The organism is Stenotrophomonas sp. TWI700 (genome assembly GCF_039673645.1).
GTDB classification, from domain to species: domain Bacteria; phylum Pseudomonadota; class Gammaproteobacteria; order Xanthomonadales; family Xanthomonadaceae; genus Stenotrophomonas; species Stenotrophomonas maltophilia_AA.
This window is the reverse complement of record NZ_JBDJMB010000027.1, coordinates 1-42,892: the sequence shown is the minus strand read 5'-3', so window position 1 is coordinate 42,892 and position 42,892 is coordinate 1. Positions and strand designations below refer to the sequence as shown.

Genomic DNA, 42,892 nt, shown 5'->3' with positions numbered 1-42,892 from the left:
CCGCCTGTTCGTCACGGTGTGGGTGTGCGGGCGCCCCCTATTGCTCGGTCCGCCCCACGGGTGGCCCCCTACCCGTGCACCGCGTGCCGATCGTTGGTCGGCAGGCGGCCCGCCGGGGCTTACAGACCGTAGCGTTCGATGGCCTCCAGGTGGCGCTGCGCGTCCTGGTTGCAGGCTTCTGCCAGGCGCAGCCAGCACATCGGGTGCGTCCACGCGGCGGTAGCCTCCACCAGGAAGCGGTGCAGTGCCAGCGGTGGCTGGTCCTGCGGCTGCGCAAGGGTGAACAGGACGCCGGGCAGATGGCCGCCCTCGGTGTCCGGATCGGTCAGCTGATAATCATCGCGACTGTGCTTCCACAGCTTCCAGCCACGCGCCTCGACCGCCTCGGTGAAAGCGTTCCACGCCGCCTCGCCCGGGTCCACGCCATCGATCAGCCAGCTTGCCGCGTAGCCACCACTTTCCAGCGTATGCACCTCGGCATAGGTCGGCATGAAGTGCTCGCGCTCGGCCTCGTCTTCCGGCGCAGGGTGTACCAGTTCGGCGTCGAAGACCACCCAGTCGTCCACCCGCTGGGTGCGGTTGGCCGGGGCATTCTCGATGATGCGCGCGGTCACCGGTCCGGTACGGCGGGCGTAGTACTCGATCGGCTCGCCGCCATCCATGCAGCGGATGATGACCCAGCCGAAATTCTCCTCCACCGGCCCGTCCGTGCTCTCCAGTTCCATGCCGATGGCAGCGGCCGAGTGGCGCACCGCCGGCCAGTCGCGCGCGGCGCTGGCGGCGGTCATGTGGTCCCAATGCGCGCTGCGCGGCTCCTCCAGTACCTCGGTGAGGTGGCGGTAGTGCTGCGCGGCCTCCTCGAAACGCTTGGCAACCAGGTACGAGGAGGCAAGCATGCCACGTGCGCCGTGCGACCCTGGCGACAGCGCCAGCAGCGCAGTGACCGCCTGTTCCAGTGCCGCCCAGTCGGACAGGCGCCGGGCCAGCTGCGCCTGGCACCAGAGGGCGAACACCGGCACCGTCACCTCGTAGTGGCGGACCAGGCGCAGCAGCCCGGCTTCATCACCGCGCTGGGTCAACAGTCGCATCAGCGAATACGCGGGCTGGGCGTCTTCTTCCGGATGCCGCTCCACGAATGCCCAGAGCAGCGCGATGGCATCGTCCTCAGCGCCACAGGCGCTCAGCGCCGAGGCGGCGGTGTCCACCAGCGCGGCGTCATCGGGCCGCTCTGCCACACCCTGCAGCAGCCACTCCGCTTCGCGCTCGGGATCGCGCGACTGGCTTGCCTCGCCCTGCGCGGCCAGCCAGTCGAGCAGTTCCGCGGCGGGCACAGGGAGTGCGTCCGCGGCCGGCGCGGCATCGATGCGCGCGGCCATGTCCGCCACCTGCTGGGCCGCGCCGCGGTCCTGGCGCAACTGGCCGAGATGGCGGCGGGCAAGTGCCAGATGCCGACGGGCTACCCACCCTGCCCCGCGCTGCAGCGCCATCTCCACGCACAGCCCGGCGATCTCGATCACGAAGCGGTGCGCGCCGACGTCGGAAAAATGCGCCAGGGTGGCGTTGAGACGGCTGCCCAGATCCCAGCTGTTTCGTTCCGGCGACGCCCGCACCAGCAGCGCGACCACGTGCGCCCACATGCGCCGGTAGTTCGGCGACAACTGGCCGAACGGCACCAGCGAGGCCAGCGCCTCTTCATCGCGGCCCAGCTGTGCCAGCGCCCAGGCTTTGGACAGCCTGCGCGGCACGGTGCAGTTGGCGGGTTCGTAATTCCCTTCGGCAGCGACCTCCCCTTCGCGCTGCTCGATCAGTGCCAACGCCTCGGCGGCGCGGCCGCTGGCGAGCAGGATCTTGATGCGCGTCTCCGGGAAGCTGTCGTACACCGTGCCACCGTGCGCCAGGACGGTGCCGGCCTGCACATCCAGGTACGTCAGCGCCTCGTCGGCGCGGCCATCGTCGAGCAGCGCGTCGGCCTTCTCGCAGCTCAGGCACTGGAAGCATGCCCAGCTCGGATCCACCCGCGACAGCGTCTCTTCGCACACCTCCACACGCTCGGGCACCCAGCCCGGACCGTCGATGTTGCCGTAGCAGGCGGCCAGGTCCTGGGTCACGCAGACCGACTGCGGGCATTCGGCCGTATCGGCGCGATGCGCGCGTTCGAACAGCGCCACCGCATCGCCCAGTGCCGATTCGCCTTCAACCCGGTTGCCGACCCGGTTGCGCATTTCCCAGTGGCCGACAAATACGTCCAGCCAAGGATTGTCCAGGGTCTTGCCCAGCGCACGCGCCTCGGGCAACAGCGCATCGACACGGTCCATGCGCAGTTCGCAGACGTCGTCGGTGAGCCGCGTCAGCAGCTGCGCACTCTGCGGCTGCCCGGCTTCGCCCAGGTCGTCCTGCAGCTTTTCCACCCAATTCCAGATATCCATGCGGTCCCAGCGTCCTCTTGTGTCGAAATGGAGAGTCAGCGCGGCGCCTGCAGCATCTGCTGCAGGGCCACGGCGATGTCGGCGAATGCGCGGTTGAGATCGCCGCTGCCGGTGCCGGCATCCTGTGCACGCCCCTGCGCACTGACGATGATCTTCAGCGAACGCAGCAGACGCGCAGCGGCCTCGGCCTGCGGGTTGCCGCTGCGCATCGCCGCCAGCAATGCCTGTACCGCGGGGTTGTCCAGGTTGATATACAGGCGCGACACCTCGCGCGTGGCGATGCGCGCGGTGAACTGGCGCGCCAGCCGCAATGCCGCCATCGAGACGCGCTTGTCGTTGTCATCGTCTTCGAGGCGGCGCTTGAGTTCGGCTTCGCGGTCGGGCACCACCACCACCGGCAGCTCGATCGGGCTGAAATGCGCAGGCAGCAGCTGCTCGCCATCGCCCAGGTGCTGCTGAAGCCATGCGATGTCGGCCTCGGGCAGGCTGCCGGCCTTGAACAGCGCGCGGTTGCCCTGCTCGGTGCCCAGCTCGACCAGGCGCATGCCCTTGGCCTGCGCCCAGCGCCGCAGGAACGGCACCACGGCGTAGCGATGACCATGCGCGACGGGAACGCCCATCGCCCGGAACAACATTTCCTCGAAGCCGCCGCCGCTGTCCAGGATCACATGCAGCGCGCCGCGTGAGGGCAGCTCGCTGGCTTTCATGTCGCCCTGCGAGGTCGGCACGCGCACATGCTCCATCAGAAGCTGGAACAGGCGCTCATCGCACAGTGCCGCGCCGAGCAGCGCTTCGTTGTGGCGAGCAAGGACCCGGCGCCAGGCCTCCGGCTGCTGGCGCGCCACCTCGGCCAGGCCTTCGATCAGGGCTTCGCCCAGCGCATGCTGGACCGAGCGGTAGGCCTCGTCGCGCTGCAGGTCTTCGCGGCTGGCAGTGGGGGTGAGGCGGTTGGACTCGATCACCCCGCCGATGAACCCGGCCCAGGGCGGCAGCAGGTCGCGCGCATCGTCGTCAAGCAGCATGCCGCGCACGAACACCGACAGGTTGCGGTTGTCGCTGGTGCCATAGGTGGCACCGTCCTGCACCCACAGCAGGCCCACGCCATCGCTGCCGGGCGCGGCACGCACGGGCACGGCGCAGATGGGTTCGAAGTTGCGCTCGAAGCGCGCGGCGAATTCCACCGCGCGGCGCTGCGCCTGCAGCGGGTGCAGCACCACGCCATCGCGGGGGCGCCACGGCGGCGGCTCGGGGTTGATCGGCTGCGCGTCGTGGCCGATGTAGATCGGTTCGCCCAGCAGCGCACAGTAGCGGCCGAGGATGTCGCGCAGATGCGCTTCCTGGGCCAGGTGCTGGAAGTCAGCGTGCAGCTCCAGCAGCACTTCGGTGCCGACCGCGCGCGCCGGCATCGGCGACACGGTGTACTGCTCGGCGTTGCTGGACACATAGCAATGCCCCAGCGTCGGGGTCTGGTAGGACGTGGTGCGCAGCGTCACCCGTCGTGCCAGCACGAAGGCGGACAGGAAGCCCAGGCCGAACATCCCGATCAGGCCTTCATCGTCCTCACCGGCCTGGCGCAGGCCGCGGGTATAGCCCACGCCCACGGTAGCCAGGTAGTCGTGGATCTCGCGCTGGGTCAGGCCCGCGCCAGTATCGATGATGCGCACGATGCCGTTGCCGGCATCGCCATGCACTTCGATACGCCCCGGCTCGACCCAGTCGGGTTGCTCAAGGCGGCGGCGGACCAGGGAATCGTGCGCGTTCTGGACCAGTTCGCGCAAGGCGACCACCGGGGTGGAATACAGATGCTTGCCCAGAACCGTCATCAACCCATTGAGATCGACACCGGCACGACGGATTTCAGTGGCGCCGGCGGCGTCGAGGGTCGTCTCTTCCATGTAATCGTTTTCTCCGGGGTGCGTGCCCCGGCGTCGAAATGAGCCGGGGCGAGGAAGCGCCGGGAAAACTAGCACAGCCCTGTGTGATTGCGGCTGCGTCCTGGCGCCGTCATCGAGGCCCTCACCTGCGCGCCGGGAAGGCCCGCAGCCTTGGCAGTAAAAGCCCCGGGTGCCCTTGCTTCACTGGGTTGCGGATGAACTGCAGCTGTGCGGCCTGCCATTCACAGCGCGTCGATCGCCTCCGACAGCCGCTCTACCGCGATCACCTCCATGCCCTTCACGCTGCCGGTCTTCGGCGCATTCGCCTTGGGCACGATCGCGCGCTTGAAGCCATGCGTGGCCGCTTCGCGCAGGCGGTCCTCACCGTTGGGCACCGGGCGGATCTCGCCGGACAGGCCGACCTCGCCGAACGCGATCGTCTTCTCGGCCAGCGGCCGGTCCTGCAGCGAAGACAACACCGCCAGCAGTACCGGCAGATCGGCCGCGGTCTCCTGCACGCGGATGCCACCGACCACGTTGACGAACACGTCCTGGTCGCCGACCAGCACCCCGCCGTGGCGGTGCAGCACCGCCAGCAGCATCGCCAGCCGGTTCTGCTCCAGGCCCACCGCGACCCGGCGCGGGTTGGACAGCGGCGAGGCATCCACCAGCGCCTGCACTTCCACCAGCAGCGGACGGGTGCCCTCGCGGGTGACCATTACGCAGCTGCCGGGCTGCTGGGTGCTGCCACCGGACAGGAAGATCGCGGAGGGATTGGAGACTTCCTTCAGCCCCTTCTCGCCCATCGCGAACACACCGAGCTCGTTGACCGCGCCGAAGCGGTTCTTGAACGCGCGCAGCAGGCGGAAGCGGCTGCCGCTCTCACCTTCAAAATAGAGCACCGCATCGACCATGTGCTCGAGCACGCGCGGGCCGGCGATGCCGCCCTCCTTGGTCACGTGGCCGACCAGGAACACGGCCGTGCCGGTCTCCTTGGCGAAGCGCACCAGCCGTGCCGCGCTCTCGCGCACCTGGCTGACCGAACCGGGGGCCGCGGTCAGCGATTCGGTCCACAGGGTCTGTACCGAATCGGCCACGATCAGCCGCGGCTTGGCCACGCTGGCATGTTGCAGGATCGCCTCGACCTGGGTTTCGGCCAGGGCATTGACGTTGTCCAGCGGAAGATCCAGCCGCACCGCGCGGCCGGCGACCTGCGAGAGCGACTCCTCGCCGGTGATGTACAGCACCGGCAGCGTCGCGGCCATCTTCGCTACCGCCTGCAGCAGCAGGGTGGATTTGCCGATGCCCGGATCGCCGCCGACCAGCACCACCGCGCCTTCGACCAGGCCGCCGCCGAGGACGCGATCGAACTCGCCGATGCCGGTGCTCACCCGCAGGTGCTCGGTCTGCTGCACGTCCTTGAGCGCCATGATCTTCGGCGCGTCGACCTTGCCGGCCCAGCCGGAACGGCGCGACGCCGGCGAGGACTTTGCGGGCGTGGCGCTTTCCAGCGTGATCTCGCTGAGCGTGTTCCACACCCCGCACTCGGTACACTGCCCCTGCCACTTGCTGTATTCGGCGCCGCATTCACTGCAGACGTAAGCGGTGAGTCGCTTGGCCATGTCCACTTCCGCTTCAGAATCGATGGGGCAGGATAGCCGAGCCGCGTCGCAGCAACCGAGACGCCGGGCGTACGCGCTCAAGATTCCAGCCCCGATGCCGATACTGCGGCGGGCCACTGCCCCTCCTTCAATCTCTCCAGGTTTCTCCATGACCGGCACCTACAGCCAGAGTCTTGTCGTGTTCTCGCTGCTGGTCGCCATCCTCGCCTCGTATACGGCCCTGGACATGGCCGGACGCCTGGCCAGCACCCGTGGCCGGGTCGCCCGCTGGTGGCTGGCCGGTGGCGCGGGCGCGATGGGCCTGGGCATCTGGTCGATGCACTTCATCGGCATGCTTGCCTTCGATCTGCCGATCCCGGTCGGCTATGACCTGGCGATCACCCTCTACTCGCTGGCGGTGTCGGTCGGCGCCTCGGCCTATGCCCTGTGGCTGGTCTCGCGCGCGGAGCTGCCGTGGTCGCGGTTGTGTGCCGGCGCGGTGCTGCTGGGGCTGGGGATCGCGGCGATGCATTACCTGGGCATGGCCGCGCTGGAGATGCAGCCGGGCATCGACTACGACCCGCTGTGGTTCACCGCCTCGATCCTGATCGCCATCGGCGCGGCCGGTGCGGCGCTGTGGATCGCGTTCCGGCTGCGCCTGGAACAGCGCCGTCCGTTCCTGCTGCGCGGCGTGGCCTCGCTGGTGATGGGCCTGGCGATCGTCGGCATGCACTACACCGGCATGGCGGCGGCCACCTTCCCCGAGGGCGCGCTGTGCGGCGCGGCGTACGGCCAGGGGATCGATACCAAGTGGCTGGCGGTGCTGGTGATCGTCACCACGCTGGCCACGCTGGGGATCGCATTGATCGCCTCGGTGTTCGATCGCCAGATGCGTACCCGTACCGGCCTGCTCGCCGATTCTCTGGCCCAGGCCAACGAGAAGCTGATACAGGCTGCCCTGCACGACCCACTGACCCAGCTGCCCAACCGCATGCTGCTGCAGGACCGGATCGAACAGGCCATCGAAAAGGCCCAGCGCCGGCAGTTAAGCTTCGCGGTGATGTTCTGCGACCTCGATGGATTCAAGGCGATCAACGATGCCTACGGCCATCAGCTCGGCGACCAGCTGCTGATCCAGGTCAGCGAACGGATCACCGCGCTGCTGCGCGCGCAGGACACCTTCGCACGCCTGGGCGGGGACGAGTTCGTCATCGTGTTCCAGGTGGAGGATCCCGAGGACGCGGCCGTGGTCGCCGAACGCATCATCGCCAGCGTGGCCGAGCCCTTCGAGATCGACGCACTGGAACTGCAGGTCAGCGCCAGCCTCGGCATCGCGCTGTACCCCGCCGATGCCAGCACCGAGCGCGATTTGATGGCGCACGCCGATGCGGCGATGTACCACACCAAGGACTCGGGTCGGAACGGCTATACCTTCTTCACCCAGTCGCTCAACGTGAGCGCCAACCGCCAGCTGAAACTGCTGCAGGAGCTGCGCAAGGCGGTCAGCCGCAGCGAGCTGGTGCTGCACTACCAGCCCAAGTTCCAGGCCAACGGGAAGTCGCTGATCGGCGCCGAAGCACTGGTGCGCTGGCAGCACCCCGAGCTGGGCCTGCTCTCGCCGGATGCGTTCATCCCGATCGCCGAGCGCAGCGGATTGATCCTCTCCATCGGCGACTGGGTCCTCGACCAGGCCTGTGCGCAGCTGCGCCACTGGCACGATGCCGGGCACCCGGACTGGACCATGGCGGTGAACCTGTCGCCGCTGCAGTTCGGCTCCAGCACGCTGCTTGAGACCGTGCAGCGCACGCTGGACAAGCATGGGCTGGACCCGAAGCGGCTGACCCTGGAGGTCACCGAGACCACCGCGATGCGTGACGTGGAAGCCAGCCTGCTGATCCTGCACGGACTGACCGCGATGGGCGTGAACATCTCCATCGATGATTTCGGCACCGGCTACTCCAGCCTGCTCTACCTCAAGCGCATGCCGGCCACCGAGCTGAAGATCGACCGCGCCTTCGTGCACGACCTGGAAGACAACGCCGAAGACGCCGCGATCGTTTCCTCGATCATCGCGCTGGGCCGCTCGCTGCAGCTGCAGATCGTCGCCGAGGGCGTGGAGACCGCCGGTCAGCGCCAGTATCTGAGCGACATGGGCTGCGATCAGCTGCAGGGGTATCACCTCGGGCGGCCGGTGGATGCCGTGGAGTTCATGCGGCTGGCGAAGGCGGCGTAACGCGCGGCACCCTCGCCATCGCATCGCCCAACAAAAAGGCCGCCCGAGGGCGGCCTTTCTGCGTGCGGCAACGTCGGAGAGACGTCAGTGCATCATGTGCACGTTCATGTTGTGCATGACCCACAGCGAACCGGCGACGATGATGCCGATCACCACGACGGTGAAGGCCGCCGCGCTGACGTTCCAGCGCTGTTCCGAGGAGCGGTCCAGGTGCAGGAAGAACACCAGGTGCACCAGGATCTGCAGCACCGCGGCAACGACGATGATGACGCCGGTGGTGAAGCGCGGCAGGTCGCCATGCATGACCGCCCAGAACGGGATGATGGTCAGCACGGCGGCCAGGACGAAGCCGATCAGGTAGGACTTGACGCTGCCATGGCTTTCGCCGGCAGCGCTGTGGCCATGATCGTGTGCGTGATTGTCATGTGCGGCCATTACAGCGCTCCATTCAGATAGACGACGGAGAACACGCCGATCCAGATCAGATCCAGGAAGTGCCAGAACAGGCTCAGGCACGCCATGCGGGTCTTGTTGGTCTGGGTCAGGCCGTTCTGCTTGATCTGGATGAACATGATCAGCAGCCACAGCAGACCCGCGCTCACGTGCAGACCGTGGGTACCGACCAGCGCGAAGAACGCCGACAGGAACGCACTGTGGTCCGGACCGTAGCCCTGATGGATCAGGTGGTTGAACTCCCACACTTCCATGCACATGAAGCCGAAGCCCAGCAGCCAGGTCAGGGCAAGCCATGCGTACATCTGGCCCACCTTCTGCTTGTGCATGGCGATCATGCCCAGGCCGAAGGTCAGCGAGGAGACCAGCAGCAGCGTGGTTTCCCAGGCGACGAAGGACAGTTCGAACAGGTCCTTCGGGCCGGGGCCACCGTCGGTGCCGCCGGACAGCACGATGTAGGTCGCAAAAAGCGTGGCGAAGATGAGGCAATCGCTCATCAGGTACACCCAGAAACCGAAGACGGTATTGCCGCCGGTGTCGTGGTGCTCGTGGTCGTCATGGCCGTGGGCCGCCGCGTGCGCGGCGTGCCCATGGTTCATGGTGTTGGGGATAGTGGTGCTCATGCCTTCAGCTCCGATTTCACCAGGCCCTGCGCCACCAGGTGGCGACGGTGCTCATTCTCGATCCGCTCCACTTCCGCGGCCGGCACGTAGTAATCCACGTCCTTGTCGAAGGTGCGCCAGATGAAGGTGCCGATCATGCCGATCATGCCCACGATCGCCAGCCACCAGATGTGCCAGATCATCGCGAAGCCGAACACCAGGCTGAAGGCGCCGATCACCACACCGGTGCCGGTGTTGCGCGGCATGTGGATGTCGGTGTACTTGGCCGGGCGCTCCCACGCCTCACCACGCTGCTTGCGCTCCCAGAACTCGTCCAGTTCGTTGACGCGCGGCAGCGAGCCGAAGTTGTAGAACGACGGCGGCGAAGAGGTTTCCCACTCCAGCGTACGGGCGTCCCACGGATCGCCGGTCAGGTCGGCGGTCTTCTTGCGGTCGCGGATCGACACGGCGATCTGGATGATCTGGCACAGGATGCCGGCGCCGATGATGAAGGCACCGCACATGGCGATGATCAGCAGCGGCTGGTATTCCAGGTTCGGGTAGCTCTGCATGCGGCGGGTCATGCCCATGAAGCCCAGGATGTAGAGCGGCATGAACGCGACATAGAAGCCGATGAACCAGCACCAGAACGCACGCTTGCCCCAGGTTTCGTTGAGGCGGAAACCGAACATCTTCGGCCACCAGTAGGTGATGCCGGCGAACATGCCGAACACCACGCCGCCGATGATGACGTTGTGGAAGTGGGCGATCAGGAACAGGCTGTTGTGCAGCACGAAGTCGATGGCCGGGATCGCCAGCATCACGCCGGTCATGCCGCCGATGGTGAAGGTGACCATGAAGCCGATCGTCCACAGCACCGGGGTCGTGAACTGCACGCGACCACGGAACATGGTGAACAGCCAGTTGAAGATCTTCACGCCGGTCGGGATCGAGATGATCATCGTCGTGATGCCGAAGAAGGCATTGACGTTGGCACCCGAGCCCATGGTGAAGAAGTGGTGCAGCCAGACCAGGAACGACAGCACGCCGATGCAGGCCGTCGCGTAGACCATGCCCTTGTAACCGAACAGCGCCTTGCGCGAGAACGTGGCGATGACCTCGGAGAACACGCCGAAGGCCGGCAGGACCAGGATATAGACTTCCGGGTGACCCCAGATCCAGATCAGGTTGATGTACAGCATGGCGTTGCCGCCACCGTCATTGGTGAAGAAGTGCGTGCCGAGGTAACGGTCCAGGGTCAGCAGCACCAGGGTGATCGTCAGCACCGGGAAGGCGGCGATGATCAGCACGTTGGTGACCAGCGCGGTCCAGGTGAAGATCGGCATCTGCATCAGCTTCATGCCGGGCGTGCGCATCTTCAGAATGGTGATGAAGAAGTTGATGCCGCTCAGCGTGGTACCCAGGCCTGCTACCTGCAGGCCCCAGATGTAGTAATCGACACCTACCCCTGGACTGTATTCCTTGCCTGACAACGGCGGGAAGGCCAGCCAGCCGGTCTGCGCGAACTCACCGACACCCAGCGAGATCATCACCAGGCCCGCGCCCGCCACGAACAGCCAGAAGCTGAGCGAGTTGACGAACGGGAAGGCGACGTCGCGTGCGCCGATCTGCAGCGGCACGACGACGTTCATCAGGCCGGTGATCAGCGGCATCGCCACGAAGAAGATCATGATCACGCCGTGGGCGGTGAAGATCTGGTCGTAGTGATGCGGGGGCAGCACGCCCTCGTTGCCGCCGGCGGCCATCGCCTGCTGGACACGCATCATGATCGCGTCGGCGAAGCCGCGCAGCAGCATGACGAAGGCGACGATGAGGTACATCACGCCGATCTTCTTGTGATCCACCGAGGTGAACCACTCCTTCCAGAGATAGCCCCACAGCTTGAACTTGGTGATCAGGGCCAGCACGAGCAGGCCACCGATCCCCGCGCCGATCAGCGTGGTGATGATGATCGGATCGTGCGGGATGTCGGCAAAGGTCAGTTTACCCAACAGATTCATGGTCATTCTCCCGAGCCGTCGTGACCGGCGTGGCCGGCTGCGGCGTGCTCGTCTGCAGTGTGTGCGGCGTCCGCGGCAGCGGGCTGGTCGGCATGGACCGGCAGCTTCGCAGCGTCGTCGTGGGCTCCGCTCATGGCCTGCATGTCGTGGCCTTCATGGCTTTCGCCCTCGGCGCCGTCATGCTTCATGGCCTTGTGGTCGTGCTTCATGCCGTAGTGCTGGTTGTCGCCCATGTGCTTGGCGATGACCCAGTCGAACAGGCCGGCCTCGGTGGTGCCGTAATAGGTCACCGGGTGCCAGTCGTGGTTCTTCTCGGCAACCAGCGCAGCGAAGGCGGTCTTGTCCAGGGTCGCGCTTTCGGCACGCACCTTGGTCAGCCACTGCTGGTACTCCGCCTCGGTCACCGAGTGCGCGGAGAAATGCATCTTGCTGAAGCCCGCGCCGCTGTAGTGCGAGGACATGCCCGGGAACTCACCGGTCTCGTTGGCGATCAGGTGGAGTTTGGTCTCCATGGCCGTCATCGAGTAGATCATGCTGCCCAGGTGCGGGATGAAGAATGCATTCATCACCGAATCGGACGTGATCTTGAAGTTCAGCGGGGTATCGACCGGGAAGGTGATCTCGTTGACGGTGGCGATGTTCTCTTCCGGGTAGATGAAGAGCCACTTCCAGTCCAGCGAGATGGCTTCGATCACCACCGGCTTCTTGTCCGAGTCCAGCGGACGGTACGGATCCAGCGCGTGCGAGGAACGCCAGGTCAGCACGGCCAGCACCAGCACGATCATGCACGGGATCGACCAGACCACCACTTCGATGGCCGTGGAATGCGACCACTTCGGCTCGTAACGGGCCTTGGTGTTGGTCGCACGGTACTTCCACGCGAAGGTGAGGGTCATGATGATGACCGGCACGACAACCAGCAGCATGAGCACGGTGGCCGTGATCAGCAGGGTCTTCTCGTCGTGGCCGATCTGGCCCTTGGGGTTGAGGATGGCCGAGTTGCAGCCCGTCAGGAACACGGACAACGCAAACAGCAGGCCCGGACGCAGGAAGCGTCCAAGGGGTTTCAACGGAATCATCGGTCGATCCAATTGCGTAGGGAATGCCAGTTCAAGCCCGCCTCCGTCCCAGCCAAAGCCGGTGGTGCCGGTCCAAGGGGACAGGCACGAAGGACGATCATGTCAGCCTTCTAATTTTAGGCCGTCACGCATCATTTAAGAAAGGCATTGACAATGATCCAGCGCAGGAAAGGCCTGTTTTAGGCTGCGACACGTTGTCGCAGTGCCGGGCAATGACCCGATTCGGCAACATTCCGGCCCTTGTATAGACATGAACGGGTCAGGTCCGGGGCTCCGCGTCGCCACGGTACACGCCCCGGCGGTCGGCGTCATCGGCGGCGGTGCTCAGGGGGCCAGCACCCGGTTCGCGCAGTCCGCCCCACTGACGAAGTCGGCCAGGTTGCGCAGTGTGATCTCCGAGATCTCCTGCAGGGCCTCCACCGTGAAGAAGCCCTGGTGCCCGGTCACCAGCACATTGGGGAAGGTCATCAGGCGCTGGAACGCGTCATCGTCGATGATCTCGCCGGACCGGTCCTGGAAGAACAGCCCGCTCTCCTGCTCGTAGACATCGATGGCCAGGTGCCCCAGGCGGCGGGACTTCAGCGCGCGGATCACCGCATGGGTATCCACCAGCCCACCCCGCGAGGTATTGACCAGCATCGCCCCGGGCTTCATCCGGGCAAGCGAGGCGTCGTCGATCAGGTGATGGGTGTCCGGCGTCAGAGGACAGTGCAGCGAGACGACATCCGATCGCGCGAGCAGTTCGTCCAGCGCGACGGACGTTCCGATGGCGGCGAACCCGGGCGACGGATACGGATCGTGGCCCAGTACGGTGCAGCCCATGCCCTTGAAGATGCGGGCGGTCGCCAGTCCGATCTTGCCGGTCCCCACGATGCCCACGGTTTTGCCGTGCAAGGTGCGGCCCAGCAGGCCATCGAGCATGAAGTTGCCCTCGCGCACCCGGTTGTAGGCACGGTGGGTGTGCCGGTTGAGCGTCATCACCAGCGCCAGCGCATGTTCGGCCACGGCCTCGGGCGAATAGGCGGGCACGCGCGCTACGAACAGGCCCAGCTGGCCAGCGGCGGCCAGGTCGACATTATTGAAGCCTGCACAACGCAGGAGCACCGCGCGCACGCCCAGTGCATGCAGCGCCTGCAGCACCGGCGCATCCAGCCGATCATTCACGAATACGCAGACCGCTTCGCAGCCCTGCGCGAGTGCCGCGGTATGTACCTCCAGCGCGGCGTCGAAATACAGAAACTCGAAGGACTGCCCTGCCCCGCGGCGTTGATTGGCTTCCTCAAGAAACCGCTGGTCATACGGGCGGGCGCTGAATACTGCGATCTTCATGAGGCGGATTCCCGGGAGTTCGAGCATGACGATACCGCAGTACACTCCGGCCAACTGCCTGGAGACCGCCGTGTCCCTGACTACCCGCCTGCTCCGCTGGACCGCCACGCCGATGGGCCGGCGCGCCCTGTTCGCGCTTACTGCCGCGATCGTGACCCTGATGGCCTGCAATCCACTGCTGGTGCCACTACTGCCCGTGGTGGATGCGCTGGGGCTGGATGTCCTGCTCCTGCTGATCGGTGCGCAGGCGATGACACTGTTGCCGTGGGTGCGGCTGCATGCCAGCCGTATCGCCGGCGTCGCCGCCCGTTTACTGCTTGGTGCGCTCGCAGGTTTCATCGGCGGCTATCTGCGGCAACTGGTCTTCGGCAATGGAGGGCGTTGGACCCGCGTGCGCGCGTGACCTAGTATTCGGCACTTGCCGGACGCCATGGGTGGATGTACGTGGAGAGTTTTGAGCGGTTCAACGGGCGCCGTAGCGGTGCAGGCAAGGACGTCGCGATCCTGTCACACGGCTTTGGTACCGATCAGACCGCATGGAACGCATTGCGTCCCTGGTGTGAGGCACGCTTTGATGTGATTTCCTTCGATCTTGCCGGCTGCGGCCCGCACGGTGCGCAGACATACGATTTCGAACGACACGGCGCGCTGTTCGGGTATGCCGACGATCTGATCGACATCCTCGACGAATTGGACGTGCGTGACTGCACCTACATCGGCCACTCGATGAGCGGCATGATCGGCGCGGCGGCTGCCGTGGCGCGGCCGGACCTGTTCGAGCGCCTGGTCATCATCGGTGCATCGCCGCGCTATCTCGACGATGACGGGTACACCGGCGGCTTCAAGCCGCAGGACCTGGACCAGTTTTTCGACAGCATGCGCGCCAACTACCAGGCCTGGATCGCCGGCTTCGCCCCGATGGTCGTCGGCGTGGAGGACAGCGCGGTCGTCGCCGATTTCTCCAATACCCTGTTCCAGATGCGCCCGGATATCGCCCTCAATACCTCGCGCACGATTTTCACCTCCGATCTGCGCAGCCTGGCCGCGCGGGTCTCAAGGCCGGTCCACCTCATCCAGACCGCACACGACGTGGCGGTACCGGTCGCGGTTGGCCACTGGCTGGCCAATGCGATCCAGGGCGCCACCCTGGATGTGATCGATGCCTCGGGTCATCTTCCGCACATGACCGCGCCCGATGACGTCATCCGCATTCTCGAACAGCGACTGGCAGGCACCGCGTTGTGACGACGTCCGACAGTGACGCGCTTGCCGCGCTGTGTCAGTTCGCCCGCCTCGCCTCCCACGCCGACCTGGTGATGGCGGTGGAAGTGGACGCCGGCGGCAGGGCGACGTGGGCGGTCGCCGCGCCGGCGCTGCCCTCGTCGAGCTTCAACCTGGCGCGCAGCGGTCTCTTCGAACACACCTGGAGCGGTGAAGCTGTCGACGCAACGGGCTTCCGGCTGCCGACGGCGATCATCCACGCCCTGGAAGGCCTCCCCACCCACCTGCTCTACGTCCCGGCCCCGTCGCACGGGGCGCCGCTGAGCGGCCTGCTGCTGCTGTGGCGAAGCGCCCCTGCCCCTGCCCCTGCAGCGCTGACGGCGCAGGTGCCGCTGCTGGCGACGAGCGTGGCCCGCCTGCTGTCCGCACGGCGGGAGGCCGCACGCGGCGCGATCGTCCGCAATCAATTCCTCGATCTGTTTGAGAGCGTGCCGGCGGGCATCGTCCTGATCGATGGCGATGGCGTGGGCGCGGCCGTCAACGAGCATGCTGCGGAGCTGCTGGGGTGCGCGGCGGGCAATCACCGCGCGGTGGACCTCGCCGGCCCGATGCGCGCCCTGCGCCAACGCTGCGACAACCATGCCGACCTGGAGCTCGCCTACAGCGCCCAGATGAACAACGATCAGTTCGCCGCGAAGCAGAACTGGACGCTGGGCGAGCGGACCTTCGAGGTGGATACCCATCCGGTACGTGGCAACGGCGCCCATGGGCGCATCTGGCTGTTCACCGACGTCACCGCCGATCTGCTGATGGCCGCCGAACTGCGCCGCCTCGCCTCCTCCGATCCCTTGACCGGCGTGCCAAATCGCCGTCATTTCGAGGAATGCTCTGCGCAGATCATCGCCGCCCGTGAAGCCAACGGCCGTGCGGTCGCGGTGCTGATGGTGGACGTGGATCACTTCAAGAAGATCAACGATACCTACGGCCATCCGGTCGGCGATGAAGTCCTCAAAGTGGTCGCCAGGCGTTGCCGGGATGCCCTGCGGGAACGCGATCTGTTCGCCCGGTTCGGTGGCGAGGAATTCATCGCGCTGCTGGCCGCCTCCGCCGTGGATGAGATTCCCGCAGCCGCCGAGCGACTGCGCAGCGCGGTCGCCGCCGAACCCATCCTCGTAGGCGGCGAACGTATCGCCGTCTCCGTCAGCATCGGTGGCGCGATCGGCGAGGCGTTGCCGGGCGGCGACCAGAAACTGCTGGAAGAGCTGATCTCCCGCGCGGATGAGGCGCTGTATGAGGCCAAGACCAGCGGGCGGAATCGGGTCCGGATGGCCGACCTGCGGCCGGACCTGTTCGCCCCCTGAGGCACGCGGGCGGCACTTGTCCGCTCCAGCCTAACGCTGTTAGATTCGCTGCCTAACATCGTTAGGCAGGCCCAGCAGTGCGTCAACCCATCGCGCGGGAAAACATCGTCGAGGCGGCCTTCCGGATCCTCGACGAGGCCGGCCTGGAGGGCATCACGCTGCGCAAAGTAGCCTGCTCGCTGGGCATCCGCGCGCCGTCGCTGTACTGGCACTTCAAGAGCAAGCAGGCGCTGATCGATGCCATGGCCGACGCCATGATCTGCGACGTCGCCCGTGACATTCCCGTCGGCCAGCCCTGGCGGCAGACCCTGCTGCAGATCGGGCGTCAGTTCCGCCTGGCGTTCAAGGCCCGCCGCGATGGTGCGCGGGTCTATGCCGGCACCTTCCTGGCCACCGAGAACGTGCTGCGGGTGGGTGAGGCGAGCATCGCCGCGCTGATCGGCGCCGGCGCCTCGGCACGCTTCGCCGCGACCACCTCGATGGATCTGGTGTATTACACGATGGGCTTCGTCATCGAGGAGCAGTCGTGGCCCGGCGACGGCAGCATGGAGGCGCTGGGCGAGGCGTTCATGGCCCTGGCCGAAGCGCGCTTCCCCCATTGCTGGCAGGCCCGTGATGTGTGGAGCGAGGTCGATTTCGACGCCCGCTTCGAGCAGGGGCTGGGCCTGATGCTGGATGGCATCGCACTGCGCCTGTCCCGCGAATCCTGATTCCCCCACTCCTTTTTCTCCCGCTGTTCCGACCCGGAAAGCCCCTCAATGCGTGCACCCTCCTTCCGCAGTATTTCCCTGATCCTGGTCGCCGCGCTGCTGTCCGCGTGTGGCGGCAAGGACGACAAGGCCTCGGCCGACGCCACGGCCGCCAGTTCGGCGCTGCCGGTCTCGCTGGCGCCCGCGCAGCAGCAGACCATGGCGCGCACGGTGCTGGTCTCCGGGCCGGTGACCGCCTACGAGGAAATGCAGCTGGGCGTGGAGATCAGCGGCCAGCGGGTGACCGCGCTGCTGGTGGACGTGGGCCAATGGGTCAAGCAGGGCCAGGTGCTGCTGCAGGTGGACCATCGCACCCTGGACAGCGAGCTGGCGCAGGCCGACGCCTCGCTGCGGCAGGCGCAGGCCTCGCAGGAACTGGCGCGGATGAACTACGAGCGCAGCGCCAAGCTGGCCGCCCAGCAGCTGATCAGCGAAAGCAGCCTGGATGAGCTGCGTGCCTCGCGCATCAATGCCGAAGCGCAGACCTCCACCGCACGCGCCGCGCGCGATGCGGCCAAGTTGCGCCGCGACTTCGCCGACCTGCGCGCACCGGCCGACGGCCTGATCTCCAAGCGCCTGGTGCAGCCGGGCCAGGTGGTCTCCGCCGGAACCGAGCTGCTGCGCCTGATCCGCGATGGCCGCCTGGAGTGGCGCGCGGAGCTGCCGGAGAACCAGCTGGCCGATGTGGCGGTAGGCAACACCGTGGAGCTGCCGTATGCCGGCCAGGTGGTCAGCGGCCGCATCCGCGCGGTCACCCCGGGTGTCGATGGGCAGACCCGAACCGGCACGATCTACGCCGATATGCCGACGCCCGGCCCGCTCAAGCAGGGCATCTACGTGGATGGTCGCATCGTCACCGGCGACGGCCCAGTGCTGACCATCCCGACCGCGGCGATCGTGCAGCGCGACGGCCACAACTACGTGTTCACCGTGAACGACAAGCAGCAGGCCACCCGCCACCGGGTCAGCACTGGCCAGGCCGTGCAGGGCCGCACCGCGATCCTGGAAGGTCTGAAGGTCGGTGACCAGGTCGTGGTGGATGGTTCCGGCTTCCTCGGTGAGGGCGACCGCGTGCGCGTAGTGACCGCGACCCAGGCCGCCGCACGATGAACATCTCTGCCTGGGCGATCAAACGCCCGTTGCCTGCGCTGCTGATCTTCTTCGTGCTGTGCGTGGCCGGCCTGTGGGGGTTCCATCAGCTGCCGGTGGCGCGCTTCCCGGACATCGCCTTCCCGATGACCACGGTCACCGTCACCCAGCCCGGCGCCTCGCCGAGCCAGCTGGAAGCCGAAGTGACCCGCAAGGTCGAGGACTCGGTGGCGACGGTCAACAACGTCAAGCGCGTGATGTCCTCGGTCAGCGAAGGCGTCAGCACCACCACCATCGAATTCCAGCTGGAGGCCGACCTGGCCACCGCGCTGGATGACACCCGCGATGCCGTTACGCGCATCCGCACCGACCTGCCGCAGGACATCCAGGAGCCGGTGATCTCCAAGGTCGATATCGGCGGCTCGCTGATGACCTATGCGCTGGTCGCCCCGCACATGACCACCGATGAGGCCAGCTGGTTCGTCGACCGCGACATCTCGCGTGCGATGTACGGCGTGCCCGGTGTCGCGCGCGTCACCCGCGTGGGCGGCGTACAGCGCCAGGTGCGGGTGGATCTGGATCCCAATGCCCTGATCGCGATGGGCATCACCGCCGGCGATGTATCGCAGCAGCTGGCCCGCATCCAGGTGGAGCGTGCCGGCGGCAAGACCGAGGTCGAGGGCGCACAGCAGACCATCCGCACGTTGGGCACCGTCGGTGACGCACAGGCGCTGCGCGACTACTCCATCGCCCTGCCGGACGGGCGCGCAGTGCGGCTGTCCACGCTGGCCACGGTCACCGACGGCGCCGCCGACCCGACCGAAGCGGCCCTGCTGGACGGCAAGGGCGTGGTGGCCTTCTCGATGTCGCGCACCCGCGGCTCCAGCGAGGTCAAGGTCGAAGCCGGCGTGCATGACGCACTGGACAAGATCAAGGCCGAGCATCCGGGCATCGACTTCCGTCTGGTCACCACGGCGATCGATGAGACGCACCGCTCCTACGATTCCTCGATGACCATGCTATGGGAAGGCGCGCTGCTGGCGCTGCTGGTGGTGTGGCTGTTCCTGCGTGACTGGCGCGCGACGTGGGTGTCCGCGCTGGCGCTGCCGCTGTCGATCATCCCGACCTTCGCGGTGATGTACTTCTTCGGCTTCACCCTCAACATCATCACGCTGCTGGCGCTGTCCGTGGTGGTCGGCATCCTGGTGGACGATGCGATCGTGGAGATCGAGAACATCGTGCGCCACCTGCGCATGGGCAAGCCACCGCTGGAAGCCGCGCGCGAGGCGGCCGGCGAGATCGGCAACGCGGTGATCGCCACCTCGCTCACCCTGGCCGCCGTATTCGTGCCGGTGGCCTTCATGCCCGGCATCGCCGGCAAGTTCTTCCGCGAGTTCGGCTGGACCGCCGCCACCGCCGTGCTGTTCTCGCTGCTGGTGGCGCGCCTGCTCACGCCGATGATGGCCGCCTACCTGCTCAAGCCGCATGGCGAGGAGAAGCCGGAATCGAAGCTGATGACCTGGTACCTGGGCTGGGTGGACGCCGCCCTGCGCCATCGCGGCCGCACGCTGTGGCTGGCCACCGGGTTGTTCGTCGCGTCGCTGGCGCTGGTGCCGTTCATCCCGGCCACCTTCATCCCGCAGTCCGATCTGGGCCGCAGCAACCTCAACCTCGAACTGCCGCCGGGCACGCGCCTGCAGGAAACCGTGGCCGTCGCCGAGCACGCGCGTGCGCTGCTCAAGGACATGCCCGAACTCAAGCAGGTCTACACTGCGGTCGGCGCCGTGCTCGACCTGGGCGACCCCAGCGCAACCGGCGTCGGTGAGCCGCGCAAGGCCACCCTCGTGCTCGACTGGGGCACCACCGACACGCGTGAGCGCGACCAGCGCGTGCTGGAGCGCGAGGCCCGCCAGCGCCTGGCCGACCTGCCCGGCGTACGCGTCAGCTACGTCAGCTCCGAGCCGGGCAACCTGCTGCAGCTGGTGCTCTCCGGTGACGACCCGCAGCGCCTGCAGGAGGCCTCCACCGCGCTGGAGCGCGACCTGCGTGGCATCCAGGGCCTGGGCAGCGTGACCTCCACCGCCTCGCTGCTGCGCCCGGAACTGCAGATCGTTCCAAACCCCGCCCGCGCCGCGGACCTGGGCGTGGCCACCGCCGATATCGCCGAGGCCGCCCGCATCGCCACGGCGGGCGATTACGAGCAGCGCCTGGCCAAACTCAACCTGCCCGACCGGCAGGTGCCGATCCGGGTCGGCTTTGCCGAAGCCACGCTGGCCAATCCGGGCCTGATCAGCCAGCTGCGCGTCCCCGGCCGCAATGGCCCGGTACCGTTGGCGGCCGTCGCCGACATCCAGCAGGGCAGCGGCCCGTCGCAGATTTCGCGCTACCAGCGCCAGCGCAACGTGACCCTCACCGCCGAACTCAACGGCCGCCCGCTGGGCGATGTGATGACCGAGGTGCAGGCCCTGCCGAGCGTCAAGCAGCTGCCGCCGGGCGTGACCTTCCTCAACACCGGCGATGCGGAAGTGTTCGTCGAGCTGTTCATCGGCTTCATGCTGGCGATGGCGGCGGGGTTGATCTGCATCTACATGGTGCTGTTGCTGCTGTTCAACCACGCCCTGATGCCGATCACCATCCTCGCCGCGGTGCCGCTGTGCGCCGGCGGTGCGTTCGGCGCGTTGCTGATCACCCAGAACATGCTCTCGCTGCCGGCGCTGATCGGCCTGCTGATGCTGATCGGCATCGCCACCAAGAACTCCATCCTGCTGGTGGACTACGCGGTGATGGCCGAAGACGAACACGGCATGAGCCAGCACGATGCGCTGATCGATGCCTGCCGCAAGCGCGCACAGCCGATCATCATGACCACCCTGGCAATGGGCGCGGGCATGATGCCGATCGCGCTGGGCTTTGCCGGTGACTCCAGCTTCCGTGCACCGATGGCGATCGCCGTGATCGGCGGCCTGATCACCTCGACGCTGCTCAGCCTGATCGTGATTCCGGCCGCTTTCACGGTGGTCGATGATGCGGGCGACTGGCTGTCGCGGAAGTTCCGGCGGCGGTCGTCGCATCCGGCTGTCGGCGGTGCGGAGTGAGCTGACCCGCCACGCCGCCCCAAACAAAAAGCCCCGGCCAAGGCCGGGGCTTTTTGCTGTATCTGGTGCCGGAAATAGGAATCGAACCTACGACCTACGCATTACGAATGCGCCGCTCTACCAACTGAGCTATTCCGGCGAGGTCGTGAATTCTAGGGGGTCTGGGCCACTTTGGTCAATCAGGGAAGCGCTCACCGTGGGACGGCCCGCGCGCCCAAGGGCCCGGCAAGACGTGCTCCTGTGGCACCAGCCCTTGACGCACCAGCCTCTACAGTGAATCCCCCACCTCCGGAGGCATCCCATGCGCCCTTGTCCCCGTCTGGCGGCGGCACCCGTCCTGACCCAGTGGCAGCGCGCCAGGACGCGGCCCGGGTTCGACCTCGCCGGTTTCGTCTCCGAGCACTTCACCGTCTCCGGCGACGCTCCGCCGTACGTGCCACCTGCCGGGGAGACGCTGCGTGCCCATATCGAGGATCTGTGGCCGGTGTTGACCCGCACCACCGGCAGCGTGGATCCGAACGGCTCGCTGCCGCCGCTGCCCAGGCCTTACGTGGTGCCCGGTGGGCGCTTCCGCGAGGTGTACTACTGGGAGAGCTAGCTACGGCCATGTTCCGAACGGCAACCGCAGCTACTACCTGAGCCGCTCGCAGCCGCCGTTCTTCAGAACGCGCATGCAACAGCGCGCAGGATGTGGAAGCAGCGGACTGACGCCACAAAAGAAGAGAGCCCGGCAAGCCGGGCTCTCTCTTCATGCAGGTGACCGATTACTGGAACTTGTAGCGCAGCGAGGCCATGTAGCGGCGGCCCAGCGCATCCAGCACGTACGGGAACGGACCGATGTCGTCGGTGAGGTTGATCACCGACAGGTTCAGGCGGGCGTTGTCGGTCAGGCGGTAGCTGACGTTGGCGTCCCAGGTGGTCCAGCTGTCACGCACGAAGTACTGACGGCTTTCCGGCGTGGCGACCAGGCTGAACTGCGCGCTGCTGGTGTAGTTGGACGAGAAGCCGGCGCTCCACTTGCCGACATTGTGCTGGGCGGTCCAGCGGAACACACGCTTGGGTTCGTTGAACGTACCCACCTGCTCGACGAACGGAACATCCGCGTTGGCGGCCTGGCCACGGTTCTTCGGCATGTAGCCATAGAAGCCCAGGTCCAGCGAGCCGAAGCGGCCCATGTTCCAGCGATAGTCGACTTCAGCAGTCCAGCCGCGGAACATCAGCACCGGGCCATTACCGTACTGGGTCTTGATGTCGGTGGCGACGCCGGTACCCGGGGTACGGGTGACCAGGCTGCAGAAGCGGTTGGCGTTGGGCACATCGGCGGCGTTGAATTCCGGATTGTCGAAGCAGCCGGTGATGATGTCGTTCGCGGTCAGTGCGGTGATCACATCGGTGATCTCGATGTCATACCAGTCCGCCGCCACGCGCAGGCCACCGGCCCACTCCGGTGCGAACACGATGCCTGCGGTCCACGACTTGGCCTTCTCGTTCTTCAGGCCGGTGTAGCCGTTGGTCGAGCCCAGCGTGTTGGTCGGTGCCGCCTGGAAGGTGGCCGGATCCGCGCCCGGGTACGCCGCGAAGAATGCGTTGCAGTTGGCCTTGCGCACGGCCGGATTGCTGCCGCCGTTGATGTTGGCCACCGAGCACACTTCCGGGATGTTGTAGAACGCCGGCTGCAGCGTGGTGTACAGCTCTGCGATGGACGGTGCGCGCAGCGACTGGGTCTTGTTGCCGCGCAGCTGGATGCCCTCGAACGGCTCGTACTGCAGGCCGTAGGTGAAGGCATTGAAGCCACCGGCCACCGAGTTGTCCACGCGGCGGAACTTGGCGGTCACGTCCAGGCGGTGCAGGCCCGGCAGGCCCCAGTCCGGGTTGAACAATGGCGCCAGGAATTCGGCGAACACTTCGTTGGTGTGGTAATCGCCCTTGGCGGCCTGGATCGGCACCGAACGGCCCTGGCCCAGGCGCTGGTACTCGCTGGGGGTGAACGAACCTTCCTCGCGGCGGTGCTCGAAGCCGGCTGCGACGCCGAACTCGCCACCGGGCAGATCGAACAGGCCACCGGACACGGAGGCGTTGAACACGGTCTGGCGGGTTTCGGCCTTGGCCACGGTCGGTGTGGAGACGTAAGCCAGCGCTTCAGGCGATGCCTGGTTCTCGCCGAACAGGTTCAGCGGACGGCAGTTCGGATCGGCGATGGTGCCGGGCGCCGCCGAATTACAGACGATGTTGCCGTTGGCGTCGGTGGTGACGTTCAGCGCGTTGATGAAGTTCTGCTGGATCAGACCGGTACCGAGGTAATCGAAGTCACCGCGACCGTGCGTGATGCTCGTTTCCCAGTTGAAGGCACGGCTGCCGATGTCGAAGAAGCCATCCAGGCCGGCGACCACGCGGGTCAGGCGGGTTTCCGTGCTGGCGTTGTTCATGCTCAGGTCGCGCGAGGAGCGTGACAGCTGGAAGGACGTGATGCCGTTCGCGGCGAGGATCCGGCGCGATTCAGCGCTCAGGAACGGATTGCTGGCACTGAACAGCAGGGTGCCGCTCTGTGCGCCCGTCCCGTCCGGATTAGCGACGCCGAAGGAGGCCGCGTTGTAGACGTTCTGGTCGAGCGTCTCGCGTGCGGTCGCCTCGTAACGGGACAGCTCGAAGAAGCCGCGCACGTTGTCGGTGAAATCGAAGCTGCCCGTCGAGTACACGGAGCGACGCTCGAGGTCGGCGATCAGCGGGAACGTCTCGTTGAGGTCCAGGCCGTCGCCACCGGAGGCATTGCCGCTGGGATAGGAGATGCCCTGGTCGAACTCCACCAGGTCACCCGCGCTGTTGAACTGCCACAGCTTGTTGTTTGGACCGAAACCGGTCAGCTCACCCGCCGCATTGCGCTGGTACGAGCGCCGGACACCCACGTCGGACGGCAGGATCAGGCCACCGAACGTCATGTTCGAAATGCGGCGATTACGGATGAACACCTGGTCCGGGATGCCATCGGCCGGACCCGTATTGAACGGGATGCTGCCATCGATGCGGCCATCGGATCCCGGGGTACGACCCGGCTGGAAGCGCGCGATGTTCGCGGCGGTCGGGTTGGTCTGCAGGCTGTAGCCATTGCGATAGAAATCGCGCGACAGCGAATCCACGCCATCGCTGTTGTCCAGCTCCGCGGCGATGGTGAAGTGGCCGCGGCCATCGGCGAAGCTGCTGCCGAAGATCGCCGACCACGAGTAGCGGTCATTGTCGCTCTTGGTCGTGCTGCCGTAGCCGATCTCGACTTCGGCGCCCTCGAAGCGATCACGCAGGATGATGTTGTTCACGCCGGAGATGGCGTCCGAGCCGTAGGTCGGTGCACCGCCCACGCTCAGGCTTTCCACGCGCTCGACCATCACGGTCGGAATGGAGTTCATGTCGACCTGGATACCCGAGCCACCGCCCGCGCCGAACACGGTCGGGGGAGCCGAGGTCACGAAGCGGCGACCGTTGACCAGGGTCAACAGGCGGTTGCTGCCCAGACCGAACTTGCTGGCAAAGTTGACGCCGGCGCCAAAGCCGGCCTGGTCGCCACGCGAGCTGACACCGGCGGTGACGCCGGGCACCTTGGTCAGGGCGTCGATCAGGTTGGTGTAGCCATAGGCTTCAATGCTCTGCCGGGACACCACGGCCGCCGGTTCCAGGGTGTCGAACCCAGCGCGGTAGATGCGCGAACCGGTCACGGTGATCCGATCCAGCTGGGTGAGCGCCTTTTCCGGATCCGCCTGTGCGGGATCAGGGGTGGAGGCATCCGACGCTCCGGCGTCCTGCGCCATGGCCGGTGCGGCGGTCGCCAGGAACAGTGCCGAGGTCAGGGCAATGCTCAACGGGGTACGACTGAGAAACGTGGTGTTCGCCATGGTTACCTTCCGTGATTCGTCCACAGAGCCCTGGGTCGGCTTCACAAGGCTTTGTCTGAATGGTTCTTTAACGCGCCGATAACGAATCAATACACAATTCAGTAACAAATGACAACACGATGCACAAACGTGTCTCACTCAGGGCCCCTCTACCCGACAGGTTCGCTGGAACGCCCTGCCGTTGGCCCACAGCGAACAATCGGGGACCATTCCACGGCGTTAGCTACGGTTTCCCAGCATGTTCCCCACAACGAAAACCCCGGCCCGGCCGGGGTTTCGTTTTTTACTTGTGCTGAAAACGTCATCCGCGGCGTTGAAACATCCGTGCCCCGCGGGAAAGAACTACGTCTGGATCTTCCGCCATGAGCACCTTACGCACGGGCATGAGGCGGAAAATGCTGCGGATGCACGCAGCCTGACGCCGGTGATCAGCGCGCCTTCCACAACTCCGCCAACCGATCCGGCTTGCCCGCGATCCGCTCCAGCGCCGGGTACTTCAGCCCGTCGTGGTAATCCAGCGTCACCGTATCGATGCGATCGACGTTCTTCACCAGCAGCGTCAGCGGTGCCTTGTCGGTCCTGGCCGCGGTGATCGCCTCCTTCAACTGCTCGGCCTTGAACACGCGGCCATTGAGTGCGACCACACTCATGCCGGGGATCAGACCGGCATTGAACGCCGGGCTGTCCCAGAGCACGTCGCCGATGTAGCCGGACTCGCTGACGGACAGGCCGATGGAGTACAGCAGGTTGCTGTTCTTGCCGCGCGCCTCCTGCGCCTTGAACGCTTCGTTCGGCGTATCGGTGTAGACCAGTTTCCAGCCGGCCGCTTCCAGGCCGCCGGTCAGCGGGCCGTGCCCATCCAGGCGCTCGCGCAGGAAGCTGGCCCAGTCGAACGGCGCCACGCCGTTGAGCGTGCCGACCACGTCCTCGAAGGTATACGGATGGACGTTCCAGTCGCCGTCGTTCATGCCGAAGAACGCCTTGGCGAAGTCGTCCAGGCCGCGCTTGTTGCCGGTCAGCGCACGCAGCTTGCCGTCCACCTCCAGCCACACCATCTGGCCGCCGGAGTAGTAGTCCTCGCTCATCTGGTAGTTGCGGAACGCCAGCGCGCGGCGCTGGGCGATGGTCGGGTCGTTGGTGGTGTCCTGCAGGTTCCGCCAAGCCAGGCCGGGGCGACCGCGATCATAGGTGCCCGCCACATTGGCCAGCACATCGCGGGTCTGCTGCGGGCTCCACAGTCCGGAGCGGGCGGCCAGCACCTGGCCCCAGAACTGGGTCTGCCCTTCATACAGCCACAGCAGGCTGTCGCCCATCGGCACGTTGAAATTGGCGGTGGTCAGATCGGCGCCGCGCCGGTACTTGCCATTCCAGGAGTGGTTGAACTCGTGCGGCAGCAGATCACGGCCCAACCAGGTCTTGTCCCACTCGGTGAAGTAGCCGGTGTCGCCGCTGTTCTCGCTGGAGCGCTGGTGCTCCAGGCCGATACCGCCGAGCCTGTCGGTCAGCGCGAGCAGGAACTCGTAGCGGTCGAAGTGGCGTGCGCCGTAGAGTTTGTACATCTGCTGCACCAGCGCGCGATGCGCCTGGATCTGCTCGGGCTTGGCCGCCAGCGACGTGGCGTCATCGGCGAAGACATTCAGGTGCACCGGCACCTTCGCACCGGGGTCCAGATCGAAGCGCTGGAAGTGGCGGCCGGCGAACAGTGGCGAGTCGACCAGGTGGTCGTAGCTGATCGGCTTGAACACCACGGTGTCGCCGTCGCGGCGCTCCGTGTCCAGCGCGGTGGCATACGACCAGCCCGGCGGCAGGGTGACGGTGGCCTGCGCCTGGATGTTGCGGGTGATGACCCCGGCCGGATACAGCGAGTTGGCGTTCCACTGCAGGTTGAGCATGTCCGGCGTCATCACCACGCGGCCCTGCGCGCCCTGCGAGGACAGGAACTTGAACTCGGCCACGACTTCACTGGCGCCCTGCGGCACCTCCACGGTGAACGCGTAGACATCGTACGGATCCCGCTTCCACTGCAGCGGCGTGCCGTTGGCGGTGACGACCAGGCCGGCGAGCTTGTCGATCGGCCCGCTCGGCGAATGCGCGCCGGGCAGCCACTGCGGGTACAGCAGGGTCAGCGGGCCGGGCTTGGCCGGCACCGTGGCCTTGACCTTGAAGATGCGTCGCCCGATATCGCGCGCGTCCACGTCGATGCGCAGCAGGCCCGGGAAGGCCACGTCCTGCGGCGGCGGCGTCTGCGCCTGCACGCCGGTGGCGGACACGGCCAGCAACACGGACAGGGCAATGGCACGCATCTTCATCAGGCAGGCTCCAACGGGGGAAGCCTCGATCCTAGCCCTGCGTTACCGCCCTGCCCCATGGCCAAAGGTCATGCGTCGCGTTGCGGCCATGATTGGCACAGCGGAGTGCGGTGACGTTCTGTCTGCCGGACGCGATCAGGACCCACCGAGGTGAGCTGCCGGCCAGCGGCCGGCACTACCGGGGCAGCGCCACGGCATGCGTGGCGTCACGAGGCCGGGTCAGTCGACCAGGCGCAGCCGCAGTTCCTTCGGCAGCGCGAACACCATCGATTCCGGCTCGCCGTCCAGCTCGCCGACGCCGGTGGCGCCAAGTTCTTTCAGGCGCGCGATCACCCCATCCACCAGCACCTGCGGCGCGGAGGCGCCGGCGGTCAGGCCGATGTGCTTCTTGCCGGCCACCCATGCCGGGTCGATCTCGTCGGCACCGTCGATCAGGTAGGACTCCACCCCATCACGACGCGCCAGTTCACTCAGGCGGTTGGAGTTGGAGCTGTTCGGCGAACCGACCACCAGCACCAGGTCGCAGCGCTTGGCCAGGTCGCGCACGGCATCCTGGCGGTTCTGCGTGGCGTAGCAGATGTCATCGTTCTTCGGGCCCTGCATCGCCGGGAAGCGGGTGCGCAGCGCGTCGATGATGCCGCGGGTGTCATCCACCGACAGCGTGGTCTGGGTGGTGTAGGCGAAGTTCTCCGGCTGGTCGATGACCAGCGTGGCGACGTCGTCCACATCTTCGACCAGGTAGATTTGGCCGGTGCCGCGCTCGCGGCTCCACTGGCCCATCGTGCCTTCCACTTCCGGGTGGCCGGCGTGGCCGATCAGCACCACGTCGCGGCCGGCGCGGCAGTGGCGAGCCACTTCCAGGTGCACCTTGGTGACCAGCGGGCAGGTGGCGTCGAACACCTTCAGGCCACGGCGGTCGGCTTCCTGGCGCACGGCCTGGGAGACGCCGTGGGCGCTGAAGATCACCGTGTTGTCGTCCGGCACTTCGTCCAGTTCTTCGACGAAGATCGCGCCGCGGGCCTTGAGGTCATCGACCACGAACCGGTTGTGCACGACCTCGTGGCGCACGTAGATCGGCGCACCCAGGGTCTCGATCGCGCGCTTGACGATCTCGATCGCACGATCGACACCGGCACAGAAACCACGCGGATTGGCGAGCAACACATCCATCGGTCAGATACTCCGGCCGGCGTGAGCCGGGTCGTTACGGATACAGGAGGGAATTATCCCGCTTTTTTGGCAGGCTTGCCGTCGAACAGGCCGAACAGGGCGATCCCCACCGCGCCGACCACGATCGCCGAATCGGCGATGTTGAACGACGGCCAGGCATGGTCACCGATATACCACTGGATGAAGTCGACCACATGGCCGTGCATCAGCCGGTCGATCACGTTGCCGATCGCCCCGCCGATCACCAGGGCGTACGGCACGGCGCTGCGCCAGGCACCGCGCGCGGTGCCCCACATCCAGTAGGCCATCAGGCCGCTGATGCCCACCGCCAGCGCGGTGAAGAACCACAGCTGCCAGCCACCGGCATCGCTCAGGAAACTGAACGCGGCGCCGGTGTTATAGGTGCGGTACCAGTTCCAGAAGCCCTCGATGACCACCACCGGCTCGTACTCGGGCAGGCTGGACAGCACCCAGGCCTTGCTCCACTGGTCGGCGATTATGATCGCCGCCGACAGCAGCAGCCAGATCAGCGCGTTCGGACGCGGACGGGCGGCGGCCATCAGAACCACCGCCGGTCTTCGCCGGCACCGTCGATGTTGGTCACGCAGCGACCGCACAGGTCCGGATGCGCAGCGACCGAGCCCACATCGGCGCGGTAATGCCAGCAGCGCACGCACTTCTGCTTCGTGGTCGGCTGGGCGCTGACGAACACCTCATCGGTGGTCGCCGGGCGCACCTGCACGTCACCGCTGATCAGCAGGAAGCGCAGCTCCTCGGCCAGCGGCTGCCAGCGCGCGGCGGTCTCGGCATCGGCGGCGACGGTGATCTCCGCTTCCAGCGCCGCACCGATCGCACCATTGGCGCGCATCGGCTCGAGCACCTTGGCGACCTGCTCGCGCAGCGCCAGCAGCTGGTCGAAATCGGCCGCGTTGAGCGGTGCATCCACCGGCAACGGCGCCAGGCCGTCGTACCAGGTGGCGAACAGCACGTTCTCCTTGCGCTCGCCCGGCAGGTAGCCCCACAGCTCATCGGCGGTGAAGCTCAGGATCGGCGCGATCCAGCGCGTGAACGCTTCGGCGATGTGATACATCGCGGTCTGCGCCGAACGGCGGCCGCGCGAGTCCACCGGCATGGTGTACAGGCGGTCCTTGGTGACGTCCAGGTACACCGAGCCCAGGTCGACGCTGCAGAAGTTCAGCAGCAGCTGCACGATCTCGGCCATGTTGTAGCCGGTGTAGGCCGCCTTGATCTTCTCCTGGACCTCGAACGCGCGATGCACGATCCAGCGGTCCAGCGCGACCATGTCGGCCGGGGCCACCAGGTGCCGGGCCGGATCGAAGCCGTCCAGGTTGCCGAGCAGGAAGCGCGCGGTGTTGCGCAGGCGACGGTAGGCATCCGCGTTGCGCTTGAGGATCTCCTGCGACAGCGACATTTCATTGCTGTAATCGGCCGAGGCGATCCACAGGCGCAGGATGTCCGCGCCCAGGGTCTTCATGATGTCCTGCGGCTCGATGCCGTTGCCCAGCGACTTGGACATCTTGCGGCCCTTCTCATCCACGGTGAAGCCGTGGGTGAGGCACTGCTTGTACGGCGCCTGCCTGTCGATCGCCACGCCGGTCAGCAGCGAGGACTGGAACCAGCCGCGGTGCTGGTCCGAGCCTTCCAGGTACAGATCGGCCGGCTTGCCGAAGCCACGCGCCAGCAGCACGCCTTCGTGGGTCACGCCCGAGTCGAACCAGACATCGAGGATGTCGGTGACCTTCTCGTACTGCGGCGCGTCTTCGCCCAGCAGCTCGGCGCTGTCCAGCGAATACCAGACGTCGATGCCCTCGGCCTGCACGCGGTCGGCGACCTGCTGCATCAGCTCGACGGTGCGCGGGTGCGGCTCACCGGTCTCGCGATGGGTGAACAGCGCGATCGGCACGCCCCAGGTGCGCTGGCGGCTGATGCACCAGTCCGGGCGGCCATCGACCATCGAGCCGATGCGCGCCTTGCCCCAGCTCGGGAACCAGCCGACGGTGTCGATCGCGGCCATCGCATCGCTGCGCAGGTTGGCCTTGTCCATCGAGATGAACCACTGCGGGGTGGCACGGAACACGACCGGGGTCTTGTGGCGCCAACAGTGCGGGTAGCTGTGCACGATCTCGACATGGGCCAGCAGCGCACCCGAGGCGCGCAGCACATCGATGATCAGCGGCTGCGCCTTCCACAGGTGCACGCCTGCCAGCTCGACGTCGCCGGCCGGCGGGGTCGAGGACAGGTACACGCCACGGCCGTCGACCGGGTTGATCTGGCCGGCGTTGTACTTCTCCATCAGCCCGTACTGCTGGCTGACCACGAAGTCTTCCTGGCCGTGGCCCGGGGCGGTATGCACCGCACCGGTACCGTCTTCATCGGAGACGTGCGCGCCGTTGAGCAGCGGGATGTCGCGCTGCGGGTAGAACGGATGGGCCAGCAGCAGGTCCTCCAGCGCCGCACCCGGCGTACGGCCGTGCACCACCAGCTCATCCACGCCGTAGCGCTGCAGCGAACGTTCGGCCAGCGCGGCCGCCAGCACCAGCCAGCGGCGCTTGCCGTGGTGGGCCGGCCCTTCGGCCAGCACGTACTCGATGTCCGCGCCCAGCGACACCGCCAGCGAGGCCGGCAGGGTCCACGGCGTGGTGGTCCAGATCGGCACGGCCACCTCGACGTCGCCCGGCAGTGCCACGCCGAAGCGCGCAGCCAGGTGCTGCGCGTCGCGCGCGACGTAGGCCACGTCGATCGCCGGCGAGGTCTTGTCCTGGTATTCGATCTCGGCCTCGGCCAGCGCCGAGCCACAGTCGAAGCACCAGTGCACCGGCTTGGCGCCGCGCACGATGTGACCGTTGGCGAAGACCTTGGACAGCGCGCGGATCTCGTTGGCCTCGAAATCGAAGCTCAGCGTCTTGTACGGGTTGTCCCAATCGCCGATCACGCCCAGGCGCTTGAAGTCGCGGCGCTGCAGTTCGATCTGCTCTTCGGCGAACTCGCGGCACTTCTGGCGGAACGCGACCGCATCGAGCTTGACGCCGACCTTGCCCCACTTCTTCTCGACCGCGATCTCGATCGGCAGGCCGTGGCAATCCCAGCCCGGCACGTAGGGCGCATCGAAGCCGGCCAGGTAGCGCGACTTGACGATGATGTCCTTGAGGATCTTGTTGACCGCATGGCCCAGGTGGATCTGGCCATTGGCGTAGGGCGGGCCGTCGTGCAGCACGAACAGCGGGCGGCCCTGCGCGTTGTCGCGCAGGCGGGCGTAAAGGCCCTCGTCCTCCCAGCGCGACAGAATGCCCGGCTCGCGCTTGGGCAGGTCGCCGCGCATCGGGAATTCGGTTGCCGGCAGATGAAGGGTGGCTTTGTAGTCCTGGCTCACGCAGTGGCTCGCAATCTGTGTTCGGAAAGGATGTGACGGGCCTGTTCGGCGTCACGGTGCATCTGGTCGGTCAACGCAGCCAGATCTTGGAACTTTTCTTCGTCGCGCAGCTTGGCGACGAACTCGACATCGATGTGGCGACCGTACAGGTCACCCTGGAAATCAAACAGGTGCGCTTCCAGCAGCGGCTCCACGCCGTCCACGGTGGGGCGCGTGCCGAAGCTGGAGACCGAGGGCCACGGCTGGTCGAACACGCCATGGACCCAGGTCGCGTAGATCCCCGACAGCGCCGGCGTCTTCGGGAAGCGCAGGTTGGCGGTCGGGAACCCCAGCGTACGGCCCAACTGGCGGCCGCGCACTACCCTGCCCCCAATCGTATACGGCCTGCCCAGCAGATCGCCGGCATGGCTGAAATCACCGGCACGCAGCAGCTGGCGGATGCGGGTGCTGGAGATGCGCTCGCCGTGCAGGTCGACCGGCTCGATCTCCCCCGCACTGAAACCCCGCTCGCGGCCCATCGCCTGCAGCAGGGCCAGATCGCCCTTGCGGCGGTTGCCGAAGCAGAACTCCGGCCCGATCCACACCTCGCGCGCGCTCAGCCGGTGCACCAGCAGCTGCTCGACGAACGCCTCCGCCTGCATCGCGGCCATGCGCGCATCGAAGCGCAGCAGGCCGATCGCATCCACGCCGAGTTCGCGCAGCATCGCGACCTTGTCGCGCGCCAGGGTCAAGCGCGGCGGCGGCTCGCCCTGGGCGAAGTACTCGCGCGGCAGCGGCTCGAAGGCCACCGCCACGGCGGCCACGCCCAGCGCGCGCGCGCGCGACACGGCGTGGCGCACCAACGCACGATGACCCAGGTGCAGGCCGTCGAATGCGCCGATGCAGACCACGCTTCCGTGCGGGAACAACTGCCCGCCTTCGACGTTTCTAAACAGCCTGCTCATCTACGTGGAATGCGGCCCACCAGGGCCGATGCTTTGCAAGAGATAGCCATGAAGTATAGCCGGGCTGTCCACGTATCAATGCTCCCGCAGGTGGCGCGGGCGGAAGCCCATGGCGACCAGCGCCACCAGATAGGTCAGACCACCGCCGCCGACCAGCAGCGCGAGGTTCCCGATCCGGTGCCATTTGTCCATGCCGGTGAACGCCGGCATCCCGTACAGCAGGGCCAGCAGCACCGCGACCATCGCCAGACAGGCCAGCCCCAGCTTGGTCACATAGCCGCCCCAGCCGGGCTTGGGCTGATAGACATCGGTCTTGCCCAGCCAGTACCAGAGCAGGCCCAGGTTCAGGTAACTGGACAGTGCGCTGGCGATGCCCAGCGCCAGATGCAGGCCCGGCTGCTTGCCCAGCGCGACCCAAACGCCCTGCGCCTTGAGCGCCTCCGGCACCATCACGTGGTACAGCACGGCCAGCAGAATGAAGTTGAACACCATGTTGGCCACCAGCGCGGCCACGCCGGCGCGGACCGGGGTACGGGTGTCCTGGCGGGCGTAGAAGGCCGGCAGCACCACCTTGAGCAGCGCGAACGCCGGCAGGGCGAAGCTCAGCCCGTAGACCGACAGCGCGGTCATGCGGGTATCGAACGCGGTGAAACGCCCGTACTGGAACACCGTGGCGATCAACGGCTCGGCCAGCAGCAGCAGACCCAGCATGGCCGGGATCGCGATCAGCAGCGTCGTGCGCAGGCCCCAGTCCAGCGCACTGGAGAAGCCGGCCTTGTCGGTGCTCACGTGGTGGCGGGCCAGCGCCGGCAGGATCACGGTGCCCAGCGCCACCCCGAACACGCCCAGCGGGAGCTCCAGGAAGCGGTCCGCCAGCGACAGCCAGGACTGCGAGCCATCGGTCAGCTTGGCGGCGATCACCGTATCCAGCAGCAGGTTGATCTGCGCGATCGAGGAACCGAACAGGGTCGGCACCATCAGGGTCAGCACCTTGCGCACCCCGGGGTGCCGCCAGCCCCAGCGCGGCAGGGTCAGCAGATTGATGCCCTTCAGCGAGGGCAGCTGGAACAGCAGCTGCAGCAGCCCGGCCGCCAGCACCGCCCAGCCCAGGGCCAGGATCTGCTTCTCCGGGGTGCCGCCCAGCCGCGGGGCCAGCCACAGCGCGCCGGCGATCATGCACAGGTTGAGGATCACCGGGGTCAGCGCCGGCATCGCGAACTTCTGGAAACTGTTGAGCGCCCCGCCAGCCAGCGCGGTCAGCGAGACGAACAGCAGGAACGGGAAGGTCAACCGGAACAGGTCCACCAGCAGGCCATGCTTGGCCGGGTCGGTATCCACCCCGCTGGAGAACAGGGTCGCCAACTGCGGCGCGAAGATCAGCGCCAGCGCCGTGACCAGCAGCAGCACCCCGCCCAGCGTGCCGGCCACCCGCGACATCAGCTCGCGCAGCTCGGCATGCGAGCGGGTTTCCTTCACTTCCGTGAACACCGGGACGAACGCGGTGGCGAACGAGCCTTCGGCGAACAGCCGGCGCAGGAAATTGGGCACCCGGAAGGCGACCCAGAAGGCGTCGGTCACCGCATTGGTGCCGAACGTGGTGGTGATGACCAGGTCGCGAACCAGCCCCAACACCCGCGAAATCATGGTCATGCTGCTGAAAGACAGCAGGCCCCGCAACATCCTTGGTGAACTCACCCGTGTTCCCTCTTGACAATTGACTTGACGTACATTTTTCGAGCCATCATACTTTCCAGCTTGCTGTTCCCATTACACCGATTTTTCAGGAAACCACCACTGTGGCCAATATCAAGTCCGCCAAGAAGCGCGCCAAGCAGACCGTCGTGCGCAACGCGCGCAATACGGCTCAGCGTTCGATGCTGCGCACCGCTGTCAAGAAGGTGATCAAGGCTCTGGATGCCAATGACGCCGCCGGCGCCGAGGCAGCCTTCGCTGTTGCCCAGCCGATCCTCGACCGTTTCAGCTCGCGTGGTCTGATCCACAAGAACAAGGCTGCTCGCCACAAGAGCCGCCTGACCGCGCGCATCAAGGCCATCAAGGCCGCCTGATACGGCGCTGCGGGTGTCGTAGAGCCACGCCATGCGTGGCTTCGATCCAGCCGCAGAGAAGAACCCGGCCCTGGCCGGGTTTTTTGTTGCCTGCGATCTGCGGCGACCCGCCCGGTCGGCGGTTACGGCGACACCACAGAAAAACCCGGCCGGAGCCGGGTTTCTCAGGGGCGCGTGGCTGCGCTCAGTACGCATCGCGCGCTTGCGCCTCGTCTTCCTTCTGGCGATCGAAGAAGGCCATGATGTTGTTCATGATCGGCCAGGTGCCTTCACGGCCCAGGGCCGAGACCAGGTACCACGGCTCGGACCAGCCCAGCTCGGCAACGATCTTCTCGGCGGCGGCCTTGGCCTCGTCCTCGAACATCAGGTCGGCCTTGTTCAGCACCAGCCAGCGCGGCTTGTTCAGCAGCTCTGGGTCGTGCTTCTCCAACTCGCGCTCGATCGCCCGGACCTGCTCGATCGGCGACACACCTTCCACGCCGCCTTCCATCGGGGAGATATCCACGAGGTGCAGCAGCAGGCGGGTGCGCTGCAGGTGGCGCAGGAACTGCGCGCCCAGCCCGGCGCCGTCGGCCGCCCCCTCGATCAGGCCGGGAATGTCGGCGATCACGAAGCTGCGGTAGTTCTCCACGCGCACGACGCCCAGATTGGGGTACAGCGTGGTGAACGGGTAATCGGCGACCTTCGGGGTCGCCGCGGACACGGCGCGGATCAGGGTGCTCTTGCCGGCATTCGGGAAGCCCAGCAGGCCCACGTCGGCCAGCAGCTTCAGCTCGAGCTTGATCAGGCGCTCTTCACCCTCTTCGCCCGGCAGCGCTTGGCGCGGCGAGCGGTTGGTGGAGCTCTTGAAATGCATGTTGCCCAGGCCGCCGCGGCCGCCCTTGGCCACCAGCAGGCGGTCGCCATGCGCGGTCAGATCGCCGATCACTTCGTCGGTGCTGACGTTCATGATCACGGTGCCGATCGGCACGGTGATGACCAGGTCTTCGCCGCCCTTGCCATAGGCCTGGCGGCCCATGCCGTTCTCGCCGCGCTGCGCCTTGAAGATGCGGTCATGGCGGAAATCGACCAGGGTGTTGAGGTTCTCGTCGGCGCGGATCCACACGCTGCCGCCATTACCGCCGTCGCCACCGTCCGGCCCGCCCAGCGGAATGAACTTCTCGCGACGGAAACCGATGCAGCCGTTGCCGCCGTTGCCGGCGATCACCTGGATTTCTGCTTCGTCTACAAGTTTCATGATTCTGGATGCCAATCTGGAGGCGGCAGGCGCGAGGTGCACCCCACCGCAGAGTCTAACGGCCCCGGTACGATCCAGGGCCGGCGGCGGGAAATGTCCCGCCTGATGTAGTGGATACCAACGAAAAACCCCGCCGAAGCGGGGCTTTCGTCAGCGACCCCACGCCGTGGCGTGGGCGCCTGCGTACCGCTGAAGATCAGGCTTCGGCGACGACGCTGACGGTACGACGCTTCTTCGGGCCCTTGACCGAGAACTCCACCTTGCCGTCGACGAGCGCGAACAGGGTGTGGTCACGGCCGAGGCCAACGCCGGTACCCGGATGGAACTGGGTGCCGCGCTGACGCACGATGATGTTGCCGGCGTCGATGGCCTGGCCACCGAAGATCTTGACGCCGAGGTATTTCGGGTTGGAGTCGCGACCGTTGCGCGATGAGCCTACGCCCTTCTTATGTGCCATGACTGCTTCTCCTTATTACTTGCTGCCACCGGCAATGCCGGTGATCTCGATTTCGGTGTAGTACTGACGGTGACCCTGACGCTTCATGTGGTGCTTACGGCGACGGAACTTGATGATCCGGACCTTGTCGGCACGACCCTGGGACACGACCTTGGCAGTGACCGAAGCGCCGCTCAGCGCGTCGCCCAGCTTGATGCCATCGCTGTCGCCCAGCATCAGGATGTTGTCGAACTTGATCTCGTTGCCGACTTCGACTTCGAGCTTTTCAACGCGGAGCGTTTCGCCCTGCGCCACGCGGTATTGCTTACCGCCGGTTACCAGTACTGCGTACATGACCAGACTTCCTCTGTAGTTATTGTGGTCTATGGACTGCCGCCATCGAGGGCGGACAGAAGCGGAATTTTAATGACTTCAACCACTTCGGGTCAACCCACCCCCTGCTCGGACCCTGATTTGGCTGAATACGGTTCAGGAAACCGGCTGGCGGGGTCTCAGGGAATGAGACATGGGGGTGGCAAAGTCCGCGATTGCCCCCAAATCCCAAGCTCGGTAGGCTGACCGATTGCCGTTTCCGATTGCCCCACCCGCTTGCCGGCTCCCTGAGCCGAAGCCCCACAACGGATCCCCCATGGCGATGGATTTCATCCGCATCCGCGGCGCGCGGACGCACAATCTCAAGAACATCGATCTCGACCTGCCCCGCGACAAGCTGATTGTCATCACCGGCCTGTCCGGCTCGGGCAAGTCCTCGTTGGCGTTCGACACCATCTACGCGGAAGGCCAGCGTCGTTACGTGGAGTCGCTGTCGGCCTATGCCCGCCAGTTCCTCAGCGTGATGGAAAAGCCGGACCTGGACCACATCGAGGGCCTGTCCCCGGCGATCTCGATCGAGCAGAAGTCGACCTCGCACAACCCGCGCTCGACCGTCGGCACGATCACCGAGATCTACGACTACCTGCGCCTGCTGTACGCCCGCGTCGGCAGCCCGCGCTGCCCGGACCACGGCTACCCGCTGGAAGCACAGACGGTCAGCCAGATGGTCGACCACGTGCTGACCCTGGATGCCGAGCAGCGCTACATGCTGCTGGCCCCGGTGATCCGCGAGCGCAAGGGCGAACACGCCCAGGTCTTCGACCAGCTGCGCGCGCAGGGCTATGTGCGGGTGCGCGTGGACGGCCAGCTGCATGAAATCGATGCGGTGCCGCCGCTGGCGCTGCGCCAGAAGCACACCATCGAGGCGGTGATCGACCGCTTCCGCCCGCGCGAGGACATCAAGCAGCGCCTGGCCGAGAGCTTTGAAACCGCGCTGAAGCTGGGCGACGGCATGGTCTCGGTGCAGTCGCTGGATGTGGAGGATGCGCCTGCGCACCTGTTCTCGTCCAAGTACAGCTGCCCGGTCTGCGATTACTCGCTGCCGGAGCTGGAACCGCGCCTGTTCTCCTTCAACTCGCCGGTCGGCGCCTGCCCGGGCTGCGATGGCCTCGGCATGGCCGAGTTCTTCGATCCCTCGCGCGTGGTGGTGCACCCGGAGCTGTCGCTCTCGGCCGGTGCCGTGCGCGGCTGGGACCGCCGCAACGCCTACTACTTCCAGCTGATCGCCTCGCTGGCCAAGCACTACAAGTTCGACACCGACGCCCCGTGGCAGAGCCTGCCCGAGGACGTGCGCCAGGCCGTGCTGTACGGCAGCGGCGACGAGACGATCACCTTCACCTACTTCACCGAAGCCGGTGGCCGCACCCAGCGCAAGCATCGCTTCGAGGGCATCATTCCCAACCTCGAGCGCCGCTACAAGGAGACCGAGTCCTCGGCGGTGCGCGAAGAGCTGGCCAAGTACATCAGCGAGCGCAACTGCCCCGAGTGCAACGGCCAGCGCCTGAACAAGGCCGCGCGCAACGTGTTCGTGGCCGACCGTGCGCTGCCGGAACTGGTGGTGATGCCGATCGACGATGCGCTGAAGTTCTTCAGCAGCATGACCCTGCCCGGCTGGCGCGGCGAGATCGCCGGCAAGATCGTCAAGGAGATCGGCGAACGCCTGGGCTTCCTGGTCGATGTCGGCCTGGATTACCTGACCCTGGAACGCAAGGCCGACACCCTGTCCGGTGGCGAAGCCCAGCGCATCCGGCTGGCCTCGCAGATCGGTGCCGGCCTGGTCGGCGTAATGTACGTGCTGGACGAGCCGTCGATCGGCCTGCACCAGCGCGACAACGAGCGCCTGCTCGGCACCCTGACCCGCCTGCGCGACCTCGGCAACACGGTGATCGTGGTCGAGCATGACGAAGATGCGATCCGCCTGGCGGACTACGTGCTGGACATCGGTCCGGGCGCGGGCGTGCACGGCGGCGAGATCGTCGGCCAGGGCACGCTGCAGGACATCCTGGATGCGCCGCGTTCGCTGACCGGCCAGTACCTGTCGGGCAAGCGCGCCATCGAGATCCCGGCACGCCGGCACAAGCCCAACCCGAAGATGACGCTGCACCTGCGCGGTGCCAGTGGCAACAACCTCAAGGGCGTGGACCTGGACATTCCGTCGGGCCTGCTGACCTGCATCACCGGCGTGTCCGGCTCGGGCAAGTCGACCCTGATCAACGACACCCTGTTCTCGCTGGCCGCCAACGAGATCAACGGCTCCTCGCACCCGATCGCCCCGTACAAGGAAGTCGACGGCCTGGATCTGTTCGACAAGGTGGTGGACATCGACCAGTCGCCGATCGGCCGCACCCCGCGCTCGAACCCGGCCACCTACACCGGCCTGTTCACGCCGCTGCGCGAGCTGTACGCGCAGGTGCCCGAAGCGCGTGCACGCGGCTATTCGCCGGGGCGTTTCAGCTTCAACGTGCGCGGTGGCCGCTGCGAGGCCTGCCAGGGCGATGGGCTGATCAAGGTGGAAATGCACTTCCTGCCGGACGTGTACGTGCCCTGCGATGTCTGCCACGGCAAGCGCTACAACCGCGAAACGCTGGAGATCCTGTACAAGGGTTACAACATCAACGACGTGCTGCAGATGACCGTCGAAGATGCGCTGAAGCTGTTCGAACCGGTGCCGAGCATCGCGCGCAAGCTGGAAACGCTGGTCGACGTGGGCCTGAGCTACATCAAGCTGGGCCAGAGCGCGACCACGCTGTCCGGTGGTGAAGCGCAGCGCGTGAAACTGTCCAAGGAACTGTCGCGCCGCGATACCGGGCGCACGCTGTACATCCTGGATGAGCCGACCACCGGCCTGCACTTCCACGACATCGAGGCGCTGCTCGGCGTGCTGCACAAGCTGCGCGACGAAGGCAACACGGTGGTGGTGATCGAGCACAACCTGGACGTGATCAAGACCGCCGACTGGATCGTCGATCTGGGTCCGGAAGGCGGCCACCGCGGTGGCACCATCCTGGTCACCGGTACGCCGGAAGACGTGGCGGCCTGCCCGACCTCGTACACCGGCCAGTTCCTGGCCAAGATGCTGCCCTCCACCAGCGCGCGCCCGGAACAGCCGGCGGCCGTGGCCAACAAGCCCGACGCCCGCCCGCCGCGCAAGGCCAAGCCGGAAAAGCCGGCCAAGGTGGCCAAGAAGGCGGTCGCCGCCACGCGTGCGGCAACCCCCAGCAAAACCAGCCCTGCCAAGACTACGAAGGCGAAGAAGAAGTAATGAGCAGCGAACACAAGATCCTCGCCCGCGTGCCGATCAGCGTCCGCTGGCGCGACATGGACAGCATGGGCCACGTCAACAACGCCAAGTACATTTCCTACCTGGAAGAAGCGCGCGTGCGCTGGATGCTGGGGGTGGAGGGCGTTTCGATGACCGACCGCATCGCACCGGTAGTCGCGGCGACCAACGTCAACTACCGCCTGCCGATCGTGTGGCCCAACGACATCGTGGTGGAGCTGTTCGTCGAGCGTCTCGGCAACAGCAGCGTGACCATCGGCCACCGCATCGTCGACGAGAAGAACGACAGCACGCTGTATTCGGACGGCAACGTGGTGGTGGTGTGGATGGATACCCATACCGGCAAGAGCGCACCGCTGCCCGAGGCGATCCGCACCGCGTCGAGCTGAGCAGGTAGTGCCGGCCGCTGGCCGGCAACCTCATCCCCCCGAACGCATATGCATGATTGCCGGCCGCTGGCCGGCACCCTCATGACGCCGGATGGAGGTGCATGGGTGCCGGCCAGCGGCCGGCACTACGGCCATTCGTTCAAAGGAATGCCATGTTCCACCAGACCGACATCCGCACACTTCTCCCCGGAATGACGCCGTTCCCCGCCGACGTTTTTTCCCAGGAACAACCGTGGCTGGCCGAACACCTGCTGCCGCTGATCGGCATCGACCTGGGTATCCTGCGTCCGGAGCTGGCCGGGACCGTGGCCACGATGCTGTGCCCGATAGAGCCGTATGAAGGCTGCATCGGCGAAGACACCGAAGAGCACCACAACGCGTTCACCGGCACCAACTGGATCGCATTCGAGCTGACCACCGACAACCGCGTGCGCTTCCTCGGCAACGCGGGCTACTTCATCGGCGACCAGGGGCAGGACAGCGACGCGGTCGAGCACATCGCCGAGATGCGCGACAGTCATGCCAAGGCACACGCCTATTTCCAGACCCACGGCTCGCTGGCCAGCTACATGCGCTATGGCGATGGCGAGCCGGGCGAACAGGCGTATCTGGACAGGCTCGGCGGGCAGATTTCCGGCGGCAACTGGACCGAGACCGCCGAGATCCCGCCGGCATTCGAGATCGCGCTGGATCCGGCGATGTATGACCGCGACCGACCGGACGATGCCGAGAACGTGCGCATCACCCGCGATGGCAAACCGTTTTTCGCGGTCGCCGAAGTAGCCGGTTACAACTGGTGCGCCGCGGGCGCCGATGCCATCGTGATGCTGTACGAACCGGACAGCCGCACCGTCCTGTTCTCCTACGACTGGAGTTGACCGCGCGCGTGCCGGCCAGCACGCACTCAACGCGCGCCGCGCACCTGCAGCTGTCCATCCACCTTGCGGCCGTCTTCCAGGCTCAGCCGCAACGGCAGCTGTGCCCCCTCCTTCAGCGCCACCTCCGGCTGCATCAGCATCAGGTGCAGGCCGCCCGGTTTGAGCTCGACCGTCGCACCCGCCGCGATCGGCAGCCGCTCCACCGCGCGCATCCGGCTGACCCCGTCGACCAGCGTGGTTTCATGCAGGGACACATCACCGAACGCCTTGCTGCCGGCGGCGATCACCACGACCGTCTCGCGACAGTCATTGCGGATCCGCCCGTAACCGGCGGCCATCGGCATCGCGCCCGGCGGCAACCGCACCCAGCCGTCGCGCAGTGACACGCAGGCAGGCGCATCGGCCACCGCCGACGCCGATGCTGCGAACGCACACAGTCCCAACAATACGCACACGAATGGTTTGGTTATCATCGGCTTCGTTCCCTGTCCGCAACGAGACTGCAGCATGACGACGCTCATCGAGGTGATCAACCATGGCCCCATCCGCGAACTGCGGCTGGCGCGTCCACCGGTCAATGCGTTGGACACCGAGCTGTGCCGGCACCTGATCCAGGCGATCAACCTGGCCATGTCCGAGGACGTGCACGGCATCGTGCTGTCCGGGAGCGAGCGCATCTTCAGTGCCGGCATGGACGTGCCGCACCTGCTCGGCCATGGCGATGACAAGCACAGGCTGCTGGACAGCTGGCAGGCCTTCTTCGGCGCCGTGCGCACCCTGGCCGAATGCCGCGTGCCGGTGGTGGCGGCCATGACCGGGCACGCCCCGGCCGGCGGCTGCGTGCTGGCGCTGTGCTGCGACTACCGGATCATCGCGCGCAGCCCCGATGCCGCCCATCCCACGGTGATCGGCCTGAACGAAGTGCAGGTCGGGCTGGTCGCGCCGGAAGGCATCCAGCGCCTGATGCGCCGCGTGGTCGGCCACCATCGGGCCACCACCCTGCTGGTCGGCGGCGAGATGGTGCCGGCCGAGCGTGCACTGCAGATCGGGCTGGTCGATGAGGTGGTCGATGCGGATCGGGTCGTCGCCCGCGCCGTGGCCTGGCTGCAGAGCCTGCTGAAGCTGCCGCGCCAGCCGATGCTGCTGACCCGTGCCATCGCCCGCGCCGACCTGCACGAGGCGCTGCACGCCGACCTCATCCAGCTCGACCGCTTCGTGGACGCCTGGTACGCCCCGGACGCCCAGCAGGCGCTGCACGGGCTGGTCGCCCGGCTGGGCAAGGGGTGATCCGCGAAGGCGGACACCCTCGCACCACCGGTAGGGCCGGGGGCGGGGGGGGGGCCCCCGGCCGCGAGCCGTTAAAGGAACGGGCCCCCGCCCGCCCC

Annotated in this window: 32 protein-coding genes, 1 tRNA gene and 1 pseudogene; 14 read left to right on the top strand and 20 right to left on the bottom strand. The window is 66.5% G+C overall.

Annotated features, from left to right (window positions below; genetic code table 11):
- Positions 1-119 precede the first annotated feature (119 nt).
- The 3 genes from ABE473_RS15955 to radA all read right to left on the bottom strand — a co-directional run bounded on the left by ABE473_RS15955 (position 120) and on the right by radA (position 5,922).
- The gene (locus ABE473_RS15955; protein ID WP_346490175.1) at positions 120-2,426 is read right to left on the bottom strand and encodes a hypothetical protein; all 2,307 of its coding nucleotides are present in this window, start codon (positions 2,424-2,426) and stop codon (positions 120-122) included.
- 35 nt (positions 2,427-2,461) lie between these two features.
- Entirely contained in the window at positions 2,462-4,321 is a 1,860-nt protein-coding gene (locus ABE473_RS15950) for an ATP-binding protein (RefSeq protein WP_346490174.1), read from the bottom strand.
- 221 nt (positions 4,322-4,542) lie between these two features.
- On the bottom strand, positions 4,543-5,922 hold the full coding sequence (radA, locus tag ABE473_RS15945) for a DNA repair protein RadA (protein WP_346490173.1): 1,380 nt from the start codon (positions 5,920-5,922) through the stop codon (positions 4,543-4,545).
- A 148-nt stretch (positions 5,923-6,070) separates the two neighbouring features.
- Between radA and ABE473_RS15940 the strand changes: the two genes are divergently transcribed.
- Positions 6,071-8,134, top strand: coding sequence for an EAL domain-containing protein (locus tag ABE473_RS15940; protein ID WP_346490172.1), 2,064 nt, complete (start codon positions 6,071-6,073; stop codon positions 8,132-8,134).
- 84 nt (positions 8,135-8,218) lie between these two features.
- On the opposite strand, the gene cyoD is transcribed toward ABE473_RS15940, so the two are convergent.
- From cyoD to ABE473_RS15915, 5 genes are all read right to left on the bottom strand, one after another.
- The gene (gene cyoD / locus ABE473_RS15935; RefSeq protein ID WP_121043457.1) at positions 8,219-8,569 is read right to left on the bottom strand and encodes a cytochrome o ubiquinol oxidase subunit IV; all 351 of its coding nucleotides are present in this window, start codon (positions 8,567-8,569) and stop codon (positions 8,219-8,221) included.
- Positions 8,569-9,210 (bottom strand): cytochrome o ubiquinol oxidase subunit III, encoded by a 642-nt coding sequence (gene cyoC, locus ABE473_RS15930; protein WP_046272182.1) that lies wholly within the window; start codon positions 9,208-9,210, stop codon positions 8,569-8,571. Before cyoC ends, cyoD begins: the two co-directional genes overlap by 1 nt.
- Positions 9,207-11,204 carry a cytochrome o ubiquinol oxidase subunit I gene (cyoB, locus tag ABE473_RS15925; RefSeq protein WP_346490177.1) on the bottom strand — a complete coding sequence of 666 codons (1,998 nt, stop codon included), beginning with the start codon at positions 11,202-11,204 and terminating at the stop codon, positions 9,207-9,209. Before cyoB ends, cyoC begins: the two co-directional genes overlap by 4 nt.
- 8 nt (positions 11,205-11,212) lie before the next feature.
- Positions 11,213-12,289, bottom strand: a complete 1,077-nt coding sequence (cyoA, locus tag ABE473_RS15920) for a ubiquinol oxidase subunit II (protein WP_176990043.1) — start codon at positions 12,287-12,289, stop codon at positions 11,213-11,215.
- A gap of 324 nt (positions 12,290-12,613) precedes the next feature.
- Positions 12,614-13,618: a 2-hydroxyacid dehydrogenase gene (locus ABE473_RS15915; RefSeq protein ID WP_346490171.1), complete on the bottom strand. Its 1,005-nt coding sequence runs from the start codon at positions 13,616-13,618 to the stop codon at positions 12,614-12,616.
- A 70-nt stretch (positions 13,619-13,688) separates the two neighbouring features.
- On the opposite strand from ABE473_RS15915, the gene ABE473_RS15910 reads away from it, so the two are divergent.
- From ABE473_RS15910 to ABE473_RS15885, 6 genes are all read left to right on the top strand, one after another.
- Positions 13,689-14,021 (top strand): hypothetical protein, encoded by a 333-nt coding sequence (locus ABE473_RS15910; RefSeq protein WP_346490176.1) that lies wholly within the window; start codon positions 13,689-13,691, stop codon positions 14,019-14,021.
- Between the two features lie 35 nt (positions 14,022-14,056).
- A complete protein-coding gene (locus tag ABE473_RS15905) occupies positions 14,057-14,863 on the top strand; it encodes an alpha/beta hydrolase (protein ID WP_346490170.1) in 807 nt (268 codons plus the stop codon).
- On the top strand, positions 14,860-16,200 hold the full coding sequence (locus ABE473_RS15900) for a sensor domain-containing diguanylate cyclase (RefSeq protein ID WP_346490169.1): 1,341 nt from the start codon (positions 14,860-14,862) through the stop codon (positions 16,198-16,200). Before ABE473_RS15905 ends, ABE473_RS15900 begins: the two co-directional genes overlap by 4 nt.
- A gap of 77 nt (positions 16,201-16,277) precedes the next feature.
- Positions 16,278-16,910 (top strand): TetR/AcrR family transcriptional regulator C-terminal domain-containing protein, encoded by a 633-nt coding sequence (locus tag ABE473_RS15895; protein WP_346490168.1) that lies wholly within the window; start codon positions 16,278-16,280, stop codon positions 16,908-16,910.
- Between the two features lie 48 nt (positions 16,911-16,958).
- On the top strand, positions 16,959-18,059 hold the full coding sequence (locus ABE473_RS15890; RefSeq protein WP_346490167.1) for an efflux RND transporter periplasmic adaptor subunit: 1,101 nt from the start codon (positions 16,959-16,961) through the stop codon (positions 18,057-18,059).
- On the top strand, positions 18,056-21,133 hold the full coding sequence (locus tag ABE473_RS15885; protein WP_346490166.1) for an efflux RND transporter permease subunit: 3,078 nt from the start codon (positions 18,056-18,058) through the stop codon (positions 21,131-21,133). The genes ABE473_RS15890 and ABE473_RS15885 overlap by 4 nt, the downstream gene beginning before the upstream one ends.
- Positions 21,134-21,196: 63 nt before the next feature.
- On the opposite strand, the gene ABE473_RS15880 is transcribed toward ABE473_RS15885, so the two are convergent.
- Positions 21,197-21,272 (bottom strand) — tRNA-Thr (locus tag ABE473_RS15880).
- 162 nt (positions 21,273-21,434) lie between these two features.
- Here ABE473_RS15880 and ABE473_RS15875 point away from each other — a divergent pair.
- Complete coding sequence (locus tag ABE473_RS15875) at positions 21,435-21,731, top strand: trehalase family glycosidase (protein ID WP_346490165.1); 297 nt, start codon at positions 21,435-21,437, stop codon at positions 21,729-21,731.
- Positions 21,694-21,771 (top strand): annotated as a pseudogene (locus tag ABE473_RS15870) (hypothetical protein); the annotation flags it as partial. The gene ABE473_RS15875 and the pseudogene ABE473_RS15870, both read left to right, overlap by 38 nt.
- A gap of 126 nt (positions 21,772-21,897) precedes the next feature.
- Here ABE473_RS15870 and ABE473_RS15865 read toward each other — a convergent pair.
- The 7 genes from ABE473_RS15865 to murJ form a co-directional block, all read right to left on the bottom strand.
- On the bottom strand, positions 21,898-25,014 hold the full coding sequence (locus tag ABE473_RS15865) for a TonB-dependent receptor (RefSeq protein ID WP_346490164.1): 3,117 nt from the start codon (positions 25,012-25,014) through the stop codon (positions 21,898-21,900).
- A gap of 428 nt (positions 25,015-25,442) precedes the next feature.
- The gene (locus ABE473_RS15860) at positions 25,443-27,323 is read right to left on the bottom strand and encodes a peptidase M61 (protein ID WP_346490163.1); all 1,881 of its coding nucleotides are present in this window, start codon (positions 27,321-27,323) and stop codon (positions 25,443-25,445) included.
- Positions 27,324-27,542: 219 nt separating this feature from the next.
- On the bottom strand, positions 27,543-28,493 hold the full coding sequence (ispH, locus tag ABE473_RS15855) for a 4-hydroxy-3-methylbut-2-enyl diphosphate reductase (RefSeq protein WP_319212469.1): 951 nt from the start codon (positions 28,491-28,493) through the stop codon (positions 27,543-27,545).
- Positions 28,494-28,546: 53 nt separating this feature from the next.
- A complete protein-coding gene (gene lspA, locus ABE473_RS15850; protein WP_179459487.1) occupies positions 28,547-29,053 on the bottom strand; it encodes a signal peptidase II in 507 nt (168 codons plus the stop codon).
- A complete protein-coding gene (gene ileS / locus ABE473_RS15845; protein WP_346490162.1) occupies positions 29,053-31,884 on the bottom strand; it encodes an isoleucine--tRNA ligase in 2,832 nt (943 codons plus the stop codon). Before ileS ends, lspA begins: the two co-directional genes overlap by 1 nt.
- Positions 31,881-32,828 (bottom strand): bifunctional riboflavin kinase/FAD synthetase, encoded by a 948-nt coding sequence (locus ABE473_RS15840; protein WP_176990056.1) that lies wholly within the window; start codon positions 32,826-32,828, stop codon positions 31,881-31,883. Before ABE473_RS15840 ends, ileS begins: the two co-directional genes overlap by 4 nt.
- A gap of 75 nt (positions 32,829-32,903) precedes the next feature.
- On the bottom strand, positions 32,904-34,508 hold the full coding sequence (murJ, locus tag ABE473_RS15835) for a murein biosynthesis integral membrane protein MurJ (RefSeq protein ID WP_176990139.1): 1,605 nt from the start codon (positions 34,506-34,508) through the stop codon (positions 32,904-32,906).
- Positions 34,509-34,624: 116 nt separating this feature from the next.
- On the opposite strand from murJ, the gene rpsT reads away from it, so the two are divergent.
- Complete coding sequence (gene rpsT / locus ABE473_RS15830) at positions 34,625-34,894, top strand: 30S ribosomal protein S20 (protein WP_019184515.1); 270 nt, start codon at positions 34,625-34,627, stop codon at positions 34,892-34,894.
- A gap of 184 nt (positions 34,895-35,078) precedes the next feature.
- Here rpsT and obgE read toward each other — a convergent pair whose 3' ends face one another.
- The 3 genes from obgE to rplU form a co-directional block, all read right to left on the bottom strand.
- Complete coding sequence (obgE, locus tag ABE473_RS15825) at positions 35,079-36,131, bottom strand: GTPase ObgE (protein ID WP_346479587.1); 1,053 nt, start codon at positions 36,129-36,131, stop codon at positions 35,079-35,081.
- Between the two features lie 196 nt (positions 36,132-36,327).
- Entirely contained in the window at positions 36,328-36,588 is a 261-nt protein-coding gene (rpmA, locus tag ABE473_RS15820; RefSeq protein WP_019184517.1) for a 50S ribosomal protein L27, read from the bottom strand.
- Positions 36,589-36,603: 15 nt separating this feature from the next.
- On the bottom strand, positions 36,604-36,921 hold the full coding sequence (gene rplU, locus ABE473_RS15815; protein WP_019184518.1) for a 50S ribosomal protein L21: 318 nt from the start codon (positions 36,919-36,921) through the stop codon (positions 36,604-36,606).
- A 295-nt stretch (positions 36,922-37,216) separates the two neighbouring features.
- On the opposite strand from rplU, the gene uvrA reads away from it, so the two are divergent.
- The 3 genes from uvrA to ABE473_RS15800 all read left to right on the top strand — a co-directional run bounded on the left by uvrA (position 37,217) and on the right by ABE473_RS15800 (position 41,507).
- On the top strand, positions 37,217-40,222 hold the full coding sequence (gene uvrA / locus ABE473_RS15810; protein WP_346479588.1) for an excinuclease ABC subunit UvrA: 3,006 nt from the start codon (positions 37,217-37,219) through the stop codon (positions 40,220-40,222).
- Positions 40,222-40,629, top strand: a complete 408-nt coding sequence (locus ABE473_RS15805) for a thioesterase family protein (protein ID WP_346490161.1) — start codon at positions 40,222-40,224, stop codon at positions 40,627-40,629. The genes uvrA and ABE473_RS15805 overlap by 1 nt, the downstream gene beginning before the upstream one ends.
- Before the next feature lie 152 nt (positions 40,630-40,781).
- Positions 40,782-41,507 carry an enolase gene (locus tag ABE473_RS15800; RefSeq protein ID WP_346490160.1) on the top strand — a complete coding sequence of 242 codons (726 nt, stop codon included), beginning with the start codon at positions 40,782-40,784 and terminating at the stop codon, positions 41,505-41,507.
- A 26-nt stretch (positions 41,508-41,533) separates the two neighbouring features.
- Here ABE473_RS15800 and ABE473_RS15795 read toward each other — a convergent pair whose 3' ends face one another.
- Positions 41,534-41,980 carry a copper chaperone PCu(A)C gene (locus ABE473_RS15795; RefSeq protein ID WP_346490159.1) on the bottom strand — a complete coding sequence of 149 codons (447 nt, stop codon included), beginning with the start codon at positions 41,978-41,980 and terminating at the stop codon, positions 41,534-41,536.
- Positions 41,981-42,014: 34 nt separating this feature from the next.
- Between ABE473_RS15795 and ABE473_RS15790 the strand changes: the two genes are divergently transcribed.
- A complete protein-coding gene (locus ABE473_RS15790; RefSeq protein ID WP_346490158.1) occupies positions 42,015-42,794 on the top strand; it encodes an enoyl-CoA hydratase/isomerase family protein in 780 nt (259 codons plus the stop codon).
- The last annotated feature ends 98 nt before the right edge of the window (positions 42,795-42,892 follow it).

What these genes read in the sequence shown, in the direction of transcription:
- obgE (WP_346479587.1), bottom strand. Translation starts at nt 36,131, where the DNA reads ATGAAACTTGTAGACGAAGCAGAAATCCAGGTGATCGCCGGCAACGGC.
- ABE473_RS15955 (WP_346490175.1), bottom strand. Translation starts at nt 2,426, where the DNA reads ATGGATATCTGGAATTGGGTGGAAAAGCTGCAGGACGACCTGGGCGAA.
- ABE473_RS15905 (WP_346490170.1), top strand. Translation starts at nt 14,057, where the DNA reads ATGTACGTGGAGAGTTTTGAGCGGTTCAACGGGCGCCGTAGCGGTGCA.
- ABE473_RS15840 (WP_176990056.1), bottom strand. Translation starts at nt 32,828, where the DNA reads ATGAGCAGGCTGTTTAGAAACGTCGAAGGCGGGCAGTTGTTCCCGCAC.
- murJ (WP_176990139.1), bottom strand. Translation starts at nt 34,508, where the DNA reads ATGTTGCGGGGCCTGCTGTCTTTCAGCAGCATGACCATGATTTCGCGG.
- cyoC (WP_046272182.1), bottom strand. Translation starts at nt 9,210, where the DNA reads ATGAGCACCACTATCCCCAACACCATGAACCATGGGCACGCCGCGCAC.
- ispH (WP_319212469.1), bottom strand. Translation starts at nt 28,493, where the DNA reads ATGGATGTGTTGCTCGCCAATCCGCGTGGTTTCTGTGCCGGTGTCGAT.
- lspA (WP_179459487.1), bottom strand. Translation starts at nt 29,053, where the DNA reads ATGGCCGCCGCCCGTCCGCGTCCGAACGCGCTGATCTGGCTGCTGCTG.
- ABE473_RS15875 (WP_346490165.1), top strand. Translation starts at nt 21,435, where the DNA reads ATGCGCCCTTGTCCCCGTCTGGCGGCGGCACCCGTCCTGACCCAGTGG.
- ABE473_RS15795 (WP_346490159.1), bottom strand. Translation starts at nt 41,980, where the DNA reads ATGATAACCAAACCATTCGTGTGCGTATTGTTGGGACTGTGTGCGTTC.
- ABE473_RS15885 (WP_346490166.1), top strand. Translation starts at nt 18,056, where the DNA reads ATGAACATCTCTGCCTGGGCGATCAAACGCCCGTTGCCTGCGCTGCTG.
- cyoD (WP_121043457.1), bottom strand. Translation starts at nt 8,569, where the DNA reads ATGGCCGCACATGACAATCACGCACACGATCATGGCCACAGCGCTGCC.
- rpmA (WP_019184517.1), bottom strand. Translation starts at nt 36,588, where the DNA reads ATGGCACATAAGAAGGGCGTAGGCTCATCGCGCAACGGTCGCGACTCC.
- ABE473_RS15800 (WP_346490160.1), top strand. Translation starts at nt 40,782, where the DNA reads ATGTTCCACCAGACCGACATCCGCACACTTCTCCCCGGAATGACGCCG.
- ABE473_RS15940 (WP_346490172.1), top strand. Translation starts at nt 6,071, where the DNA reads ATGACCGGCACCTACAGCCAGAGTCTTGTCGTGTTCTCGCTGCTGGTC.
- ABE473_RS15890 (WP_346490167.1), top strand. Translation starts at nt 16,959, where the DNA reads ATGCGTGCACCCTCCTTCCGCAGTATTTCCCTGATCCTGGTCGCCGCG.
- ABE473_RS15790 (WP_346490158.1), top strand. Translation starts at nt 42,015, where the DNA reads ATGACGACGCTCATCGAGGTGATCAACCATGGCCCCATCCGCGAACTG.
- radA (WP_346490173.1), bottom strand. Translation starts at nt 5,922, where the DNA reads ATGGCCAAGCGACTCACCGCTTACGTCTGCAGTGAATGCGGCGCCGAA.
- uvrA (WP_346479588.1), top strand. Translation starts at nt 37,217, where the DNA reads ATGGCGATGGATTTCATCCGCATCCGCGGCGCGCGGACGCACAATCTC.
- ABE473_RS15860 (WP_346490163.1), bottom strand. Translation starts at nt 27,323, where the DNA reads ATGAAGATGCGTGCCATTGCCCTGTCCGTGTTGCTGGCCGTGTCCGCC.
- ABE473_RS15950 (WP_346490174.1), bottom strand. Translation starts at nt 4,321, where the DNA reads ATGGAAGAGACGACCCTCGACGCCGCCGGCGCCACTGAAATCCGTCGT.
- rplU (WP_019184518.1), bottom strand. Translation starts at nt 36,921, where the DNA reads ATGTACGCAGTACTGGTAACCGGCGGTAAGCAATACCGCGTGGCGCAG.
- ABE473_RS15915 (WP_346490171.1), bottom strand. Translation starts at nt 13,618, where the DNA reads ATGAAGATCGCAGTATTCAGCGCCCGCCCGTATGACCAGCGGTTTCTT.
- ABE473_RS15865 (WP_346490164.1), bottom strand. Translation starts at nt 25,014, where the DNA reads ATGGCGAACACCACGTTTCTCAGTCGTACCCCGTTGAGCATTGCCCTG.
- ABE473_RS15805 (WP_346490161.1), top strand. Translation starts at nt 40,222, where the DNA reads ATGAGCAGCGAACACAAGATCCTCGCCCGCGTGCCGATCAGCGTCCGC.
- cyoA (WP_176990043.1), bottom strand. Translation starts at nt 12,289, where the DNA reads ATGATTCCGTTGAAACCCCTTGGACGCTTCCTGCGTCCGGGCCTGCTG.